This is a genomic window from Marinobacter sp. CH_CUG1437-1 (genome assembly GCF_037029655.1).
Taxonomy (GTDB): domain Bacteria; phylum Pseudomonadota; class Gammaproteobacteria; order Pseudomonadales; family Oleiphilaceae; genus Marinobacter; species Marinobacter salsuginis.
Window position 1 is genome coordinate 229,062 of the sequence record NZ_JAYMEW010000004.1, and the last position, 57,671, is coordinate 286,732.

Sequence of the window (57,671 nt, forward strand, 5' to 3'; positions counted from 1 at the left end):
GTTGGATCACAAGCGGATAAAACAGCTCCAAAAGCCGGTGGAGACGCCGGTGCTGCAGGAAAATTTAGTGCCGTCCACGTAAACTGGAGAGAACCCGAAACGATAGATCGGGTGCCTCTCAAAAGACCCGCTGATGTGGCTGCCAAAACGATGTCACCGTCCGCCCCAGCGGGAGACCCTGGAACTCGAACCATCCTTACGATTGACACACCTTCCAGAACACCAATGCCCGCTGAGGACTCCCAGGGATCGAACCTCAACCCACCTGCAGCAGGGCCTGTGGCGGAAAGAACACCAACTCCGTGTATGGAGTCAGCGCCATCAACACCCTGCGTGGCACCAATCTCACCGGTACCCACCATCACAAAATCGTCAGCGACGGTCGCGCCAAAATTCACCAACAGACAACCACAGGCGAAAGCACTGGTGTTACCCCCAGCACGTCGCGGCTCGTTGGCCCACCCACCGACGGGCTCCCAAGTAGCGCCGCCATCGCCGGTATACCAAACACCGCCCTTGGCAGAACCAGCGTAGGCCCTCTGGCCATCCGGGCTGACAGCGAGATCCCGAACGCGCCCAGACACGCGAGGTCGGCCGTCGGCTTGGCCCCGGCGAACCACCGAGGGTCCAATCGGTACCCAGCGATTGGTATTATTAGCGGGAAACACCATAGGAGCGGGGCCGGGGCCGGCAGCAGCCCGAGCAGAAGGCAGGTCCAGCGGTTCACCGAATGCTCCAATACCCTCGCTCTCCATAAAGACTTTCATCGCGTCCGACAGCGCCTGTTTATCTGGTGCACCGGATATTGACGTTAAAAAACTGTCCCTTGCGGCCGCATTCTTTTGCTTCTCAGCTTTTCGTTTACGGCGCCTCTCACGTGCTCGCTCCTGAGCTGATATCGAATTCACTGGGACATCACTCATGACTGATCCTCCTCAATGATCCGAATCCAGCCCTCCTGGAATTCGTGAGGCGTTCTTGGCAGAAGTGCTGACTGCGTCGCGGCAACGATGGGGTCGTCTCGCCAGGTCAAAGGGCCGGTCCGACGGGTGAACTGTTGCTTCTCGCCCAGAAGATTGACCTTGGGTAACCGAATCTCCTCAGGATCAACAAGCACCGGACCTACCCGAACAGAAGGGATCACCCGCTTAAGGCCATCATTGATCCAGGCGTCATTGAGAGCCAGTGACTTTCTCGGCAGAACGCCGGAGGTAAGGTGTACCTTGCCAGCAGGCAGCATCAACAGCGTCAGCGTATGGCAGGTACCGGGCCGGACGTAGAAAAGATCCTCGTCAACCAGATAAGGATGGTCCAGTGGCTGGACATCCGGAACATGAACCTTGCCCAGCAAACCCAACTGCCCTCGGCGACGACCGCTCTCCCTAGCCAGCGCACCGATGGACTTGTCGACGAGATGGAACTGGTCGTAGTTGTCATCAATAAAATAACCGAGCAGTGAATCGTCGCTGCGCTGGAGATCGCCCAGCCGTACCGGAAACGCCTGACCCCGGAGCGCCTCGAACGCTGCCTTGCGGATATTCGCCGTGTCAATTGAATCCACTCGCACATCGTCAAGATCGTCGGGTACATCCAACCTCAGTGTCGCCTTGACCACAGCGATGGGACGCCCCACCAGGCCGGCAATCGATGACGACCCCAAGGTACTGAAGGTATCCACTGTCCAGAGTGTGGTGTCGATTGCCCTCAGCAAACCTGTCAGCGAGCTTTCGGTAGTCGGTAGCTCCCCCTTTCGATGCTGCACATCCGTTCTGATTACCCCGGAAACAAGATTGCCCACGGGCGTTGCATCGGGCGGCAGATCGGCCATAGGGCCAGCGCCCGGGGGCAAGGGCCTCCCCGGAGCTGGCTCCCAGCGGACCGCTCCGGTCAGCTCATGATGACTGATCTGGCCCAATGGATTACCCCTCTTATCGAAAGCTTCGAGAGATTCATCAATGTGGTCGGGTAACAGAAAGCCGGCAACAGGGTTAACCGCCAAGGTTGGCTCCAATTGATTCACAAAGGCTTCAGGAGCCAGTGCCGGGTCGCCCTGATAGGCCGGGTCGACCAACCGAAAAAGCCAGCGCCCGCCCCCCTGGATGCGCAGTGGCATCTTCATGGCAGAGGTATCATCCGGTATTTCCAGGGGTGTGGTGGTTTGAATGTCCGTGGTAGGCACGTCAAGGACACGGCCAAATGCATCCACCAAACGAAGCGCTTTAAAGGAGATAGTTCCCCCGAACAAGGTCAAAGGATCGGCAATAACCTCTGGTCGGTCATCGGCGTCAGGCGTGGAGAAGAATCCGCCCAGATAGTTCAGGCCCAGGAGTTGTTCCCTGACCCCATCCAGAGAGGCCGACGCCAGATCCTGGGGTTTGATGAAATCCGCCAGGGTATTCAATGTGTTTTCCTGGGATGCCGTCAGCGTATCGCCTGTGGCCTCCCTCTCCTGCTCCGCCGCAACCCAGCGGCTGATACCTGCCTGAAGAGCCGTCCCCAGGCCCCGATGCAGCGGGCTACGGCCAACAATCTCAATCATCTGGACATCATTGGCGTCGGTTTTTCGAACCATGTCCAGTTCATCGAGCTGCCAATCAGTCAAAGAAGTCGAGCCCTCCAATTCAATCCGCCATTCCAGCCAAAGCGGCACCCAGGGCTGTCGCCAGGCGGTAACCCCCAGGGGGCTCGGGCTCAGCCCCTCAAGGTAAGAGGCAACAGCCAGCTCAGCCGTTATTTGCTTTTTCAGGGACGTCTCCCGGAAAGAGAATTGCTGCCAGGTTTCCTTTCCCGGCGCTTGCGGATCCGCAAGGCTGCCAGACAAGGTGTACGCCCCGCTGCCGTCATAGCGACCATCTGCGGAGTAGAGCCGTAGCATCTCCCCTTCTATGCGGCTCTGATACTGCGGGCGAGCCTCGTCCTTGTCGGTGGCAGCGTTGGCCAGCCAGCGGCTGCAGTAGGGATTCAGAACCAGAGCTTCACGTACGATGGTCAACACTTCGGGCGGGATTGCGCCCGATCCCAGCGTGGGCACCAGGTCTTTCGCCTTGACCACGCCTTTGATGCCTTTCACCGCCTCATTGGGGTAACGGCACCGTAAACGGCCGTTATCATCGTGGAGTCCGTCATAATGATGGCGCAGGCTTGGCTTGGCACCTTTTATGGCCAGCGACGGGGGCTGGGGCATGAAAAGACGGGGTGCGGGTCGTTCAACGGTGCGCCGGTCTTTGAGCGCACCCCGAATCGCATCGGATTTGAGCTCGATTGGTGGAGCTTTGGGCGCTTGCATTTCCTCGCTGAAGACAACTTTGTCACGCCAACGAGGCAGCGGCGACACCCGTTCGGCGGTGCTCTCCTTGCTCATCCTGGCCCGCCCTTTTCGCCCGACCGAAGTTGCGTTAACCGACGCAGAGTCCTCAACGCGCAGATGATCGAGTTTGGCTGCAGGCAAGGGTTTGCCCGGACGAGAGCTGAACATGTCGTCGTGCTCTCGCTCGGCAATATCCCGGAGGCCGTCCTGAGTGCCCATACGGTCCATCAAATCGCTGGTGAAGGCAGCGGCCAGCATTTCAGCGGCACGCCTCTGGGAAACGCTATCGCCGATGGCATCTGCGCCGAGGGCGGTAACCAGATCATCCGTATCAAACCCGGCCGCGACCGACAGCGCCTCTGAGGATGGTCGCTCGTCAATGACCGGCATGTTCTCTCCGATTGGCACGCCGGAAATCATGCCGTGAAAAAGCGACATGAAGGTGGGAGATTTCTGGGCAATAAACAACTTGGACGCTTTATCCACCGGCAGGCCCATTTCCGGAGTCATGTCGGCGTAAGTGAAAGATTCAACACGGCCTTTTGCCACAAAACTGGTTGGAGTTGCCTCAGCTGGCTGCTTCATCTCCCCTTTCGATAACAGACGTTCCAACACGGCCAGATCCGGTTCGTTGCTGGGCGGCTCGGCTTCCGGATCCAGATACCATCCAAGGTCGGCCATCACATCCAGCAAGTCTTTTTTGCTAACCACCGCCAGCGGATCTTTGCCCATGTCCGTATACCAGCCCGCAACGGTGTAGGTACCGGCATCTTTCTCAAAACCGTCTTTCGCGGTCTTTCGAAGTTCTGGCAGATCTTCCAGGGCATCATGGAAAGCGAAACGATTGGCACTGGCATGATAAGACGCGGTCCAGAGCGGTGATCCGCCTACGGTCCCGTCCAGAGGTTCATAGGTAGGCTGTTCCGGGGTACCGAAATTCGATCCGTTAAAGGAGCCCAGAGGCCGAATGCTCGCGGTTTTTGCATCGATCACCCAGCCTCGAATCATGGGCCGTTTAATGCCGACGGGGAAAAGCGCTCGCACCACAACCCAGTGATTGGGCAGCTCTGTCATTTCCAACTCGCCGCCTGCAGCTGATTCGCCCCCCCTCAAGAGCGCATCGGGAAGCGCCCAGTGCAGGTGAACACCATTTTCCGGCACCTGCCCCTCAGCAAAAGGCGCAGGGTCGCCAGGCCCACCGGTCACGGACACCAACGGCTCCGGGTTGGATTCTTTTGCAACATAGGCCTGAACATCGATGGGAACCAGGATGCGTTTGTTCCGCCGCAAATCCGGGTCCCAGGTATTAACGGCAGCCAGGTCAGTATCGGCTCGAACCAGCCAGGCCCAACGTTCGTCATAGACCGCTTTTGTGAGGGTCTTTTTCTTCAACAGATGTTTGAACATAGCGCCCCCTCACAGCTTGAATGTGGCGTTAACCATGGGCTCATAAGCCACGGTCGCCCGGAACATGGCGGATATCGGTGGAACCTGAACCTCCCCAAACACCTGCCGCCATGGGAATCGAATTAACTGCAAGGCGTACTCGGCGCTGTCCAGACCATCGCCCGCGCCGGTTTCATCATGCTCAGCCAGAGCCGCGGATAACCGCCGAATATCAACAACACCGGATGACCCCACGCGAAACGGCACGTCTATGTCCTCCACGTCGAGGTAGCTGAAGTCGCTCTTCCTGCGGGGAGTCAGCGTTGCTGAGCGTTGGTTACCGTTATCCTCGTGTTTGAAGCCAAACTGGACGCCCTGGCGCGGTTCCTCCAGGTGAACAACTTTGGGAACACCATCAAACAGGCAGAGCAAAACGGCGGGGGCCAACCTTTCCAGACGCAGCAGCCGGATTCGTCGGGGGTCGTCCTCTTCGAACCGGGCTTCGTCGCCCTCCTCCGGGTCTACATCAAAAGCCCGAACATGCATGCCCGGCCACCCGGATACGGCGGCGGAGCGAAGCAGAAATCCGGTAATGGGACCCGTTTGCCCAGCTAGACGTGGGGCGAGCGTGCGACGACGTACGTTGCGCTCTTCGGTATCCAGTTCGGCGCGGATGGCGTTGTATTGGGCATCCAGTTGGATGCGGTCGTCACTATTCACCGTGCCAACGCTGAGCGCGCCCTGGACCAACGCGTCCGTCCAACGCCGATCCATGTAGAACCAGCGAATCGATTCCTGCGGGAGTAGTTCGGAGTCCGCCACCAGATTGGCAAATGGAACCCCGTTGAGCAGCCGCAAGCTGACTAACCAGTTCCTCAGCTCCGCGGGCATCGCGGTGTTTTGGTCAATCCTGAATTCGCTGAGCGGAGCCCGTGCGGTTTTTTCCAGCTCCTGGCCGAGGTTTTCGAGGATGTCCTGGTTTTTGTTGATCATGACTCGTCCTCATCCGTGAAATCTCTGGGGCGGTCCCGCAGGATCACATCCAGATTGTCATTCAAGCCCTCTCTGATCAGGCGATCTGTGACCGGAAATGCAGGGCCGGTCAGGTGTTCGTTGATCAGTTCATTCGACAGCGTGCTGGACACCAGATCGACACGCTGCCGGTCCAGATCCGCCTCCATGGTTTCCCGCAAATCGACTTTGCCCAGTTCACGTGTAAGCAGGTCTTCTTTGGGCACTTGGACACCCCGCAAACCCTCGAAAACTTTGTTCAGGTCGCCGACGAATAAGGCCGGCTCCAGCCCCAACCCCCGAGCAAGCACGGTGGTGGGCTGACCATTGAATTCCAGTGGCCGTCCGGGTCCGACTTGGGGCATTGGATTTCCCAGAAACTTTTCAGGGGTTCTCACAACAGCATCGGCAAAGAAACGTCCTGAAAGCCGGCCCAGATGGCGAAGGTCTATTTGATCAATGCCTGCCCCGAGCACCTCCTCCCAGAGAGTTCTGTTTTTTATGAGCAGGGACTTCAGTCGGGCAGCGTGATAGTCGTTTTGTCGCCACCGCATCAACGAAGCGATGATGGACGGTTGAGACAGAGTAAGAAGACGGCCCGTTTCAAAGGCAGTGGCCAGTGACAGATCTTCCCGGCCATCCGGTATAACCACTCGGAGCTGGTCTGAACTGTGTGCCAGCTTCAGTCGATCAGCACTGGAATTTCGGGTGGGATGCGGCACCAGCGGTCCTCTGTACCAGGACCGCACCTTGTCACCCTCACGGGTTTGGTGGCCCAGACCGACATGCCCACTTTCGGCAACCTCCAGAGGCAGGCGGCCACTCACGGATTTCTGACCTGGCCCTACATCGCCAAGCAGGCGGGAGTCCAGGTTTTCCATCAATGATCGGAAGGTGGTGTCGCCGGTCGTGGTGAAACTCCAGTGCAGCAAAACCGGGAACCGATATTCGGGGTCCAAAGGCAGGGCCTCGAAGGTTTGAATCACCCGAAAGGGCTCGGCCATATTGAGAGCAATGTCTGCCGAAGTGGAGCCTTTGGACTTTTTGATGGCCCAGGTACCGGAGCCGGAATATGGGACCGCGCCGGAAGTTGCCGCAGCACCGGACTTGAATTGTGTCGATCGGGAGCCTTTTACACCCGGCGCCAGAGGCACCGGCTGAGTCAGATTCTGAAGGTCACCGGCATTGATTCCCGCAGCCCGTGGAGCCAGAGCCGTGCCCATCACCTGATGGTCGTCGTAACTGGCCATACTCTGGTGAACGGTACTCTTGACCATGAAAGGTGTAACGAACGACGGCACCGGATCCGGGGACCGGTCCAACAGCACATCGTATTGGCCCTCAAGATTCACCAGGCAGGCCAGATACTTGACCGGGGCATCATTGCCGTCTTCGTCCTTACCCGGCACAGGCAGTCGGTTGCTGATGACAACGGCAAGAAACCCGTCATCATCACCCATCATCAGCTCGGTATCGTGGATGTCCACCTCCCGGGCATGAGCCAGCAGGTCCACGTCGTTTTTGGTGGGAAAAACCTTATCGATGACTGATTTTCTGATGGCCAGACAGTTGCCCTTGGCGACTTCTTTTAATCCGTCGAGTTCAATGCCCTCGGTTACGCAATTCGCGACATCAACGCCGGTTTCCAGCCTGGCTTCCCCTTCGGCGATGAGCACAAGTGCCAACCAGGGTGTATTGGCGGGTGCGCCGTCAAGGCGGCGTTCCCAGGGCAGGGTCCGTCTTTTGATGACCACCTGTGGCAGGCGGCTGCCATAGCTACCAAAGGAATTGGCCGGTGGATAGGTCGACAGAATCTGATCGGGCGGCAGAATGTAGCGCGGCGACCGAATCCTGAGGTGGATATTCTCCTCGTCCACCTTCAGCGCACTGGCATCCAGACTGGCCTCCGGCGTTTGCGCTGAGAATTTCTGGTTGGCCCTTATTCGCCACAGTCCGGCCTCCAGAGGCGGATTCAGCTTGGCGTAGAGCTTGAATTTTCCTTCACCAACAGGCATCGCTTGCTTCCTTCTTGCTATCCTCTTTCGCCGGTCCCTGCGTGGATCTGCCCGGCGTTAATCGTCCTGTGCCGGCACCCATTCGATCTCACAGTTGCTGCCGCCAACCGCGCGCAGCCTTGAAACCGTTGCGGGCAATCCCTTTTCCGCAATCAATTCGGCCATCGCCTCAGCCGAGGCGACCGCCCCAATCATTCCCGCAATTTCACGGGCCCCGCCCTGCAGGGCCCGAACGGAAACACCGGAATGACCGGCAAGGGCATTGATTTCAAACAGCAGCACCGAGCGCGCCCCGGCCTGAACAACCACCGGCTGAACCGGCTGCCTGAGGTGCCGTGCACCGTGCAGCTCTATTTCCACATCACTGGCAGACCGACCCTCACCGGCTTTCAGAATCACACCAACACAGGTAACTGTGTGATCGAACCGCGTGGACACGGCAGCCGCACCACGCACCACATCCTGGGCCAGATGCCATCCCACGGAGGCTCTTCCGGCTGTGCCGTTCAGCGACAGAACGCATCCGGCCCCCAGCGCAGACCGACCGGTCAGGCGAACCAGTCTGGATTGATCGTGCCAACCCACAATTCTCAGACCGGTGGGGCGACCATCGCCTCCACCACTGGCCTGCACGGCAATTGTCGCAGTGTGTTTCGGGACGGCGATCTGGCGATCCTGAACCTGCTCATCGGCAACCACAGCACCGTTGCCCAATAACATGACCACTCGTGCCGCGCCGGTAATCTTGAGTTCAGGCCGGGTATCTTCCCCATCAATTGCGGCATCCGGAGATCGCATGGTGACAATATCGCCGGGGCGGAGTTTGCTACCGGGCGCCTGGGGAACCGGTCCAGCTTCTGTCCCGAGGCCCTTTACATAGGCGGCCCCCGCACCCGAGCCAACCCGGCCGCCGAGATACGTCTGGCTGGCGCTGGTAACGCTGGTGCGAGGTACAGAGCCGCGAACAACGACCGTCAGATCGTTGAAGCTGGACGGAGCATGGGTTGTGTTCAGTTTGATCGGCAGGCTGCGGCCCAGTCGGCCGCGAACAGATTCGGTGGACGGTGCCGGGCGGCGCTTGATGCGTTTGTCCGCAACGGTTGTGGTCGCATCCCGCAGGGCCACGCCTGCCCCGTTGCTCATGAATCCGGTCACGAACGGCTTCGTTGGTTTGATGACCCGGGGGCTCTCATCCAGAGACATGAAGGCGGTCGAACCGTTGCTGGCATTCGAGGCCTCCAGGCCATCCATCAGTGTTCCAAACATGGGTGGCGCGGTGCGGGAGTTCTCGTAGATAGCCTGCGCTTTGGCGCTGCGCTGCCCTGTGGCCAGCAGCCCCTCGGGTAACGCGCCGGTACCGTCCGCAAACAGATACTTCCGGGCTTCAATAAAGGCTTCCTCAATGCTCGCGCTCTCGGCAACAACTCCCAAAGCGGTGGCCCGGTTCAGGTTGTCGGCCCGCAACGTACCGGCGGCAGACAACGGCAGTGGGCGCCGGCCTGCTTCAACCCGGTAGTAATCGATTTCCGGGCCGGTTTGCGAACTCATGTCCGCCTCGGCAACCATCTTTAACCGGCTGCCGGCGAAAATAACGTCGCCTTTCGGAATGGGACTGGAAGGTTGCTCGGGATCTTCTGGCGGCCCCCAAACACCGATCGGGAAGGCTTCCAGGCCATAGGTAGGGCCTTCCTCGGCAGTCTTTTCGTCCTTCATGCCCTCCACCAGGGGGCGCAGGTCCGAGGTGCGGTCCGTCCAGGTGTTTCCAACCCTGCGCTCAAGGCGAATTTCCAACTCACCCTTCAACCCGGCGGCGTTCATGGGGCTCAACCCCATCGCTACCGCGGCGCCACTCGGCAATTTGGGCGTAATGTCCTTGTCGATGGCCGGGTTGTTGAAGTCAAACCGGGTGACCGGGCCGGTTGCGACAACCGACACTTCGAACTCCGCGAAGACTTCGAACGGCCGCTCATAACTACCGTCACTGGAGGGTGCAGAGGTTTCACCCTCCGTGGAAGCGGGCAAAGCCCCCTTACCCGTTGCCCCGGAGAGAGTCCGCGCCCGGCCCGGCGCCGTTTCTTCCAGATACTTGGGTACGAACTCATCCCAACCCACGAATATGCCGCGAATCTCGCGGGAACTGCCGAACTTCACCTTGATGTCGCAAGGACCCACTTCGATGGTCGCTTTACCCCGGAAATCAGGCCCCTCGACCTCAATACGTGCACCAAGGCTGATGCTGATTCGAATGGTGCCGAGGAACGTTTTTATCTTTACTCCGGCGGAAATGCGGGCGTAGGCGTCCGCCATGAAGTAGAACGGATCGAAATAGACAATGGCGTTCGCACCAAAGGCAATGCGGGCCCAGGCGAAGCCAAAGTCGGCACTGACCTCCACTTCCACCCCTGCCATCAAGGCTTCCGATGTGAGGGCAAAGTAAGAGCCACCCTTGATCACAATGGCGTTGGACACCCGCCATTGCAGGCCCAACCTGGCAACAATCGGATACCCCTCACGCTGAAAGCTGGGGTGATAGCCGCCCAATGTCAGAACGAACTGGCCGGCATTGGGGCCGAGCCACCAGGTAGCAAAAGCAAAGCCCCCTGTAAGGCGAACCTCGGGGTACAGCAGCCAGCTATTGTCGGTAAGCTGCGCCTGTATCAGGAACAGCCCCTCGGAGGACGAGAACCGGGCAAGCAACCCCAACTCAATGGATACGAGTGCGGCCTGGGGCCTGGGCAAAGCCATTCGAGCCAGGCCAAAGAGATTGAGTTCCAACCCGTTGCCGACGGAAACCGACAACACGGCGACACCATCCACCAGAGAAAAGCTGGTAAAACTGATGCCGGCGGCAAACCAGAAGTTACCCGGCTCCGGAGGGAAGTACTCGGCAAGCTTTCGCAACTCCTCCAATGGATCGGAGGAGACGCTCGCCGCTGGATCCAGAGCCTTGATGAAGGGGTATTCGCCAAACTTTGACAGGTCATCCGGAACGCGTAGCCCCCGTTTGATGCCCAGACCGCCCCCAATGCCGGTCAGGAAGAAAGCGGGAGGGCCACCAATGGGGCCTTGAATGGCACCGAAGACAAAGAACGAAGGCAGCCCTTTGTCGTCGCTGTATCCGCCGAACAGGGAGAGTCCATACACCCCGAAACGACCCATCAGCATTCCGACGTAGCCGATCTGTCCGTCCAGGTCTGTTTTCAGAAGACCACCAGCGATAGACAGACCACTGAAGTCCCCGGAAACACCCAGGCCCTTCAAATCCACCGCCCAGTTGGTCAACTCGAAGACGTCACCGCCGAGCCAGTGCAGGCCAAGTTCCTCAACCGATGCCGTTAGCCCGAACAGTGAGACGCGCGCATCGAACAGCAGCGAAATCCCGGTAACGGAACCATCAACTTCGGTGACATCAAAACCGAATTGCTCCAGGTAAAGCGGGCCCAACTGTCTCTGGATCGCCAGCCACCAGGGGCCAGGCGGATCCCCTGCCCGCAATGAAATGCCAAGGTCGCCACCCGGGTTCTTCTGAATCGCCAACGCCGGGCTGAAGGCAGGACGGGCCGAGGGCGACGCATCGTTTCCGGCGTCGCTCATGATGTTGTTGGCAACCGCATTGTCGCCGCCAGCTGCCGAGGGCACGATGGCCAGCCCATCGAGCTGAACCTGAACGCCGCCGCCTAACCCTGCCGGCACCGCCTCGCCGTATAAATGAACGCCGATGGCGTCGATACTCATAATGCCGAGGTTCAGCAAAGGCCCTGCGTTTTTGCCAACGCGAACGCCCAGACCGGCAATGGAGAAACCCGCATTCAGTTGAAAATCGCTGCCGACCTTTTCAACGAGCAAGATCGACAAACCCGGCGCGATTCCCGGCGACGTCACCCAGTTGGCAACCACTTCGAGATCCACCGTCGGGTCGCTACCACCGAGCGAAATACGCTCGCCCGGGGGCAAAGACACGAAGATGCCTGCAAGATCGCCGTTGCGGGTGAAGCCGACATCTACTTTGCCATCAATGGTAATTTTCAGGTTGTGGTCGGCCAGGTTGAAGCCGAGCTGGAACAGGCGCTTCAACAACGCTTCCGGGTCGACGATGTCGTCAAACAGGGTGGGATCCAGGGTTGGTGTGCCACCGGTGAACAGAACATCCTGCAGTGCATCAACCGCATCCGTTCCCAATGTACCAAGTGCTTCCAACGTGACACCTGCGGCCATGGAAACAGCCTGGGACAGGAGCGCCAGGGCCACAGCTGCGGGCTCGTTGTCTTCTGTTTCACCGGACGGTGACTCTTCAACAACAACCACCCGCGGCGGCGTCTGATTCAACGCCCACCGGAACTGAACGGACTGGTCGCCCGTGCCATCAGTGACGAGACCAAGGGCGGCCATTCGAGTGAAACCGGTGCCGGACACGCCGGCTTCAATTTTCGCTACAGGGCGAAGAATCAAACCATTGCCAACGTCGAATCCGCTTGCCACATAGGAAACAGCAACAGCTACGCCGCTCGCACTGAGTCGCACCCGGTCGAATCCGACCGTTCCGACATCCGCGATCGAAAGTGCCGCGGCCAGTTCAATGGCAGGGCCCGTGGGGCTGGCATCCAGGGTGATCTCCACGGGATCCGTGCTGCCCAGTGACAGTCGACAGATTCCCGTCGCAGGCGTCGATGTCGAAACGACTGTGCCTGCAGGGTCGAGAGCATTCGCCAACTGCGAAATTGCGGTAACAACCAGATTGGGCAGGCGGGATAAAAGTACCCCGGCGGGGTCTGCGGCAAAGGTCTGAATTCTGGCGTCGGCAAACTGATTGGATTCCAGGAGATCCAATGCGCTGCCCAACTCAAACACTGCCACGGCCACATTTTTTTGCAGCGACGGCGTCGGGTTGGCCCTTTCGGCAATCAATGCGTTAAGCGCGACCGGGATGGCCATACCTGCGCCAGTCGCCAGAAGTGATCCCAGGCCCGGTCCCGAAGGGTAAATCTGCATGGGCGCTGCTGGGGCAGACGGCAGGAGGTCGATGCGAACATCTGGCGAGAGGGATATAGCAACGCCCTTCCCATCAAAGGTCGCCGAACTGGAAACGAGGGTGCCAATCGAGCCGTTGGTGGCAATGGACAGGCCGCCGCCCAGGCTGATGATGACCGGAGTTGCGCCCAATGAATGACTGGTTTCGATGGCGACGGCCACATTCAGTCGGTCTGATGCCACCCCGTAGGTTACGGACACCTCATTACTGAAATCGAATCCGCCTTCGGTGAAGCCGGGTATCAACAACTGGCCGATCGCATCGAACGCCTGAATCGCCTGGCCAAACGGGTCGGCCTTCCAGGGTGCAGCGCCTGCCTTCAGCCAACCCACCGGGTCCATAAACAGCGCCCAGGGCAGCAACACCCTGCGTGAGGGCAATTCAGAAGGCGGCGCCAGCAAATCCAGGCCATCCATAATCACCTCAATGGCGACCCTTGCATCGTCAGAAGCGGTTTCGCGGAGGTGATCAACCAATCCCGCCAGAAGCGTTGACGGAATGAACGACGCGCCCAGTTTCACCAGCGTGGCCTGCTCGGAAGTGCTTAGCGATGACAGAAGATTGATTGACGTCGCGGACAACGAACCGGGAGTTTGCCAGGCAATAGTCAGTGCGGGTGAAACTCCGCCCGTAGCTGCACTGGCTACAAGCTCAAGACCGCCCACATCCGGCTCGATTGCGCCGATGGAGCCGGAGATGGACGCCGAGGATGCGGAAGCAAATAGCGTCAGGCCCAGTGGAACAAGGTCTGCCGCCACATGGCTTACGTCCAGTGCAAAGGCGCGGGAGTTCAGATCGACGGCAATGGTTGCCGCATCGAGTGCCCAGGATATCTCGGCGCCTGCGCCACCAAATCCTCCAAGCGCCCTGAGTGCGCCGGCAAGGCTGGCCGGAGATGCATCGACCGCCACGTTGATTGCCCCACTGGCATCCAGGATAAGCTGATCAAAACCTTCCGGATCATAACCACCTCCGGCAACCAGCCCGATGTCGGCAAGCAGTTGGCTGAGATCCGGAGATGCCGCAGCCAGGCGCCCCACAACTTCGGCCAGAATCAAATGAACCTCAGACGTGGGAAAGCTTGGCGAGGCTACGCCAGCCCCGTTTTCAATCACCCACTGGTCCCTCCGCACCCCGAAGCAGTTGGCCTCGTGCAGAACTATCCGGGCGCCAGATACCCGCGTGCTACCGGCTAAGGGCAGGTACAACCGGGCAGATACCCAGCGCACCTCAATGTCGTTCTGGCCGGCGCCCGGGCCGCCAACAAGCCAACCATCCTGAACACCGAAATGCAGATCCAGGATGACCTGCCTGTCTGTTTGCACCTCAAAACCATCGCCACCGGGGCCGCGATCGCAGGTCGCCAGTTCAAGAATGGCCCCTGCCCCGAGGAAGACGCCGCCGAGATTGGCATCAATAACCGGAAGATCCACGCCGGCGTGCAGTTTGGTTGGTGGCGTTGCCGGAGGTTCATAGGTTTCGTGGCGGTAGGCAATGGCACCGGCGACCGTTGCAGCAAGGCCCGCCTCCAGGGCTTCGGCGTCAAGGGCACCGAAAACCGCGTCTACCGGAAGGCCGGCCCGGATTGGTTGCTGGTCCGCCCGCAAAAGCTCATCAAAGCTGTCGGGTGTTAAACCAGCTGCCAGGGACGCCCGGTCAAGAACATAGCCAAACTGCAGGAGGGCGTTGGATTCTCCGGCAATCTCCTCTTCGTTAATCGTCTCGGGCTCTGATCGCTGGAGCTGCAAGAGGAGCCGTAAGGCGTCACCGCTCAACCCCGATAACAAGCCATTCAGGGAAACCGGCGCCCAGGGCGAGCCTACCGTTACCACCCGATCAATCGCAGTGATAGTACTCGCCGCCTTGATAGCAGCCGCCCCGGCGGAACCGAAGGCAACAACCGTGATGGGCGTCGCCCTATCCTGCAGCACCTCGATCAGGCGCTGGCATTGCTCGTCTATGGCACCGCGATCCGGTCTCTCTGCCGCGGCTGTTGCTGGAGTCGGCAGGCAAATGGACCAGTGTCCGTTGGCGGACCCCGGAACGCCAGCCCCGCTGACCTCTCCCCGAACATCCAGGCTGTCGCTTCCGAAACAGGTACTCCAGAGGTCCTCACAGCCCACGTAAACCATCGCATCCGGTGCGCTTCCGAAAGCTTCCTGCGGCAACAGGTTGATGGCACCGAATGCCACAAGCTCGCGATAGCTCAAGCCTTCAATGTCGATGCCATTCACACCGGTTGGCAGCGACGCTGGGCGGCCGATCAGGCCGTCGGTGCCGGTGAAGCGATCGATTAACGCCTGAAAGCCCTCGTCCAGCCGGTTCCGGCCCGTCATCAGATCGGCGAGCTCCGGAAGCTCGGTACCTGCCGCCCGAATCGCTTGTGCAATGGAGGCCAACTCCGTCGGCTCGCTGGAATCGAAATTGCCGGCTGGAGGCTGATACCGCCCGCGGTGGATGTCGCAGCCAGGGTCCAGCCACACCGCAACGCCCGGCGCCCTGGGGGCAGCGGCTATGGCGGCTCGATAGGGCGTGCGTTCATTGCCATTGCCCAGCGGTGCCCACTGGCGGAAACCACTGAACAGATATGAGAGCGGGCTCATCGCCACCCGAACATTGCTGCAATTCAGTACCAGATCACCCATCCAGGATTTAAGAGCTGCTTCCGGGTCGCTCAAAAGCTGCTCAATGGATAGGCGAGCCCCCTCGCCGTTCCAGCCAACCAGGTCAGTAAGCGTGGTGATAATCGGCGAGCCCAGGCGCCGAAGCAACGCGGCAACGGCGTTTTCGATGGCACCCCAATCCGGGCTGAAGCGAACCGTGCCATCGCTACTGAACTCCGGCAGCGGCAACGGAACTTCGATGGTTGAACTGTCGGATGCATCGACCGTCTCAACTTCGACTGACAGGTCTGGCGCATCCACACGCACGGCAAAGCCCGTTGAAGCCCCCCAAACCACCGAGGCACCAATCGACCGGGCCGAGACATCAACCTGCCCCATATCCAGCCTGAGATCAGACCCATTGGCTTCCCGAAGCCGGGTACCCGCGTTTATTCGGCTCAGGAACTCCGCGTTCGGCGCCGCAAAATTCAGCCGCAACAGCCTTGCACTGACAAAAACGTCTGATCGCTTGTCGTCCAGTACAGTGTTTTCGAGGCGAGCTTCCAAATCAAAATTGACCCAGTCACCGTCGATCGAAACCTCAAGCGCTACAGGGTCCAGATCAATGCTCCATGGATCCGCTGCCGTGCCAGTGCCGGAAACACTGGTTGAGTTACCGGTGATGAGTTCCTGGGTTGAGGTTAAAACAACCGCCATGGCTGCCGGCGAGGCAGCGAGTGAATTCCAGTAGGCGGCCGTTTTGCCCAGTGGGTCGGTCAGGAGTTCGATCGCCGAAGGGCCGGAGATGCCGGTAGGCGGATCAAGCCCCAGCAGTTGAGAACAGATTTCGCCGGGGCGACCGAGAGTGGCCAATGCCGAAACTAGCGCACCGTCCACCAGGCTCTCGGCAGCGTCCAGCGCGGCATCGGGAGATGACAGATCCAATAGCTCATGGTTGGTGCCGCCGAGCGTAACGTTATGAGCGGTCAATGCAAAAGCCGGTTTGCCGGCGGCCAGAGTAATACCGGTTTTGATTGATCCAATTGCCGGGTCGCCGGCAAGCAGTGGTGAACCCATGCCCGCTGCCTGCCCGAACACGGCAAGAAGCGACAAATTCGGCACGGCTTTGATACTGCCATCCAGGGTTGCCAAGGTCAGCAGGTCCGCCTGCGCCTTCACTTCCGCCCCGGCCTGAGGTCTGAGCGAACCCTCAAGCCAGGGCGTGATGATCAATCCCCCAGCAGCTGACGACGCCACCCGCAAACCAACTGCTCCGGCCAATGATCCGTCACTGAACTCAATGGCGCTTCGGCCAGAATTGACGGTTCCGCCCAGTAGCGCGGCCCACTGGCCGAGCCAGGCATTGCGAGCGGGCGCGGAAGAAAGGATGGATTCAATCCAGCCGGTCAGCGCAGACACGCCATTTGTAATCAGGGACTCCAGCGGAAATGGCGGAATATTCGTAACAGACCGTAATCCCGCCAAACCGGTGAGCGCCGCAAACGTTGCGGTTGCCGGATTGGTGGTGTCGAGCGCCTCGGCCTGGGCCTGGATCAGGCCGGTCATGAATTCCAGAAAGTCGGAGCCCAGCTCGTTAATGTTATCCACGGTGAGCTCAAAATCCCTGGGTGCATTGGTGCCAGGAAGCTGAAGCCGCTCAAACCCGAGACTGAATTCCAGATCATCAGAGGGGCTGGTTGGAACGTCCACGCCCACGGCCACGGCGCCAATATAGAGATCCCCTGGCACAGGAGCATCGTTGGAAATGATGACTCTGATCGCCAGTTCGATGTGCGCGTCGTCCCGGCCCAACACCAGCCAATCGGGTTGCGCCCCGGAAATATCCAGCGCTCCCGCGCCCTCCCGTTCGAACTGGAACACCGGAACATGGGCGCTCACAGAGATTGCCGGCAACGAGCTACCGCTGTCGTATTCAATGCCAAACCCGACTCTGGCGCCGTTGTCGGCCTCATCAACCACTACGAAAATGGTTGCACCGGAGTCCCTGAAAAGCGGGACCCAGACAGCACTCCCTTGCTCTTCCCTGTCTGGCGCTCCCAGCACGTCGTCGACAAACGCAATCAGCGCCTCTCGCTGCTCATCCAGGTACATCATCGAGCTGAGACCGCGCTTGCTGCCGTTGGGATTGCCCAGTGGGTCCTGGAACCAATCACCCTGTAGTTCGCCATCGCGGGTCAGGCCAACGGCTTCCGCCAGCGTGCCAAATACGTCGAGATTCTGATCAGCACCCATATCAGACTCCCGGCATCAGTGAAAACCGGGCAACAGGTTGCACCAGCATTTTGTTCGGCGCTGCGGCAATAGCACCGGGTACAAGCGGCAATCCACGCTTATCGTTACCAACCTCTGCGCAGAGCACAGAAGCCACCTCAAGCACGGATTCCCAGGCGAATGCCTGAATTGCATCCCGCCAGGCCAGTATCAGCTCTTCCGGGCCCTCCAGGTCTTCGAACGTGGACATTACAAGACCGCTCGGCGACTGTTTGGTGCCAACGCCAATCGGTACCGGAATGCGGAGCTTTCCATGCTCCTCGCACTCCACCGTCACCGTTACGGTGATAACGCCGCTGGAGAATTGAATACGGGTTTGATCGCTGTGGATGAGCAGCTCGCTGTCGCCTTTGGTCCAGACAACCAGCGGCGTGCTGTTTCTTGGCAGGTCCAGAACAAGGCGAACCACTTCCGAAAGCAAACGCTGAACGTCTTTGCCGGGAACAGTCAGCAGGTCTGGAGACAGGTCGCCGACATCAAGCAGGACGTCAGCGTCTATGCGGTTAAGCCAATCGAATTGGGAAAAATCGACGGTAGTAAATCGGGCGGACGTTGCCATAGCGATCCCTCGCAGCGATTGTCTTGCGCAGGTTTCGAGACCGGCCGGAAAAACATCCATATTCTCCGTGGTAGCCGGACTGCAGCATCAAAACCCTGTTGCGTAAATTTGAGCCGAAAGGCCCATGGAAACAGCAAACAGCGTCATGAATTCAAGCTATGACTTAGAGGAGTATAGGCAGGGACAAGGAGGGTGCAAAAAATTGGAGAAAATTAATTCATATATGCACATAAATCATACACAGTGGCGCCGTTTTCTGCCCCGTAACGGGCTTGTTTCACGGCTTTGCAACGGAGGCGAAACCGCAAGGGACAATCCGTCGCCCTGCCTGCGATTGTTATACTTTTGGCTCTGACCACACGGCATATTCATTGCCATTTGGATCATTGAAGTGAAAACGGCGGCCACCTGGAAAAGTAAAAATATCCTTGACGATCTTTCCCCCAGATAACTCTACCTTTTCAAGAGTAGCTTCCAAGTCGGTACTAAAAAGGACAACCAGCACACTTCCATGGTCCGTCGTGGCTACCTTATCTGACTTGAAAAAACCGCCATCCAGTCCAGCATTCTCGATCGATACGTACTCGGGGCCATAGTCAATAAACGACCACCCAAAGGCATCACCAAAGAACCTTTTTGTGGCTTCCAGGTCCCTGGAAGGCATCTCAACATAATTGATCTTACCGGTTTCTTTCACAGCTTCCTCCTTGATGCGTAGCGAATGATATGGACTCCCCCTGCTCCCACGGCATCAATGTGCCACATTGAGGATGTCTGACGTCTTCAACCAAAAGCAGGGAGAATCATCATGAATGTTACAACCATCGGCATCGATCTGGCGAAAACTGTGTTCAGTATTCATGGCACAAATCAACACGCAAGGTCGTGGTTCGCAAACGCATCATCATCCTTGCCCGGAACAAACTGGAGCTATTTGTTACGCGCTAACTGCTCCACCTTTTGCACAAAATCAACAACCTGCTGCCTACTTGCCCCGCGAAACGGCAGGTAACAGACTGCCGTCTTAAAGATGATTATCGCGTATCCATGCCCGATCTCGGAGCCCACTAGTTCTGAGGGCTTCCAGCTTTTACTGCCCTCATCAGAGTTTTTTCGAATGAGGCCGTCCTCAATACTGTACTGATACTTCGTGCCCCGACTCAGCACTATCTGACTGAGACCTGCGCTATGAAAGCCACTTACTCTATTAGAGAAAACGTACCAAATGACCAAGCCTATTGCCGCCAACACTCCGGTTGCAGTCAGGCCTCCCAATAAAGGCGATGTTGCACTGTTGATGATTATTGGCAAAGAGGCAGACCAAAGTAAAAAGGTAGTTATCAGGAAGCCATATCGCCAAGCCGGAGCTTTCCTGACCTTTAAGGAGCCCTCTTCGTTTTTCTCTAACGGGTCTAGCTCAATTTCCAACATATTTACACGTAACGCGAAGCTTTGCGGCTATTTTGGAACCGCGAAGCGGTGGAAAAATTGTCCGGCAACAGCGGCTGGTTATGCATTATTCGTAGTGGCTCCAGAGTCTGAGGACTTTCACCACTTGCTCGTCCTCCAGTACTTGGTAGACCAGGCGATGCTGAATATTAATGCGGCGCGAATAGGCCCCCGCAAGATCACCAATTAGCTTCTCAAACGGAGGCGGCTTGCGGTAAGGATCTTCTGCTATTAGCGCTAACAGTTCTTGGGCTTTTGGTTTGAGGCCGCTGGAGGCCAACTTTTTTGCATCTTTCTGAGCCTGCTTGGTGTAAACCAACTTCCATGTCACCAGTCCAGCTCCTCATCGCATGCATCCACGGGGGTATCCATCCCTTCCCGAATAGACTCCCGCATACCGGGTACGGAGAGCAGGTAAAGTGTTTCCTGAATAGCAGACCAGTCTTCTTCGGATACCAGAACGGCTTTGTTCCGCTTACCCATGATAACGATTGGTTGGTGGGACTCAGCGGTCTCGTCAATCAACCGATAAAGGTTGCTACGCGCCTCAGTTGCTGTGATTCCGGTCATGACGCACCTCTTGCGTGTTCAACTTCTCACCAAGTGTACGCCTTTGAGTACGTACGTCAAGACGAACGCCTTTGTGGCAGCGACAAAGAGGACTTTTAACTTTCCCAGTTACTGGCTGGAATTCGCTTAACGTGTATATGGCTAACAAGCCGGATGGTGGGGCGGATCAGGAACTGGAAGCTACCAATGATGAACAGCCAGATGGCTGCCTTCTCGTATTCCGGGAACAGAAACAGGATGCTGCCCACCAGGAACCAGATGGCGATGAAGAAGTCGTTGATGATGCTGATTACTTCGTAACGGCGGCGAATGATCAGCTCTTCGTGCCCAAACTTCAGGGTCAGCGGGCTGTCAGTGCGGTCTTCAACCATGCTGCTAAGGATCTCTGTTAGAAAGCGGCGGAATGTTTATTCCGCCGCGACTGGGATTATTGCATGTCGTTGAAGGAAGCATCGGTTCTGGCTGCCAGGATAAAGTCATTCTTGTGCAGGCCACCGATTTCGTGGCTCCACCAGCTCACGGCAACCTTGCCATATTCCAGAACAATCACAGGGTGATGATCTTCCTCTTCGGCAAGTTCGCCAATCTTGGTTGTGAATTCGAGCGCCTTAACAAAGTTCTTGAGCTTGTAGACCTTATGGAGCTGCTCCTCACCGTCAATGTCCAGAATTTCCCAGTCTGGAACATCTTTGTGCAGCTGCTGCTTTTCTTCCTCGGTCGCCTTGGGTGCGTTCGGGCTGCAGGCTTCACAGCTGTGTGCTTTCAGGTCACTCATTTCAACCTCCGTGGTTGATGGCTGTATTACAAGCGTGGGTTGTGCTCCTCGGTTTATCAACCCTTCTCTTGAAATCCGGTCGCTTTCAGAATACTGTATATTTAAACAGTATTTTGAGAGTTTTCATCATGAGCGAGCTTCTGAACACGCTGATGCAGGATGCCCGTGTCTGGCAGGGGCACCGTCATACCCAGACTTCACAGCCGGCAGAACCCACCGGTTACCAGGTGCTGGATAACCAGCTTGGCGGCCTGGGCTGGCCCCGGGGTGCACTGAGCGAATGCCTGTTGGATGCACCGGGTATTGGTGAGCTGCATCTGCTTTTGCCGCTCATGCGGCGGGTGTGCGAAGAGGGCAAAAGCGTTTTCTGGCTGAACCCGCCACATACGCCCTACGCCCCCGCCCTGGCCCGGGAAGGTGTGAATCTGGACCAGGTGGTACTGATTCATACCGACGATGAGGGCGATTTCCTGTGGACACTGGAAAACTGCCTGCGTTCACCGGTAACAGGCCTGGTGATGGCCTGGCCGGGGAAGCTGGCCTCGCGGGACGTCCGTCGCCTGCAACTGGCCGCCGAAGCTGGCAGCAATGTGTGCGTGCTGTTCCGGGAGCGGCGCTACGCCGAGCAGAATTCTCCGGCTGCCCTGCGTTTGGAACTGGAACCCGATGAGCAGCAGGCTCTCAAGGTGAATGTGCTCAAACGCCGGGGCAGCTGGCCCGGGCAACGCTGTTCACTGGCCATAGCCCAGCGGGCCGATCTCGCATTCCGTGAAACCACCCGGGTTGTCCGGGGCCCCTGGTCGGGTTCAACCAGGTAATAACGCTCCATGCTCTGGCTGTATCTGCATTTCCCGCACCTGGTGCTGGACCATATTCGCCGCACCCGTGAAGATGAGGGCGCCCTGGTGGTGGTTGAAGGCTCTGGCCAGAAGGTGATTCAGGCCTGCCCGGAAGCCAGGAGCCAGGGTATTCGTAGCGGCATGCGCCTGAAAACCGCCATCAGCCTGGCGCCGGATCTGGGTATGGTGCGTGCCGATGAAACCCAGGAAGCCAGGATTCTGGAAGATCAGGCCCGCTGGCTGTACCGCTACGCCGCCCATATTGTGCTGGTGCCGCCCGATGGCCTGCTGGCCGAGATTGGCAGCCTGCAAAAACTCTATGGCGGCCTGCCCGCTGTTTGGCAAACCGTGGAACAGGGCCTGAATGAACGCCAGTTGAACGCCTGGATCGGTATTGGCTATACCCCGTTGGCGGCCCGGCTGATTGCCCGTGCTGGCAGGGGGGAATGCACCGCAGACAAAGGCCACATTGTTCGGAGCCTGAGCCAGATGTCCCTGCTGGCAGCGGAATTTGACGAGAAAGCCTGTACCCGGCTGCAGCGCCTGGGGCTGAATACGCTGGGAGAGGTGTTTGATTTACCGCCGGGGGAGCTGGCACGGCGGCTGTCTCCGGAACTGCTGGCTTACATCCAGAAAATCCAGGGCACCCGGCCTGATCCCCGCACACCCTGGCAGCCGCCCCACTCGTTCCGGCAACAGGCGGATTTTGTGCAGGAAATCGAACATACTCAGGGGCTGCTGTTTCCGCTCCAGCGCATGCTTGACGAACTGGAAGAGGATCTGTGCTGGCGCCAGCAGGATACCGACAGCCTGCGGCTGGTTCTGAGGCATCGGCATGCAGAGCCAACCAGGCTGCAGATCCGCACATCCGGGCCAGAGCACAGGGCCGATAATTTCCTCAACCTGATTCGCCTGAGGCTGGAGCAGCATTCCCTGAGCTCCCCGGTTATCTCGATGGTTCTGATGGTGAAGCGTTTTCTGTCCCGGGAAGCACCCGTCGGGCAGGACCTGCTGGGAGAAACCCAGGATCTGAATGAAGCCTGGCATACCCTGATCAGCCGGTTGCAGGCGCGTCTTGGCGATCAGGCCCTCCGGCAGCTCTCGCCCCAGGCGGATCACCGTCCCGAACGGGCCTGGTCGGCTTCGGAAGTTCTGCGTAAAACCGGGACGCCGCTCATACCGGCGGCAGAACTGCCCAGGCGGCCGCTCTGGCTGTTGAAAGGCCCGCAGCCGCTGACGGAAGCACCCGTTGCCTGGTTCTCCGGGCCCGAGCGCATCAGCGGTGGCTGGTGGGATGGTCAGCGTGTGCACCGGGATTACTACATTGCCCAGTTAACCAGCGGCCAGTTGGCCTGGGTGTTCCGGGACGCCCGGGAAGGCTGGTTTGTGCATGGGTGGTTTGGCTGATGTCTGCACAATCTTATGCAGAGCTGTTCTGCTTCAGCAATTTCACCTTCCTGACTGGAGCTTCTCATCCTCACGAGCTGGCTGAGCGGGCACATGAGTTGGGTTACACCGCCCTGGCCATTACCGATGCCTGTTCTGTGGCCGGCATTCCCCGGGCCTGGGCAGCGCTGGCAGAGAGCCCGGTAAAACTCATTACCGGCAGCTGGTTTGAGTTGTCGGATGCGCCAGCCGGCGCCACATCACCCCGCTTTATCCTTCTGGCCCGCACGCGCAAGGGCTACGGCCAGCTTTGCCAGTTGATCACTACCGGCCGTCGTCGGGCCGAGAAAGGCCAGTACCAGCTGTTTTACCGGGACATCGAAACCCACACCCTGGATGACTGCCTGTGCCTGTGGCTGCCCCCCTCACCTACCGAGGCAAACTCTGATCAGGCACTGGCCTGCGGCGAGTGGCTGGCCCGACTTTTTGACCTACGGCTCTGGATTGCTGCCGCCCGCACCCTGGAATCTGGCGAGGAGCAGCGGCTGGCCCGAATACACTGGCTGGCCGATCAGCTGCGCACACCCGTTGCCGCCGTGGGCGAGGTGCACATGCACAGCCGGGAACGCCAGCCGCTGCAGGATGTACTCACGGCCCTGCGAAATCACACCAATCTGGAGAACGCCGGGCACTGCCTGTTCCAGAATGGTGAGCGGTACCTGCGGCCCCTGCCCGTTCTGCAGCGGCTGTTTCCGGAAGCCTGGCTGAAAGAAACCCTTGCCATCGCCAGCCAGTGCACCTTCGAGCCCGGCAGCCTGCGCTATGAATACCCGCCGGATCTGGTGCCGGAAGGCGAGACCCCGGCCGGCTACCTGAAACGGCTGACCCGTGAAGGCGAGCGTCGGCGTTACCCGGATGGCACTCCACTGCAGGTACAGAGCCTGATCCGCAAGGAGCTGGGCCTGATCTCGGAGATGAAGTACGAGCATTACTTCCTCACCATTCACGATATTGTGGACTTCGCCCGCAGCCGGGGAATTCTCTGCCAAGGACGGGGCTCGGCCGCCAACTCTGCGGTCTGTTATTGCCTCGGCATCACCGAGGTGAACCCGGCCCGGGTAGAGCTGTTGTTTGAGCGGTTTATTTCCAAAGACCGGAACGAGCCCCCCGATATCGATGTGGATTTCGAGCACGAACGGCGCGAAGAGGTTATCCAGTATATCTACCGGCGCTATACCCGTGAGCGTGCCGCCCTGGCGGCTACCGTGATCCGCTACCGGCCCAAGAGCGCCATCCGCGATGTCGGCAAAGCCCTGGGGTTTGATCCGGCCCTGGTGGAACAGTTGCTGGAAGGTATCGACTGGCGAGACAAGGCCACCAACTGGCGCCAGCAGATCCTGGACAAGAAAGTCACCCGCAATCCCCAGGTGGCGGACCAGTTCTTTACCCTGGTCAATACCCTGCTGGGCTTTCCCCGGCACCTCTCCCAGCACGTGGGTGGGTTCGTGATCAGCGCCGGGCCACTGGCCGAACTGGTACCGGTGGAAAACGCCGCCATGGCCGACCGCACCGTCATCCAGTGGGACAAGGACGATCTCGAGAGCCTGGGGCTGATGAAGGTGGATGTGCTGGCCTTGGGCATGCTCTCCGCCATTCGAAAGGCGCTGGAGCTGATCAGTGAAGAAAAAGGCGAGCCTTTCCGGATACAGGACATTCCCCAGGAAGACCGGGCCACCTACGCCATGCTTCAGACCGGCGACAGTATTGGCGTATTCCAGGTGGAATCCCGGGCCCAGATCAACATGCTGCCCCGCCTGAAACCGGAAACCTATTACGACCTGGTGATCGAGGTGGCCATCGTGCGACCGGGCCCCATCCAGGGCGACATGGTGCACCCATACCTGCGCCGCAAGCACGGGCTGGAGCCGGTGGACTACCCCAACGATGCCGTACGTAAGGTGCTGGAACGTACGCTCGGTGTGCCTATCTTCCAAGAACAGGTGATCAAACTGGCCATGGTCGCGGCCGGTTTTTCTGCAGGGGAAGCCGACCAGTTGCGCCGGGCAATGGCGGCCTGGAAATCCCATGGCGACCTGACTCCGTTCCGGGAAAAGCTGGTCACCGGTATGCTCGAGCGCGGGCACGATGCCGACTTTGCCGAGCGGCTGTACCAGCAGATCTGCGGCTTTGGCGGCTATGGCTTTCCTGAATCCCACGCTGCCAGCTTTGCCCTGCTGGTCTACGTCTCCGCCTGGATCAAACGGCACTACCCGGCAGCCTTCTACTGCGCCCTGCTCAACAGCCAGCCCATGGGCTTCTACTCCCCCTCACAACTGGTACAGGATGCCCGTCGGCACAATGTCACCGTGCTGCCGCCGGACGTGAATGCCAGCCAGTGGGACCACACCCTTGAGGGTAAAGAACGCCATCTGCGCCTGGGCCTCAGAATCATCCAGGGCCTGTCGGTTAATGGCGCTGAACGCATCCACCAGAACCGGCCAGATGCCGGCTATCGCTCCGCCAGCGAACTTCGCCGCCTGGCTGCCCTGAACCAACGCGATATGGAGCTGCTGGCCGGCGCCAACGCCATGCCGGCATTCACCGCCAACCGCCACCAGGCGTACTGGCAACTGCTCGATCACGAACAGCCCACGGAACTGTTCGCTGAAGAGGCCGCTGTCGACTACCAGCCCGACTATTGCCAGCAGTTACCGGAACCCTCGGAAGGCCAGAACGTACTGGCCGACTACGCCAGCCAGGGTCTCACCCTTCAGCGCCACCCTCTGGCGTTACTGCGGGAACAGGGCCACCTGAAATTCTGCCTCAGTGCCGAACAGCTCAAATCCACCAAAGCCGGCATCCCTGTCCAGGTCGCCGGCCTGGTCACCGGCCGTCAGCGCCCCGGATCCGCCTCCGGCGTTACCTTCGTGACCCTGGAAGACGAAACCGGCAATGTAAACGTGGTGGTGTGGCTGGAAACGGCACGGCGGCAGCGCAAGCCGTTACTGACTGCGCGGTTGTTGCATGTTAAGGGCGTGTTGGAGCGGCAGGGGGATATTGTGCATGTGATGGCGGGGAGGCTTTCGGATCTTAGCCATTTGATTCGGTCGTTGCCGGTTCACTCCCGGAATTTTCATTAGCAACAAAAAACCCCGCACAAAGGCGGGGTTTTCGGTACTGCAGTGAGAAGATCAGCCCAGAAGCTTGATCATCACACCCGCAGCAACCGCAGAGCCAATAACGCCGGCCACGTTCGGGCCCATGGCGTGCATCAGCAGGAAGTTCTGCGGGTTGGCTTCCAGACCAACCTTGTTGGAGACCCGCGCTGCCATCGGCACCGCAGATACACCGGCAGAACCGATCAACGGGTTGATCTGCTCTTTGCTCAGCTTGTTCATCAGCTTCGCCATCAGAACACCGCAGGCGGTACCAATACCGAAGGCAACGATACCCAGGCCGAGGATACCCAGAGTCTGACCATCCAGGAATTTATCCGCCATCAGCTTGGAGCCAACAGACAAGCCCAGGAAAATGGTCACGATGTTGATCAGGGCATTCTGGGCAGTGTCGCTCAGACGCTCGACCACGCCACACTCGCGCATCAGGTTACCGAAACAGAACATACCCAGCAGCGGTGCCGCATCCGGCAGGAACAGAACCACTGCAATCAGTACCACCAGCGGGAAAATGATCTTTTCCTGCTTGCTGACCGGGCGCAACTGATTCATCTTGATCTTCCGCTCTTCGGCCGAAGTCAGCGCCTTCATGATCGGCGGCTGAATCATCGGTACCAGTGCCATGTAAGCGTAGGCAGAGACGGCAATGGCACCCAGCAGATGCGGAGCCAGAACACTGGATACGTAGATGGACGTCGGGCCATCCGCACCACCGATGATACCGATGGCAGCCGCTTCCAGGATGTTGAACTCCAGAACACCGGTCCAGTCCAGCAGCGCAGCACCGATTACAGTACCGAAAATACCGAACTGAGCCGCAGCACCCAGCAGCAGGGTCTTGGGGTTGGCAAGCAGCGGACCGAAGTCCGTCATGGCACCCACACCCATGAAGATCAGCAGAGGCCCGATGGTGCTGCCGATAACCACAGAGTAGAAGTTATACAGCATGCCATTGCCATAACCGAAGTCCTGCGCAAGGGAGTTTGCCGCCGCCATTTCGGAGTAGCTGGCCTCTTTCACAGCCAGCTTGAAGGCTTCCTTAAGCTCGGGCGTTACTGCCTGCCCGGCCTGATAAGCCACATCCAGGGGCGCGGCCAATGCGGCCAGAACCTGAGTTGCTTCGTTCTTCAGAGCGAAGTGGATGGCATTTTCCGCCGCAGTCAGGGCCAGGCCTGCCTCCGGAATATTCGCCAGAATGCCACCAAACCCGATGGGTACCAGAAGCAGCGGCTCAAATTTCTTGTTGATAGCAAGATAGAGGAGCAAGAGGCCGATGGCGATCATGATCACCTGGCCGATCTCGATGTTGAACAGGCCACTACCTGTCCAGAGTGTCATTAATTTTTCCATGGAATGCTGGCCCTTTATGCGATTGTCAGCATTTCATCATCAGGAGAGACGGCATCACCGACCTTGATGAAGACTTCGCCGATAGTGCCGGCTTTCGGCGCGCGAACCTCGGTTTCCATTTTCATGGCCTCGAGGATAATCATCACATCGCCCTCTTCCACGGTGTCACCCGGTGAAACCAGGACCTTGAAGATGTTGCCACCCAGAGGCGCGACCACAGGCTCGCCTTCACCTGCTGCAGGTGCCGGAGCCGAAGAAGCAGCCGGTGCGGAAGCAGCACCGCCCTCACCCTGAATCTGGGTGATCTCACCACCTTCGGAAACGGCAACCACAAACTTCTTGCCGTTCACTTCAACGGTGTAGGTCTCGGGTCCTTCGGACTTCTTGGCCGGAGCTGCGCTTTCGGCGGTTGGAACCGGCTCGAACGCATCCGGGTTGTCACGGTTTTCCAGGAACTTCAGGCCAATCTGCGGGAACAGCGCGTAGGTCAGAACGTCGTCTTCGACATTTTCCGCCAGCTTGATGCCCTTCTCTTCGGCCAGCTTCTTGAGCTCGTCGGTCAGCTTGTCCATTTCCGGCTCAAGCAGATCTGCCGGACGACAGGTCACAGGCTCTTTGCCATCCAGAACACGCTCTTGCAGTTCCTTGTTCATGGGCGCAGGTGCAGCACCGTATTCGCCTTTAAGAATTGCAGAGGTTTCCTTGGAGATGGACTTGTAACGCTCGCCGGTCAGAACGTTCAGCACCGCCTGGGTACCGACGATCTGGGAAGTCGGGGTTACCAGCGGGATGTAGCCCAGGTCTTCACGAACCTTGGGAATCTCGTCCAGTACCTGGTCGAACTTGTCGCTGGCATTCTGCTCACGCAGCTGGTTTTCCATGTTGGTGAGCATGCCACCCGGTACCTGGGCAATCAGGATGCGGGAGTCGGTACCACGCAGGCTGCCTTCAAACTTGGCGTACTTCTTCCGTACCTGACGGAAGTAAGCGGCAATTTCTTCCAGCAGGTTCAGGTCCAGGCCGGTATCACGATCGGTACCCTCAAGAATCGCAACCACGGCTTCGGTGGGCGAGTGACCGTAGGTCATGCTCATGGAAGAAATCGCGGTATCCACGTTGTCGATACCGGCTTCCGCGGCCTTGATGGCGGTAGCGGTGGACATGCCGGTAGTGGCGTGGCACTGCATGTGAATCGGGATGTCCAGCTCTTTCTTCAGACGGCTGACCAGATCAAAGGCCACGTACGGCTTGAGAATGCCCGCCATGTCTTTGATCGCGATGGAGTCCGCACCCATGTCGGCGACTTCTTTCGCCAGTTCGACCCACATGTCGATGGTGTGAACCGGGCTGGTGGTGTAGGCAATGGTGCCCTGGGCGTGTTTGCCGGTCTTGCGAACAGCCTTGATGGCGCGATCCAGGTTACGGGGATCGTTCATCGCATCGAAAATACGGAACACGTCCACGCCATTCTCGGCGGCACGCTCACAGAAACGGTCAACCACATCATCCGCGTAATGACGGTAGCCCAGCAGATTCTGGCCGCGCAGAAGCATCTGCTGCTGGGTGTTGGGCATGGCTTTTTTCAGCTCGCGAATGCGCTCCCAGGGATCTTCGCCCAGGTAGCGGATGCAGGAATCAAAGGTAGCGCCGCCCCAGGACTCCAGGGACCAGAAACCGACCTTGTCGAGTTTCTCGGCAATAGGCAGCATGTCATCCAGCCGCATACGGGTGGCAAGCAGGGACTGGTGGGCGTCACGCAGGATAACGTCCGTAATCCCCAGCGGTTTCTTTGTGTCAGTCATCGTGTCAGCCTTCTGTTTAAAGGTTCTAGTCTTTTACCGGCTCACTTCTTGTGGCGCGACCGGAATTGTGCAATCGCCTTCTTGATGGCCTCGGCGGTGTCAGGGTCAACCGACGCGGGCGCCTTCGGCTTGGCACGTGGCGTTTTGGCCGGGGTTGCCGGCTCTGGCGGCGCAAACCGTCCTATAAGCTTGGACATGAGGAGTGTCGCGAATACCAGAATAATCAGGAACACGAACACAAACCCCATTCCGGCAATCATCAGATCGACGGCTTGTGACATCAGGTCATTCATATCGAACAGCTACCTGTATTGATTTATGTTTCTCCCGAACTTTGCCCGGACTGACCAGTTAGACTAAGGTCTAACAGCCTTCCGCTACAATTCGGGGGGCAAAATCCTGCGTAATTTACCGTTTTCAGGGCCCTCCGGCAACCTGAATACAAAAATCTATACGGGGTTTCCGAGCATGGCGGCCCGAAAAGACACGCATTTACCCAGACGAAGCAATTCTCATTCAGGCATATCGGACGCGGATTTTACGGCCTTTTACCTTGCCGTTTTCAAGCCTGGACAACGCCTTGCCTGCCAGCGACTTTTCAACCGCCACAAAACACTGATGGTCGAACAGATCGATCTTGCCGACGGCCTTTCCGGGCAGACCGGCTTCACCAGTCAGGGCGCCCATTACATCCCCCGGACGAATCTTGTCCTTGCGGCCACCGGCAATGCACAGGGTTTTCATGGCGGGCGTAACGGGCTTAAGGGGCGTCGCCAGAAGGGCCTCGGTGTCTCCCCACTCCACGGTGCGCCTTCTCTCGGATTCGATACGACTGATCTTGTGGCCCTGGGCCGGTGTGCAGAAGGTGACGGCATGGCCCTGCTCACCTGCCCGGCCGGTGCGCCCGATGCGATGAGTGTGAACCTCGGGATCCCGCGCAGGTTCAGCATTGATCACCAAAGGCAGAGACTTGATATCAAGACCTCGGGCAGCCACATCGGTGGCTACCAGGATGGAACAACTCTGATTGCCAAAGCGCACCAGCACGCTGTCGCGATCCCTTTGTTCCAGATCCCCGTGCAAAGGCAGTGCGGAAAAGCCTCGCTCACCAAGCTCCTGCGCCAGTTCGTCGCACTGCTGTTTGGTGGTGCAAAAAACGATACAGGACTCAGGCTGCCGCTCGGAAAGCAGCGCCACAATGGCATCCGATTTGGATTGCGGCGACACTTCGTAGAACAACTCTTCGATGTCCGGATTCTCTCCGGTTTCTTCCGCGCGAACATCTACCGGGCTCTTCTGATACTGCTTGCTCAGTTCACGGATGGGCGCGGGCCAGGTCGCCGAAAACATCATGGTCTGGCGGGAGGACGGTGTGTGGGAAAGAATATCTTCCATCGCCTCCTGAAAACCCATATCCAGCATGCGGTCTGCCTCATCAAGCACCACGGTTTTCAGCCGTGCCAATGAGAGGGTTTGCTTACGCAAGTGGTCCTGGATCCGTCCCGGCGTTCCAACCACAATATGCGCGCCATGGCTAAGCGACCCGATCTGGGGGCCAATGGCCACACCACCGCACAGAGTCAGCACCTTGATGTTATCCCGGGCCCGTGCCAGCTCCCGGATCGCTTTGGCCACCTGATCCGCCAGCTCCCTGGTGGGGCACAACACCAGAGCCTGCACCGCAAACAGCCGGGGATTGAGCTTCTCAACCAGGCTGATGCCAAAGGCCGCCGTTTTTCCGCTACCGGTTTTCGCCATGGCGATAATGTCTTTGCCGGCCAGCCCTGGCGCAAGCGCCTTCGCCTGGATCTCCGTGGGTTGAGAAAACCCCAATTGGTCGAGGTTCGAACGCATGGCCGACGACAGGCCAAAGTCATTAAAAGAAGACATAGAAGAAAATCCCGGAATCAGCGGAAGCTGGTTATGAAGGCAATAATGAGGGCGTATACTAGGGCCGAATGATACCAGAATATGCATCGAAAGAACGGAGTGACTGATGGCATCCCTGCAGGACCAACTGCTGAAAGCCGGCCTGGCCGACGAGAAAAAGGCCAAGGCTATTCGCAGCGAAAAACGCAAAAAGAGAAAACAACAACCCAAGGGTGCTGTCGAGGTAAACGAGGCCGAGGTCCGAGCACGCCAGGCCCGTGAGGAAAAAGCCGAACGGGACCGCCAGCTCAACCTGGAACGCCAGCGCGCCGCCGAGAAGAAAGCCATTCAGGCCCAGATCCGGCAGCTGGTGGAAACCAACCGGCTGGACCGGAGCCGGGGCGAAACCTCCTACCAGTTCGTCCATGACAAGAAGATCAAGAAGCTTTTCGTAGACGACACGATGGTCGATCAGCTATCCCGCGGCCGGCTGGCGATCGTTTTTGTGAACGACAATTACGAGATTGTGGCGGAAGGCGTTGCGCGGAAGATCATGGAGAGGGATGAAAGCGCCGTTGTCGTTCTACATGACCGCAAGAAGGATGATGTAGGCGAAGACGACCCGTATGCAGGCTACGAAATTCCCGATGACCTGATGTGGTAGTCCGTTGAGCTGATTCTGATAGCCATCAGAATCAGCAACTCACCATTCTGTATCACGTTAAAGAACACCCGGTAATCATCTGTTACTGTAAAGTTCTGGAATACCCCGCCGTAAACCCTCTTAATATAAGTCAAATAAAAGGCACCTTTACTCTTCAGGCGTATCAAAAACACGTCTCCGGCCTGCGGTCGGACAGAGGCGCTATCGAAGTTGGGCCGGCTACTCTCACATCGTTCAGGGATAAAAACACAATGCGTTTTTCAGAGCTGTTCAGCAACATGACTATCCGGACTCGACTGGCCGGAGGTTTTGCCATCCTCCTCGTTCTGACCATTCTGGTCGGCCTGGTTGGCGACCGTGCACTGGAAAGCTACAGTCAGCGGTCGAATATTGTTGCCATGCTCGGGCAAGTAAATACCAATCTCACCGAAGCACGGGTTGAAGAGAAGAACTTCTTGTTAACCGGTGAAAGCGAGGCTGTTGCAAGCACACAGGCACAGGGCGATCGTGTTCTGGAACTGACCAAAGACATCAAACCATTGCTTGCAGTACCCGAAGATATCGAAACACTGGGCCAGATTCAGGCTGATGTAAAAAACTACCAGCAACTGATGGGACAGGTTGAGACAAATATTGGTGAGCGTGAGGCAGCGCTCGAGCGCCTTGAAACCAGCGCCCGCATCTTCGGCTCATCACTCAAGGCACACAGCTCTCTGTTTTTTGCCTCGGCCATTTTCGAGGATATGCGCCGTTCTGAACGCAAATTCCTCATCGAACAGGACACTGCCAGCGTCAAGGCTTATCTCGAAGATGCGAAACGAGTCCAGGGCCCGCTCAAATCGGCTGCGATCACCGCCGAGGAAAAAGAAGAGATCAACAAGGCACTTGAGACTTATGTAAGCGAATTTCAAACGGTCGTGGATCTGACCAACGCCGGCGAGCAGTTGTCAGATGATATGGTCGGCACGGCGCGAAGTGCCATAGAATCAGCAAACAACCTTCGGGCACTTCAAGCCCAGAAGATGGAAGCTGATCGCCAGCAGGCTTCCTGGCTGATTTTCGGCGCCACCGGCATTGCCCTGGTTCTCGGCATCCTGATGGCTTACCTGATTACTCGTGCGATCGTAACCCCCGTTAATCAGGCAGTGAACATTGCCTCCGAAGTTGCCTCTGGCAACCTGACCGTGGACATCAAGGCAAGCGGTACCAACGAGATCGGTCGGCTGATGGCCGCCCTGGCGACGATGGTAACCAGCCTCCGTGAGTTGGTCAGGAGTATTGAATCAGGCGCATCAAACATCGCCGCCTCTGCCGAGGAGCTCTCAACCGTTACCAGCCAAACCAGCGACGGCATCAACCGCCAGAAGCAGGAAACCGACCAGGTTGCCACGGCCATGAACGAGATGACGGCAACCGTTGGCGAAATTGCCCGCAGCGCAGAACAGGCCTTCTCAGTGGCAACCGATGCTGCCAGTCAGGCCAGCGATGGTGAACGAGAGGTACGGGAAACCGTTGATCAGGTGAACAGCCTGGCGCATGAAGTCAGCCAGAGCATGGAAACTATCCAGGGACTGCAGAAAGAAACCGCAAACATCGGCACCGTCCTGGATGTCATCAAATCGGTTGCTGAACAGACCAATCTACTGGCCCTGAACGCTGCTATTGAAGCCGCCCGGGCTGGTGAGCAAGGTCGAGGCTTTGCCGTCGTAGCTGATGAGGTTCGTTCACTCGCCCAGCGGACCCAATCATCCGCCCAGGAAATCGAGACACTGGTAACCTCGCTTCAAAACAGTGCCGGCGATTCGGTTTCTGCCATGGAGTCCAGCACCACCATGGCCTCGAACACCCTGGAGCGTGCCACGGCAACCGGGGCGACCATTGAGCGCATTGCCCGTGCCGTGGAGGACATCAAACAGTACAACAGCCAGATCGCCACAGCCTCCGAGCAGCAGACGTCGGTGGCTGAGGAGATCAATCAGAACATCACCAGCATCCGCGACGTTACCGATCATTCTGCGGCTTCATCGAACCAGACGGCGAGCTCCAGCAGCGAGCTGGCCAGGCTCGGCAGCGACCTGCAGAACCTGGTTTCCCGATTCCGGCTGTAGGCTGACCAAAACAAAAAAGGGGCGGACAACACATCCTGGTTGTCTGCCCCCTTTCCTTATTACATTGACCGGTATCAGTGAAGCTGGTGCCGCTCAAATATCTCCAGAATTTCCCTTTCAGTCTCCGCAGGCACACTGACTTTCACAACCTTGGCTTCCTCGTCGATAAAAATGTTGTCACGGGGAATACCGGTTGCAATAAGATCGTCCCAGGTGTTCTTGGCCTGGTCATGATCCCTGTAGCTACCATTGAGTGTCTTGTTCATGGTTAGACCTCCTTCCTGAAATCAAATTTCCCTGCACTCTTAAGATTAGGTTCGAGAAGGATGGTTGAGCAAATATTGATCAACCTGAAATTGATCGGGGACAAAATAAAAAACCCCGCACAAGGCGGGGTTCTTTAATTATATGGCGCGGCTGGGAGGATTATTCGGGCCTTTGGCCCTCACCCCTCCGGGGTCGCCGTCGCTTTGCTCCGGCGTTCCTCAACCCACTACGTGGGTTTCGGTCGAACCTTTTATCGGTTCAAATCCTCCCAGCTATACAAAGCAAAACGCCCCAGCCTGTGGGGTGCACAAACTGAGGCGTCTTGATCTTAATATGGCGCGGCTGGGAGGATTCGAACCTCCGACCGCCTGGTTCGTAGCCAGGTACTCTATCCAGCTGAGCTACAGCCGCTTAAAACTTGTGGCAGGTTGATCGATGGCGCGGCTGGGAGGATTCGAACCTCCGACCGCCTGGTTCGTAGCCAGGTACTCTATCCAGCTGAGCTACAGCCGCACATTGATCACTTGCTCTGGTTGAATGCTACCTCAACCTGTCTCGCTTTTCCCGAAAGGAAAATGGCGGAGAGGGAGGGATTCGAACCCTCGGTACGATTGCTCGTACGGTTCCTTAGCAGGGAACTGGTTTCAGCCACTCACCCACCTCTCCTTGAGAACGGGGCGTATACTACCATAATTTTTCTGTTTTCATAGGGTTGACACGAGATTTTTCGGACTCGTTTCAGCCCATCATCAAAAAAGCCGTTCAGGTTTCCCATGAACGGCTTTCTGTCTCTCAGCTGTTGCCGGGTTCCGGCTCTTCAGAGCCTTTTTCCGACTGAATACGCTGGTAGATTTCTTCACGGTGTACCGCGACTTCTTTCGGGGCATTAACGCCGATGCGTACCTGATTGCCCTTTACACCCAGGACGGTGACGGTGATATCGTCGCCGACCATCAGGGTTTCGCCCACACGGCGAGTCAAAATCAACATATCCCTTACTCCCTATCCAGAGCTACCTGTTCCGATAAATGGTTTTTGATCTATTTATTGCTTTTATAGTGGGATCACTTACTGATCTGTAGACGCACATTCCCTTATACGGTTCACGTTTGTCATAGGCTCAGCATATGATGCCCTTTTTTCAGAGGCTCCGCAGACCGACCTTTTATCTGCGTTTTTCAGGCCTCGTCTGATACCGCGGGCTTGTCCAGCTCAAATGCACTGTGAAGCGCACGAACCGCAAGCTCAAGGTATTTCTCATCGATCACCACGGAAATCTTGATTTCTGATGTGGAGATCATCTGGATGTTGATGCCCTCATTGGACAGCGCTTCAAACATCTGGGTTGCCACGCCGGCGTGGGAACGCATTCCAACACCCACGATGCTGACCTTGGCAATCTTGCTGTCGCCAGCCACTTCACGGGCGCCCAGTTCGTCAGCCACGCGCTGAAGCACTTCTTTCGCACGCTTGAAATCATTGCGATGAACGGTGAACGTGAAGGCTGTGCGGTTATCCTCACCCACGTTCTGCACGATCATATCCACTTCGATATTGGCGTCGCTCACCGGCTTCAGAATGCGCAGCGCGCTGCCCGGGGTATCCGGTACGCCGGCAATGGTCAGTTTGGCTTCATCACGGTTAAAAGCGATGCCGGAAACAACCGGTTGTTCCATGGCGTTTTCATCCTCAAGAGTAATCAGGGTGCCCTCGCCTTCCTGGAAGCTGGAAAGTACCCTTAATGGAACGTTGTATTTACCTGCAAATTCTACCGAACGGATCTGGAGAACTTTCGAGCCCAGGCTGGCCATCTCGAGCATTTCCTCGAACGTGATCCGCTCAAGCCTGCGCGCGGTATCGACAACCCTCGGATCGGTCGTGTAGACACCGTCAACGTCGGTATAGATCTGGCATTCGTCTGCCCTGAGCGCCGCCGCCAGCGCTACCGCTGTAGTATCAGACCCGCCGCGGCCCAGAGTGGTGATATTTCCGCTCTCGTCGATGCCCTGGAACCCGGCGACCACCACCACTCGGCCGGCATCCAGATCTTCGCGCATGCGTTGTTCGTCGATCTGTTTGATCCGAGCCTTGGTGTGACTGCTATCAGTCAGGATGCGTACCTGTGAGCCGGTGTAGGAGCGCGCTTCACAGCCGCGTTTCTGCAACGCCATGGACAGGAGCGCAATCGTTACCTGCTCACCGGTGGAGACCAACACATCCATTTCACGGGGCGTCGGCTCCTCCATGATGTCGTTCGCCAGGGCGATCAACCGGTTGGTTTCGCCACTCATGGCGGAAACCACGACAACGACATCATGACCTTTCTTGCGGAAACGGCACACCTTGTCGGCTACCGCTTGAATACGTTCGGTTGTTCCAACCGATGTGCCACCAAATTTCTGAACCAACAGAGCCATTATTTTCCCAATATCCGAAACGGGGACTCACAGCGGAGTAACGCTCCGCCAATTAAAACAAACGGGCGGGATTATAAACCCCAGCCCGCCCACAAAAACAGTTGCTTAAGCGATATTTTTTTCGACCCAACCGGCGACACCTGCCAGGGCATCCTCAAGCTTGGATGGATCATTACCCCCACCCTGAGCCATATCGGGACGTCCCCCGCCTTTGCCGTCGACCTGGGCCGCCAGGTGCTTCATCAGATCCCCTGCCTTGATCCGGTTCGTCGCAGACTTGGTAACACCTGCGACCAGGGTGACCTTGCCATCTTCCACGCTGGCAAGCACCACAACACCTTCGCCCAGCTTGTTCTTGAGCTGGTCCGCCGTTTCCATCAGGGCTTTGCGGTCTGCGCCTTCCAGTTCGGAGGCCACGACCTTGAGCCCAGCGACGTCCACTGCCGTGCTGGCCAGGTCGGTGCCTGCAGAAGAAGCCAGCTTGGCTTTCAGCGCATCCACTTCCTTCTCAAGCTGACGATTGCGATCCACGGTCTGCTGAACCTTCTCAATAACCGAATCGCGGGAACCTTTCACCAGGCGAGCCGCTTCGCGCAGTGTGCGCTCGGTACCGTCGATCCAGTCCAGCGCGCCCATGCCGGTAACCGCTTCGATACGGCGCACACCGGATGAAGTGCCGCTTTCAGAGGTAATACGGAAAAGACCAATGTCACCAGTGCGAGAAACGTGCGTACCACCGCACAGTTCAACGGAGTAGTTGTCGGTACCCATGCTGAGTACCCGAACCACATCCCCGTATTTTTCACCGAACAGCGCCATGGCGCCCTTCTCCTGGGCCTTTTCCATGTCGGTGATTTCGGTTTGCACCGGGCTGTTTTCCAGAATCTGCTCGTTCACCTGACGCTCAATCTCACGGAGCTGTTCCGGCGTCACGGCCTCGAAATGGGAGAAGTCGAAACGCAGTTTATCCGGATCCACCAATGAACCCTTCTGGGTTACATGCTCACCCAGCACCTTGCGCAGGGCCGCATGCAGCAGGTGGGTAGCGGAGTGGTTGCGCTTGGTGCGCTCACGACGGGCGTGATCGATCCGGGCGTCGACTTCCAGCCCCGGGAACAACTCGCCTTCGATCAGCGTACCAAGGTGCAGGTGGTTATCCCCTTCCTTGCGCGTATCCGTTACCTTGAACCGGCCACCGCTCCAGGTCAGCAGGCCAGTATCGCCCACCTGGCCACCGGACTCGGCGTAGAACGGCGTGCGCTCGAGCACCACAACGGCCTCATCACCGGCTTCTGCGGTCTTTTCCTCGCCGTTGACGATGACTGCACGGATTTTCTCGTGGCCATCGATATGCTCATAACCGGTAAATTCAGTCTTGCCCTCGAGCTGCAAACCGGCGGCGTTGTAGTCGATACCGAACTTGCTGGCTGCCCGGGCGCGTTCGCGCTGACCTTCCATGGCTTTCTCATAGCCTTCATAGTCCAGCGTCAGGCCCCGCTCACGAGCGATGTCGTTGGTCAGGTCAACCGGGAAACCGTAGGTATCGTAGAGGGTGAAGATGGTCTCGCCCGGAATCTCGGTGCCGTTGAGCTCGGCAATGTCCTGCTCAAGCAGGCGCAAGCCCTTGTCCAGGGTCTTGGCAAACTGCTCTTCTTCCTGCAGCAACACTTTTTCAATCTGCTTGCGGCTGCTAACCAGCTGCGGGAAGGCGTCGCCCATCAATTCACACAGGGCACCGGTGAGTTTGTAGAAGAATGGCCCGGTTGCTCCCAGCTTGTTGCCATGGCGTGCCGCGCGGCGAATGATCCGGCGCAGCACGAAACCGCGGCCCTCGTTGGAAGGCATCACGCCGTCGGCAATCAGGAAGGCGCAGGAGCGGATGTGATCGGCGACAACACGAAGTGACGCTTCCGTGGTCGCGGCACCGCCCAGAACCTGAGAGGCGGCCGCCAACAGATCCTGGAACAGATCGATCTCATAGTTGCTGTGCACGCCCTGCAGAACCGCGGTGATTCGCTCCAGACCCATGCCAGTGTCTACGGAGGGCTTGGGCAGCTTCAGCATCTCACCATCGGCAGTACGGTTGTACTGCATGAACACCACGTTCCAGATTTCGATGTAACGATCACCGTCCTCTTCCGGCGAGCCCGGAGGTCCACCAGCCACATCCGGGCCGTGATCGTAGAAGATTTCGGTACAGGGGCCACAGGGACCGGTATCGCCCATTTGCCAGAAGTTGTCAGAGGCGTAACGACCACCCTTGTTATCGCCGATCCGGACGATACGGTCAGCCGGAACTCCGATTTCCTTGTTCCAGATATCGAAGGCTTCGTCATCTTCGGCGTATACGGTCACCCAGAGTTTCTCCTGGGGCAGGTTCAGCCAGTTCTCGCCGGTCAGAAATGTCCAGGCGTAGTTGATCGCTTCGCGCTTGAAGTAGTCACCGAAGCTGAAGTTGCCCAGCATTTCGAAGAAGGTGTGGTGACGGGCGGTGTAGCCCACGTTTTCCAGGTCGTTATGCTTGCCACCCGCGCGGACGCATTTCTGGGAGGAGGTTGCCCGGGTGTAGTCACGCTCTTCACGGCCCAGGAACAGGTCCTTGAACTGGTTCATTCCCGCATTCGTAAACAGCAATGTGGGGTCGTCCGCAGGTACCAGCGAACTACTTGGAACAATGGTGTGGCCTTGCTGCTTGAAATAATCGAGGAACGCCTGTCGCAACTCTGCGGTTTTCATAGCCCTTTGATACCTTTCCAAAAACCCGGCGGGAGTGCCGCCCGGTCCGCGATTGAATACGAATACTTACATGCTTGTGCAAATCCGCTACTCTAGCACACGCCGAGAACAGGAAAAACGTGAAACATCACAGGAGATTCCATGCCCCGACGCTTCCATGACGCCGAGGAACTATTCCCACCAGCCACCGCCCTGAAACGCTCTCTTGCCATTATTTACGACGGTTTGATCAGCATCGCCGTGCTGCTTGTCGCGACCTGGGGATACACCATGGTGGCCGGCTGGATTACTGGCTGGGACCGGTACGAACAGATGGCCGAGTCAGGCCAGCTTTCGGGCGACCCGGGGCTGACGTTTACCCTGTTTCTGGTCCTCTACCTGTTCTTCGGCTATTTCTGGACCCGCATCGGCCAGACCCTGGGAATGCAGGTGTGGCGTATCCGCATTGAAAACATTGATGGCACGTCGGTGAGCTGGAGCAAGGCGCTCAGGCGGTATGTAACGGCGGCGGCGGTGATCTTCCTGACGCTGCTGGGCAGCTACTACCTCGGAGCCGCCACTCTGTTTCTGGGCATACCGGCGATTATCGCTTTGTTCTATCCAATCAACGGTCTTTCTATCACTGATCGGCTGTCGGACAGCGTCGTTGTCTCGGTTCCCAAAGAGACCACAACTAAAAAGCGCGCGGCAAAGTAATGACGGGGACAGGGTCTGCTAGCCGGCCCGGCGCATCAGGATCGCGCCTACCACGGCATTGACCGCAATTGGCACCAGCACCGCCAGCATCGGGTTAAAACCGTAAACAAGACTCATGGGCCCCAGCAGATCCTGCATGTACTTGAATAGCAGCCCCACCAACAGGCCCGTGAACACGCGAAAACCCATGGTAACCGAGCGCAGGGGCCCGAAAATAAAGGAAATGGCGACCAGCACCATCACAGCAGTACCCAGGGGCATCAGGGCCTTCTTCCAGAATGCCAGCCAGTAACGCGAGGCATTGAGGTCCTGTTCCCCCAGATAGCGAGCGTAGGTGAACAGGCCAGTCATGGAGAGGTTTTCCGGTTTTACAATCAGGACACTCAGAACGCTCGGTGAAAGCCCCGTATCCCATCTCAGGGCCTGCTTTTCAGAGCGGGTGGTTCTGTCTTCCTCGAACTCGGTGGTGCGCACCTTCTCCAGCAGCCAATAATCGCCCTGATAGATGGCCCGCTCCGCAAAGCTCGCCGCCAGCAACTGCCTGTCTTCATTAAACTGGAATCGGGAAACGCCGTGAAGCACGCCATTGGGCTGCACCGCATTCAAGTGAATGTAGACGTTCCCTTCCTTGTGCCAGACCCCGGATGCCGAAGCGACGTTGGTGCCTGCACCCAGTGCCACGGCCTTGTCGCTCTGCGCCACCCGCTCTGCCGGCGGGGCCACGTACTCACCAATCAATACGCCCAGAATGACCACAACCAGAGCCGGCTTCATGGCCGACCAGACAATACGTTTGAGCGAGACCCCGGCCGCCCGGATAACCGTCAGCTCCGACGAACTGGCCATGGAACCCAGCCCCACCAGGCACCCCATGAACGCGCCCAGCGGCAGGTAATCGTAGATCCGACGCGGCAGAGTCAGAAAGACATACCAGAGGGCCTCAAGCGTCTGGTAATCATTGCGGGTGTCCTCGAGCTCGGCGATGAAGGCGAAGATCAGATCAAGCGACAGCACCACCACCATAACCAGGAACATGGCGCCGCCAACAGTGCGCATCACATAGCCGTCAATCCGTCGCATGGGCAGTCCCCTCCCGCATCAATCGCCGGCGATGCAGCCAGTCAGGACCAAATTGCAGCCAAAGGCCAAAACCGATAAACAGGGCATGGACCCAGAGCATGCCGACCCACTCGGGAACCTTGCCCTCGGCAAGCCAGTCCCGGGCAACAATCAGCAGGCCGAGGTAGGTGATGTACACCAGCATCGCCGGAAGCAGATGGAAGAACCTACCCTGGCGCGGGTTCACCCGGCTCAGGCGAACCGCCAGCAAAGTCACGACCGGGACAATCAGGGGCAGTGAAAGGCGCCAGTGCAACAAAGCCCGATCCTCCAACCGGTCTGACTGCATCAGGCTCCAGGTACTGGCCCCTTCCTCCAGCTCCCGGGTGCCAGCCTTGCCACTCTCGATCTTCAGGCCATAGGCTTCAAAATCGATGGTGGTGTAGTCCAGCTCCCCAGCGGCACCCTCGAAGCGGCCACCCTCTTCCAGGATCAAGAAGCGGCTCCCGGTTTCCGGGTCCACCAGCTGGGAACCGGAGTCGGCGGTGATAATCGTCAGCCCCTGACCGTTTTCGGCGTATTCGGCGATAAAGACCCCCTGAAGCCGGCGTTTATCCTCACTCAGGCCTTCGGTGTAGGTAACTCGCCCTCCCGAAGAGAAATCCTGGAAACGCCCGGGCGCCAGCATCTCGAATTCTGTGGCCTTGCGCTGTTCATTGAAGATTTTCTCAACCTGGTTCATTCCCCAGGGAGAGACGTACAGACTCATGGCGCCAACGATGATCATCACCGGCAGACTGCCCAAGAGGGTTTTACCCAACAGGGCCTTGTCGCTGACACCGCAGGCAAACAACACGGTCATCTCGCTTTCGAGGTACATGCGGCCGTAGGCGAGCAGAATGCCAATAAACAGACCCAGCGGCAGGATCAGTTCGAGAAATCCCGGAAAACGGTACGCCATGATCTCGAACAGAACACCGGCGGAAATACTGCCTTGCGCAGCACTGTCCAGATATTTAAGGAAACGGCCACTCATGAACACCAGCAGCAGAATGCCGGAAACGGCAAGCATGCTGATCATGATCTGGCGTATGAGGTAACGGAAAATGATACTCAAATCGGTCTCTCTGGCCGTATCCGTTGAAACGTGGAGGTCGCTGGGAACTGCGCGTATTCTATGTAACCTTGGTGCCGAATGACAGAGTAGCGGTATTACACCGGCGTGAAGGCACGAACAGGCGCGGAAGCCGCGCCAATCGCTTGATAATTTCCCGGCAAGCCCCAATGCTAGACTAGATCACAATCAAGAACGATTCCCGCCGGCGGCGGGACCCTCGTGAACAATCAACAGGAGTTGCCATGAATTTCAGCCTGAGCAGTAAAGCCATCGCCAGCACCAAAGCAGACTGCCTTGTTATTGGCTTGCCTGAGAAAGGCACCTGGCCCGATTCGACCAATCAGGCCGATGAGGCTCTGGGCGGGCTGATCAAGACACTCCAGAAGGCCGGTGACCTCACCGGCAAAAATGCCACCACAGTGACAATTCCGCTGACGGATCAGCCCTGGAGCCGTCTGCTCGTGGTTGGCACTGGCAAGGATGCAGATCGCAGCCCCGCCAACTACCGTAAAGCGTTGATCGCAATGATGACCGCGCTCAAGGACGGTCCGTCCAAAAGTGTCGCGATAGCGCTGGCAGATACCCCGCTAACCGGCGAAGAAGCCGTGAGCTCCGAGGCCGCCCGGCTGAGCCTGATTGGCAGGACGCTGGAAGACCAGCTCTACACCTTCAGCGACTTCAAGAGCGAAAAGCCTGCCGACCGCAAGCTAAACAAAGTCGTTGTCCATGCCTCGAATGCCGGCAAAGCCCTCAAGGATGCCTTCAACCTCGGCCTCGCCACCGGGCGCGGCATGAACTTCACCCGGGATCTCGGCAACACCCCGCCCAACATCTGCCATCCGGAATGGCTGGCCCAGCAGGCCAAGAAACTGGCCAAGGACTACGACTCCATTAAGACCGAAGTGCTTGATGAGAAGCAGATGGAAAAAATGGGTATGAACACCATCCTCGCCGTGGGCAAAGGCAGCACCCAACCCCCACGCCTGATTGTGATGGAATACCGTGGCGGCAAGGCCAAAGACAAGCCCCATGTCCTGGTTGGCAAAGGTATCACCTTCGACACCGGCGGGATCAGCCTCAAGCCCGGCGAGGGCATGGATGAGATGAAGTACGACATGGGCGGCTCCGCCAGCGTCTTCGGCGCCATGAAGGTTCTGGCCGAAACCCAGCCCAAGATTAACGTAGTGGCTGTCATTGCCGCGGCGGAGAACATGCCGGACGGCGGCGCGTCCCGCCCGGGCGATATTGTAACCACCCTGTCGGGTATGACCGTTGAAATCCTCAACACCGACGCCGAAGGCCGCCTGGTACTGTGTGACGCCCTCACCTACGTGAAGAAATTCGACCCGGCCGCCGTGATCGATCTCGCAACCCTGACCGGTGCCTGCATCATTGCCCTTGGCAATCACGCCACCGGCCTACTGGCCAACAACGATGAACTGGCCAACGAACTGCTGGCCGCCGGCGAACGGGCTGGTGACCGAGCCTGGCGCCTGCCGCTCTGGGACGAATACCAGAGCCAGCTCGACAGCAACTTCGCCGACATGGCCAACATCGGCGGCCGCCCGGCCGGCACCATTACTGCAGCCTGCTTCCTGTCCCGGTTCGCCAAGGATTACCGCTGGGCGCACCTCGACATCGCCGGTACCGCCTGGCACTCCGGTAAGGCCAAAGGCTCCTCAGGCCGCCCGGTGCCCCTGCTGGTCGACTACCTGATGTCCCATGCCGGATAACAACCCGGCGCCCTCTCCGGAAACCGGCAGCCCCGCTGCCGGCTCTTCCGGCCAAGAGGACCGGAATCAACGCTACTGGTTCCACATCCTCGCCCAGAACACCCCCGCAGCCCGCAACCTCCACGCCGCAAAGCTCGTGGACAAAGCCTGGCAGCAGGGAGACCGCGTGTGCGTCGTCTGCGATACCATGCAACACGCAGAAGAACTGGACGACCTGCTCTGGAACTTCAGCCCAGATGCGTTTATCCCCCATAGCGTTGTTCCCGATTCTGCGACAACCTGCTCGGATCCCGTCGGCATCCTGCTCTGCCCGCCCGCTCCGGGGGATTGGGATACAGTGATCATTCTATCGGCAACGCTGCCGGCGGATGCGGATCGGTTCAAGCGGCTGGCTCTGGTCGCCCATAACGACCCGAATGTTCTCAATCAGGCCCGTTCGCATTTCAAGCAGTTGCGGGCACTGGGAATTGAACCCCGGGTGCATGATCAGAGGAAGCGTTAGGTTCGCCGCAAACAGGGCGACCATGTATAATCGAGCGTCTCAATTTTCCCTTGTGAATCAACCAACGGTCACTGCAGAACCCCATGGAAAAAACCTACCAGCCAGAAAACATCGAGCGCCAGTGGTACGAAAACTGGGAAGCCAAAGGGTACTTCCGCCCCACAGGTGAAGGTCAGTCCTACAGCATCGCCATCCCGCCGCCCAACGTCACCGGCAGCCTGCATATGGGCCATGCGTTCCAGCACACCATCATGGACACCCTCACCCGCTTCAAGCGCATGCAGGGCCGCAACGCACTGTGGACCGTCGGCACCGACCACGCCGGCATCGCCACCCAGATGGTGGTTGAGCGCAAACTGGCCGCTGAAGAAGACAAAACCCGCCATGACCTGGGCCGGGAAGAGTTCATCAAGCGCATCTGGGACTGGAAAGAGCACTCGGGCGGCACCATCACCCGCCAGATCCGCCGCCTCGGCAATTCCGTGGACTGGGACAACGAACGCTTCACCATGGACGACGGCTTCTACAAGGCCGTGCAGGAAGTGTTTATTCGGCTGTACGACGAAGGCCTGGTCTACCGCGGCAAACGCCTGGTGAACTGGGACCCGAAACTGCACACCGCCATTTCTGATCTGGAAGTGGAAAACAAGGAAGAGAAGGGCTTTTTCTGGCATCTGCGCTACCCGCTGGCTGACGGCGTGCAGACCAAAGACGGCAAAGATTACCTGGTGGTAGCCACCACTCGTCCGGAAACCATGCTCGGCGACACCGCCGTGGCCGTACACCCGGACGACGAACGCTACCAGCACCTGATTGGCAAGCACGTGATGCTGCCCCTGGTGAACCGCCGTATTCCCATTGTGGCCGATCATCACGCCGATCCGGAGAAAGGCTCCGGCTGCGTGAAGATCACTCCGGCCCACGACTTCAACGACTATGCCGTTGGCAAGCGCAACAACCTGCCGATGATCAACGTCATGACCCAGGACGCCAACATCCGGGACGTGGCCGAAGTGTTCAATGCCGATGGCAGCGAAAACACCGAACTCGACGGCACCATGCCAAGCGCCTACGCCGGACTAACCCGGGAAGCAGCCCGCAAGCAGATTGTTGCCGACATGGAAGCCGAGGGGCTGGTCGAGAACATCGAGGACCACGTACTCAGCGTGCCCCGGGGTGATCGCTCTGGCCTCATTATCGAGCCCATGCTGACCGACCAGTGGTTTGCCGACGCCAAGACCCTGGCCAAACCGGCCATTGAAGCGGTGGAAGACGGTCGTATCCAATTCGTACCCAAGCAGTACGAGAACATGTACTTTGCCTGGATGCGCGACATCCAGGACTGGTGCATCTCCCGCCAGCTCTGGTGGGGCCATCGTATTCCGGCCTGGTACGACGCCGAGGGGAACATCTATGTTGGCCGCAGCGAAGATGAAGTTCGCCAGAAGCACAACCTGGATGCCGACGTCACCCTGGAGCAGGATGAAGACGTTCTGGATACCTGGTTCAGCTCTGCCCTGTGGACCTTTGGCACCCTGGGCTGGCCGGAAATCACCGAGCGCCTGAAGACCTTCCATCCGACCGATGTGCTGGTAACCGGCTTCGACATCATCTTCTTCTGGGTTGCCCGGATGATCATGATGACCATGCACTTCATGAAGAACGAAGACGGTACGCCCCAGGTGCCCTTCCACACCGTGTACGTCACCGGCCTGATCCGCGACGAGCACGGCGACAAGATGTCCAAGTCCAAGGGCAACGTGATCGACCCGCTGGACATGATTGATGGCATCAGCCTGGACGACCTGCTGGAGAAGCGGACCGGCAACCTGATGCAACCTAAGCTGGCCGAGAAGATCGGTAAGCGCACCAAGAAGGAATTCCCCGAGGGCATCGCCGCCCACGGCACCGACGCCCTGCGTTTCACCCTGGCCGCCATGGCCACCACCGGGCGCGACATCAACTGGGACATGAAACGCCTGGAAGGCTACCGCAACTTCTGCAACAAGCTCTGGAACGCGGCCCGCTACGTGCTGATGAACACCGAGGGCGAAGATTGCGGGGTCAATGACAAACCGGTTGAACTGTCCCTGGCCGACCGCTGGATCATCAGCGAGCTGCAGAGCTGCGAGCAGGATGTGATCCGCCACCTGGACCAGTACCGTTTCGATCTGGCCGCCTACGCACTTTACGAGTTCATCTGGAACGAGTACTGCGACTGGTACCTGGAGCTGTCCAAGCCGGTCCTCAATGATGAAAGCGCCAGCGCCGAAGCCAAGCGCGGCACCCGTCGTACCCTGGTGCGCGTGCTGGAAGCCGTCCTGCGCCTGGCCCACCCGATGATGCCGTTCATCACCGAGGAAATCTGGCAGCGTATTGCGCCCCTGGCTGGTAAAACCGGCGACAGCATCATGCTGCAGGCCTACCCGCAGCCGGATGCCACCAAGCAGGATGCAGCGGTCACTGCCGATATTGAATGGCTGAAAGGCGTAATCGTGGCAGTGCGGAACATCCGGGGCGAAATGAACATCTCCCCGGCGAAAAAGATTCCGGTACTGCTGCGCGGCAAAGACGCCGAAGACCAGCGTCGCATGAACGACAACCGCCAGTTCCTTGGCTCCCTTGCCAAGCTGGAGAGCCTGGACTGGTTCGAAGGTGACAAAGCTCCGATGTCTGCCACCCAACTGGTAGGCGACATGGAAGTTCTGGTTCCCATGGCCGGCCTGATCGACAAGGATGCCGAGCTCAAGCGCCTGGACAAGGAGCTGGAGCGCCTGCAGAAAGAGATTGGCCGCCTGGAGGGCAAATTGGGGAACGAGAAGTTTACTGCCAAGGCGCCCGCCGAGGTAGTTGAGAAAGAGCAGGAAAAACTCCGGGACGCCCAGAGCAGCCAGGCCCGCCTGAGCCAGCAAAGGGCTGACATCGAGGCCATGTAACCGGCATGATCGGCATTCTCGGCGCAGGCTCGCTGGGCAGGCTCTGGGGCGCAATGCTACCTGCGGGGGGCATTGCCTTCATTGCCAGGCCCGGTGAGCCGACCGGCGCCAGTGTCGATTACCGGTTCCGGCCTTTTAAAGGGCCGGAATCACAAGTACGGATTCCCTTTCTACAGCCTGGCGACGAGCCAGAGCTTATTCTGGTTACAACCAAGGCCGGCGATACCCTGGACGCCGTTGCCGGCGTCATCAACCAGTTCGCAATTGATACCCCCATCCTGCTTTTCCAGAACGGTCTTGGCAGCCAGCAAGCCGTTGCCAAGCGGTGGCCGGAGCGACCAATCCTGGCCGCAAGCACTACAGAGGGCGCGAACCGACCAGAATCAGGGCTTCTCGTTCACGCCGGTACCGGTGACACCTGGGTAGGCCCGATGACAAGCCCCGCCAAAGCAACGGTCAGGAAAGCCGTTACCATGCTGGCAACCTCCGGCCTGAACATTCATCCGGAGACGGACATCGTTCAGCGCCTCTGGCAAAAACTCATTATTAACGCCGGCATCAACCCCTACACCGCCATCCTGGACTGCCCCAATGGCAAGATTCTGGATGCCCCCCTGTACCAGAGCACCATCGACCAGCTCTGTCTGGAGCTTTCACAGCTGATGGACGCCGCCGTCAGGATTCGACAGACGCCGGATGCGCTAAGGGAACGCATCGAGCAGGTAGCCCGCAATACCGCCGGTAACACGTCATCCATGCGTGCCGATGTTCAACGGGGACGCCAAACCGAGATAGACTTTATAAACGGATACGTGGCGAAACTGGGGAAAGAGCTCGGTATCGAAACTCCGGTGAACCAAATGCTGACCGAGCGGGTACAACAACTGTCGTGACGTTAACAGGAGCAGACTGATGGGCAACCGCCTTTCCAAGATTTACACCCGCACCGGCGATGACGGCTCCACGGGCCTGGCCGATGGAAATCGTATTGCCAAGAACGCCCAGCGGGTCGAGGCCATGGGTACCGCTGATGAACTCAACTGCCACATCGGGCTTTTGATCGAGACACTGGACAGCGACGACGAACTGGTGGAAAGCCTGCGCCGTATCCAGCACCATCTGTTCGACCTTGGCGGCGAATTTGCCATTCCCGGCAGCCGTGTGATTGGCGACGAACACATTGAGTGGTTGGAGGGCACCCTGGACCGGCACAACGAGGGTCTACCACCACTGAAGAACTTTGTGTTGCCAGGCGGCAGCCCCGCTGCCGCCCAATGCCACCTTGCCCGTGCGGTCTGTCGCCGTGCAGAGCGGGTTGTCGTCGCCCTAGGCCACGAGGATTCGATCAACACCGCTTCCCGGCACTACCTGAATCGTCTCTCTGACCTGTTATTCGTCATTGCCCGCGTATTGGCCCGACGCGAAGGCGGTGAGGAAATTCTCTGGGAACAAAAAAAATCCGGCCTCTAGGGCCGGATTTTTTACTGTCTCGCCAAGTTCGGGCACCAGTCAGACCTTAAAGGCCTCCACCAGACGCTGAAGTGAGGCCGTCAGTTGCGACATTTCCCTCGAGGATCCCAGTGTCTCCTCGGCATTGGCGGCCGTTTTATGGCCCAGTTCGCCAATCTGCTCGACACTGGAATTCACGTTTTTCGCAACGGCAGACTGCTCTTCTGCCGCCTGTGCAATCTGGTGGCTCATATCCACGATCACCGAGATGCCTTTGGCGATTCTGTCCAGAGCTTCCGTCACTTCACCAGACTTCTGCACCGTTGTCTCGGTAACATCCCGGCTGTTGGTCATGGCCGACACCGCGTCTTTCACGCCGCTCTGAAGCCGGGAAATCATGCCTTCGATCTCTTCGGTGGATTTATGGGTACGCTGAGAGAGTGAGCGGACCTCATCGGCAACTACCGCAAACCCACGACCCTGTTCACCTGCCCTCGCGGCCTCAATCGCGGCATTCAGGGCCAACAGGTTGGTCTGTTCGGCAATCGCCTTGATCTCTATCAGCACCTGGCTGATGTTGTCGCTGTCCTTGCTGACCCGGTTAATCACTTCCACGGCGCCGGATATCTCGCCTGCCAGCTTGTTGATGGTTTCTACGGTATCGGCAACGACGCCACGACCGGTCTCGGTGTCCTGCTCGGCGTTGCTGGCGCTGTCTGCCACCCGGTGAGCGCTTTCGGTAACTTCGTGAACCGCCTCGACCATCTGGTTCATGGCTTCGTTGATCTGGCCGCTTTCTTCCATCTGCCGTGCCACGGCTTCGCTGTTGGCCGCCGCAGTATCATTGACCCGGGTTGCCTGCTGGTCCACATCCGCCGTAGTCCGGCTGACGGAACGGATCAGCTCGGCAATCCGGTCGGTCATGTTATTGAATTCCGTGGTCAGCTCACCCAGTTCGTCGCGATTGCGCAGCTTGATGTGGGTGGTCATATCGCCGGCAGCGACGCTGCGAGCCGCTTCGCTGAACCGGTTAATGGCAGTGCGTACAGACATGAAGAAGCCGATATAGAGATAGACCACCACCAGAAGAACAACAACCAGGGCGATGACGATCAGCCGGCGCTGATTGACCTCACTGTTCAGCCGCGCCTGCAGATTCTCGTCGACCACGTTGAAAGCCGCCGCCTTGACCTGATCATAGTGAGCCAGTTGCCCGGACATCAGGTCGTTGTATTCAGTCCAGGGCATTTCCAGGCGCATCGGCGTAATCACGTTCACATCCAGTTGATCCCGAACCACCATCAGGCTCTCATCAACCCGCTGGATGGCATTGCCCGCCCGCTCAGCCAAAGCCGGCGATGCCTCAGAGGCCAGGGCCAACGCTGGTGAGAGCAGTGAACTGCGATTGGTCAACTGGTCATAGATTTCGTTCAGCGTTTCGCTCAGCGCATAGCCTACCTGCCCCTCGACCAGGGCATAGATACCGTAGGATTTTGCCTGGCCAATCACGGTGCGGGCTGCCGGTAATGAGTCGCGGACAAGTCCGAGAATCAACTGATTTTCCCGGGACGCCCCCTGCCCCAGGCCCGAGATTTCAATGGTGGCCGAAAGCAGGGCCTGAGCCTTCTGGACAAATTCCTGGTAATACTTGAACTGCGGATCGAAGTTACCCTGATAGTTGTCTTCAGCCCGCAGAGCCTCCCACTCCTGCCGAAGGTCGTTGACCTGCTCGCCCCAGGAGCCAGAAGTATCGAAAGAACGCTCCTCGGCAGTCAGGGCCGCCAGCGTATTATCAATCTCACTGGCAGCCTCTTCCGACACCGCCATAATAGCGCTCTCATCCTTGATGATCGCGGGTGAGCGATAATCGCGATAATCCATCGCGGCGTCCACCAGCCGGTCAACCTGTTGAAGCTGCTCAAGCCCCTCGACACCTCGAGTCATGGTCTGGACGGAACGGTTCAGCTCGGAAATGGCGAGCCAGGACAGCCCACCGATCGGCAACAGGAACAGAATGCTGATGAGACTGAACTTGTACACCATCGGCAACCGGTTCATCAGTGCGATGGCAGGATTAATGAGTTGCTTCACAGGGACCCTCGTGCTGGCAAGTAACAGCTGAACTTATATTCTTTTCTTTTATTATCGCCTAAAGTCTTAAAAACTTAAGCATTATTTCTTGTTAAACTGTAACGTTTTATAAAATCCGGCTCAGACAACCCCGGAAATGACCAGCAGAGCGAGCATGCATATCCAGACCAGCATGCTTCTGTTCAACAAATCCCTTACTGCTCTCAGGCTACGTCCTCCGAACGCTGTCCACTCATCCGGATGAACCCGGGAAAAGCGGGCTGGATCCAGCGCATACCCGGTTAACGACCCGTTGGCCGAAATCATGAGCACCTCCCCGGCTTTTTTGGTCACACCGGTCAGCGTGCGGCGGGTTTCCCGCAGCCAGCCGGCCAGGTCTCCGGCAATTCCGAAGGTCAGGGCAAGAAGCCTGGCAGGGATCCAGCCGGCGAGGTTCGCCAACCCGGAAAAGCGCGGCCTTGCCGGAGCCTGGGGCCACTGATCGGCAAGGGCAACCAGACCGCGGGCGAGAACGGCAAAGCCGATACCACCAATCACGTACCAGAAAGCCACCAGAAAGAAGCGCTGGAACACCGACACCATAAGTGCCTTCGACAGCGAGAGGTGCATGGCCTCGGGAGACACCGCTGCTCCCCGTTCATCGGCCGGCAAAAGATCTTTCACATGATGCCAGGCTGACTGCATGTCCCCCCGCTGCCATGCCTCTGCGTAGGCCCGGAGGATCTGTCGCCAACCAGGCGTTCCCATGAGAACGACCAGAACCAGGAACTCCAGTGGGTAAGCAGCCATTCTCCAGCCGGAGGCGACCAGGAGATATTGCGCAAGCCCGAGCAGAAAGGCCGGCAATAGAACCAGTGCCAGCCCGATACCTATCCCGGACTCACGGCCTGCCCTGACCCGGCTGCCATGCCTGAACCAGCGACGCCAGACCTCGTCACCGGAGAGCAGATCAAGGGAATCCAGACGCCTGCGAACCATGTAAGCCAGCAGAAACACAACAAACACCATTCAGACGTTCCTCCCCGAACCTCTCGCTGCGTGCAGCCCCGCCCGGAAGTACTGCCAGTCGAAGGCCGGCCCCGGATCAGTTTTCCTGCCCGGCGCAATGTCGCAGTGGCCGGTGATACGGTCGGCAGTGATGGCCGGCCAGGCTGCCATAATCAGGTCCGCCACCTCTGCCAACCTACGATACTGTTCAGGGGTGTAAGGGATGTCGTCAGTCCCCTCCAGTTCTATGCCGATGGAGAAATCATTGCACTCGTCCTGACCTTCGAAACACGAACGGCCAGCATGCCAGGCGCGCTCCAGCAGACTGACAAACTGAACCAGATCACCATCCCGACGAATCAACAGATGGGCGGACACCTGAACGCCCTCGATGGTCTGGAAATATGGGTGCGCGGAGTGATCAAGCCGGTTGCAGAAAAAGTCCTCTATTTCTGGACCGCCAAACTGCCCGGGAGGCAGGCTGATGTTGTGGACGACCAACAGGGAGATGGGTACCCCGTCCGGACGGGGCCCGAAATTTGGCGAGGGACACCAGCGGGCGAAGGGAATCCGTCCGGTTTCACGAAGCAATCTTGCATCGGTACCGGAATCAGTATGGCGTTCGGCAAAAACGTCTGTATCGGGCAAAGTAATTCCAGATGTATCAGAGGATTACACTCTCTGATTGAATCACAAACTTGCCACGGTTGCTACGAATCAGTCCTTGCGGCTGCTGCGCAGGTTGTCGATGATCGACTCGAGTGCCCGATCAAAAATGAGGCCATCATCGAGCATGCTGATCTTCCCGGCTTCCATGTCGGCGGCGAGTTCCAGACGCAAATACTCGGCCACCTTGGCACCACTGCGGTTGACGAAGATGTACTTGCCAGTGGCTTTGATAAAGGCCGCAAGCTTGCAGCGCACCTTGGTTTCGTCTCGGGTTAGCTCAATCCATGAACCCACGCGCAAGCTTTCCGCCTTTTCCAGCCATTGCGGCGATACCTGAGCCGGATCCGCAGTCTCTGCCATCCCCGCTTTTTCCGCGGGCGCCTCGTTGGCCAGCCCAGAGGCTGCCTGCTCGGGCTCGGCCGGCGCAGGGGTCTGCTTCAACCCCTCGTCTGGCGCCGGAGGAGCCACAGGCTCTTGCAGCGAGCGCTCGGGCTCTGGCTCGGGCAAGTCCTCAGGCTCCGCCAAAGGTTCGGGACGGGACGGCGCGGTCACCAGCCGCTGGAAAACGTCTACGTGGGCCAGTTCCAGGTCACGAATGGCCGCATCGGTGGCAAACGGGTCCCAGGAAATTTCCTGGAGGGCCTTGCGAAGGTCATCCACAATGGCTGGAATCGCACGGAGAAGCTCCCCACGGGTAGAGTCATTGATCGGACGAGGGTCGACACTCCACACCAGTTGCTCGGTGAGATTCCGGGCGTGTTGCCAGCGGTCGCTTTCCTCACCTTCACGGAGGACCACCCATTGCAGATATTTGGTCCAGGCTTCGTTCAGGAGCCCGACAACCGGCTCGGGAATGTCCCGTTGCTCCATCAGTTCCTGTAACAATCCGTCCGCCGCCTGAGAGGCACGCTCCTGCCGGGCTCGACCCTCTTCTGCATCCCGCAGGCGTTGCTCCACGAGCTCACGACGTCTGCGGTCGAGATCCATGAAGTGGCTGAAGTCTTTGAGCAGCTCTTCGAACAAACTGACGTCGGTAGTGAACTCGCCCAGCACCCTGTCCACAACCGATTCGATTTTTTCCCTGAGCGGGTCCCTCTGGCCGGCCTTTTTTTCGGTCCAGCCGATGGCTGACAGCGCCAGTTCGTTAAGCAGCTTACGGACCGGGTGACCGCCGCGATTGAAGAAGTTCTTGTCGCTCAATGCCACCTTGAGCACCGGAATCTGCAGGCGACCAATCAACGCCTTCATCACAGGATGCAGCTGACGATCCTCAAGGATGAAGTCGAACAACATGGAAACCAGGTTGATCACATCACTGTCTACCTGACCCACGTGCAGACTTTTGCCATCACCTGAGCGCAGGATCGGCTGAAGCTGCTCGTTCAGCGGAACAACGGCATCATCACCCCATTGACGGCTGTTGGACTGTGCCTCGGTAAGGCGCGCCATCAGTCGATCAGTATCAATGTAACCTTCACCGTAAGAGGCAGTACCGCTGGCAGGAGCGGTATCGCCCCGATGCAGCAGCGCACTGAGCTCCGAGAATGTTGCCTGCGATTGAGACATACCCTGGTTCTCTGAAGAAAAACCTGCCTGCCCGCCCGCGCCTGCCGGTGCCGAACTCTCGCCTGTCGGGCGCTGACCCGAGCGAGCGGGCACCCTGCCGGTAGGGGGACGCTTCATGTCGGGCATGACCCCTTCATTAATCAGGGTGCGGTTCGCTTCTTTGTAGAAGTCACCGAGAGTATCGGCAAGCAGGCGATCGAACAGCTTCAAAACCACCAGCTTGGCCCGGATATCGATATCCAGATCGGCACAGGCTTCGGCAACACCGCCACAGATGATTTCCGGACTCAATGGCATCTGCACGTCTTTCAGCTCAATGCCCGGCAACAGGTGCCCAACCCGCGCTGTCAGCAGACGGATCTGTTCGGTGTAGCGGTTCCGGAGCTTGTTGATCAGGTTGTCCACAGCAACCTGCTGCTCCAACTGGGAGTGATCAACCAGGCTGAGAGAGTCCTCATCCACGTCCTCCAGGGACCGGGCGCCCTGCTGGGGTTGGAATTTGCCAACTTCATTGAACGCCTGGCTGACGTACTGGAGGATCGAGACCACCATGGACTTGCGGCGAAGCCTGAGCTCGCGCATAGCGTCAAAGTAGGCGGTCTGGTCAAGATTCGTTCCGGCTCTGTCGGCGAGTTCGAACAGGGCATCATCGGCACGATCGAAAAAACTGGCAAGAACGGACTTCAGGGACTGACCCGATGCGTCACGCAGACGAATGAGGGGCGCAGGCAATGAAAACCGGGCGGACCGCTTCGGGCCTGAAAAGCTGACAACCTTGTTATCGTGCACCATGTCGCTGCTCCGCCTTGTCTTGCAATAATGCCTTTTGGTTTCTCCACTTCACATGATACGAGCTGCCCACGTCAGGTTGTGTCAGATTTTGTCACCTTTTGTGTAGACCTGACGTGCATCACAGTTTAGCAGTCTGGACTCAAGAGTTTGGCGATTCTCTGGCGGCCCTTTAGAATTGGCAGCCTAAACCGCTTACAACCCTCTGCACCGGACACTTTGCCCTATGATCTCCCCAGAACTCCTTCGCCAGGCCCGAATTGAGAATGTTGCCCAGAGCCTGCGGGAAGACATTGGTGATGGTGACATCACGGCCAGGCTGATACCCGCCGACAAACGGGCGAAGGGCCGCGTGATTACCCGGGAAACCGCGACGATTGCAGGAAGGGAATGGGTTAACGAGGTGTTCCGACAAGTGGACCCGTCCGTGGAACTCACCTGGCAGGTATCCGATGGTGATACCGTTTCACCGGACCAGGTGCTGTTTACTATGGAGGGCCCTGCCAGAAGCCTGCTGAGCGCCGAGCGAGCAGCCCTGAACTGGCTCCAGACCCTGTCCGGGGTAGCTACTTCATGCGCCGCTTATGCTGCCCGGGTTGCCCACACCCAGGTTCGCCTGCTGGATACCCGCAAAACCTTGCCAGGTCTGCGTCTGGCCCAGAAATACGCCGTTACCTGTGGCGGTTGCTTCAATCATCGCATCGGCCTTTGGGACGCCTTCCTGATCAAGGAAAATCACATTGCCGCCTGCGGCTCAATCGCCAAGGCCATTGAGGCCGCCCACAGGATTGCGCCAGGCAAACCGGTTGAAGTGGAAACCGAGAACCTCGACGAGCTGGCGCAGGCGCTGAAGGCTGGCGCAGATATCATCATGCTGGATGAATTCTCGCTTGAGGACATGCGAACGGCTGTTGCCACCACTGGGGGCAAGGCAAAGCTAGAGGCCTCCGGGGGCATCAACGCCGACACCCTGGTGCCGGTCGCCGAGACGGGCGTGGACTACATTTCGATCGGGGCGCTGACCAAAGATGTGAAGGCCCTGGATCTGTCTATGAGACTGGACTGATCACCCGTCACTAAGAAGGCGATCGATAGCTTCCAGTTCCCTGACTAGCCGGCTCCCGGACTCCGGCCGTCCCCGGAAGTGCTCCTCGGCCATCGGTGCGATGCCGGAAGCCGAGGGTAACGGGTGATCGTTTTCGATGATCACCTTCATCCGCTCAACGAAGACAAACTGCAGCCACTGGGTGAACTCCAGCGTATCGATACAGAATGGCTGAACGCTCTGGAATGCTTCGTCCGGTGGTGGCTCAGACTCCCAGAGACCCAGCTGCCGCAACTCCATCTCAATGTTCAGAAGGCAGTCTGCAACCTGCCCGATCGGGTTACCGGATTCAGTCATATCAATCTCGCCTCAATCGTTGAGCGGCTCAAGCTCCACGGTTTCACCATGCAGGACCCGGAACAGGTCCTCATACTGGCGTGTCAGTGGGTGCTTGGGCGCCATGTGAATCAGGGGCTGCCGGCTTTGATGGGATTCTTTCATTTTCACGGAGCTTGAGAGCCTTACCGGCAGCATGGGCAAGCCTTCTTCGGTAAGCTCCCTGACCAACTGCTTCGGCAAGCTGGCGCGGGGCTGGAACTGGTTGGCAACAATTCCCTCCACCACAAGGTCCTCGTTGTGATCTTCCTGGAGATCACGAATCTCATTCAGGATGTTGTACAGGGCCTGCCGGGAAAAATCGTCACAATCGAAGGGTATCAGGCAACGCTGGGCGGCAATCAGCGCGGAGCGCGTGTAGAAATTCAACGCGGGCGCCGTGTCGATGTAGATCGCATCGAAGGATTCACCGAGCTTTTTCAGTGCCTCCCTCAGCTTGTAGATCTTGTGCTTCGCTTCCAGCTTGCGTTCCAGGAAGTCCAGCTCCGGGCTGGAAGGCATCACAAACAGGTTCTTGAACGGTGAGGCGTGGACAAATTCATCCGGGCGGCGATTGAAAACCGTAAATGCAACCGTCTGTTCAAGCAGATCGGCGACGGTGTCCTTGAGCTCACTGGCAGGCTTGCCGAGCAGATAATGGGTGGAGTTTCCCTGGGGATCAAGATCCACAACCAGAGTTCGCTTTCCACGAGCGGCGCTGATGGCTGCGAGGTTACACGTGATACTGGACTTGCCGACACCGCCCTTCTGATTGAATACCACCCGTCTCATTTTTTCTCTCCCTTGATGAACCCGTTATCGTTTTCTGCCCTGCAATGCGTGCCGTCCAGCTCACCAATCCATCACTGTTTTCACAAAGGGGATTGTAAGCCGCCTCTGGGCCTGAAGTGAGTTTTCGTCCAGTATATCCAGAATCCCCAGCAAATCACCGAGCCTCCGCGGGGCCCGGCGCATGATGTAGCTGGCGACGTCATCTGCCATGACCAGCCCCCGCTGCTCTGCCCGGGCCCGTAGAATCTTCAGGCG

At 58.2% G+C, this 57,671-nt stretch carries 39 protein-coding genes, 3 tRNA genes and 1 other RNA gene (1 of these 43 only partly in view); 12 read left to right on the forward strand and 31 right to left on the reverse strand.

Translation table 11 applies throughout. The annotated features are described in order from the left end of the window. Positions 1 to 919 precede the first annotated feature (919 nt). The 10 genes from WA411_RS13105 to WA411_RS13150 form a co-directional block, all read right to left on the reverse strand. A complete protein-coding gene (locus tag WA411_RS13105) occupies positions 920 to 4,714 on the reverse strand; it encodes a hypothetical protein (protein WP_291907802.1) in 3,795 nt (1,264 codons plus the stop codon). A gap of 9 nt (positions 4,715 to 4,723) precedes the next feature. Beyond that, complete coding sequence (locus WA411_RS13110; protein ID WP_136629740.1) at positions 4,724 to 5,686, reverse strand: hypothetical protein; 963 nt, start codon at positions 5,684 to 5,686, stop codon at positions 4,724 to 4,726. Next, complete coding sequence (locus WA411_RS13115; protein ID WP_291907804.1) at positions 5,683 to 7,719, reverse strand: hypothetical protein; 2,037 nt, start codon at positions 7,717 to 7,719, stop codon at positions 5,683 to 5,685. Before WA411_RS13115 ends, WA411_RS13110 begins: the two co-directional genes overlap by 4 nt. A 57-nt stretch (positions 7,720 to 7,776) precedes the next feature. Continuing rightward, entirely contained in the window at positions 7,777 to 17,604 is a 9,828-nt protein-coding gene (locus tag WA411_RS13120; protein WP_291907807.1) for a DUF6603 domain-containing protein, read from the reverse strand. A 1-nt stretch (position 17,605) separates the two neighbouring features. Then, the gene (locus WA411_RS13125; protein WP_291907808.1) at positions 17,606 to 18,202 is read right to left on the reverse strand and encodes a hypothetical protein; all 597 of its coding nucleotides are present in this window, start codon (positions 18,200 to 18,202) and stop codon (positions 17,606 to 17,608) included. Positions 18,203 to 18,539: 337 nt separating this feature from the next. Beyond that, on the reverse strand, positions 18,540 to 18,899 hold the full coding sequence (locus WA411_RS13130; RefSeq protein WP_083231856.1) for a VOC family protein: 360 nt from the start codon (positions 18,897 to 18,899) through the stop codon (positions 18,540 to 18,542). A gap of 819 nt (positions 18,900 to 19,718) precedes the next feature. Further along, positions 19,719 to 19,982 (reverse strand): Txe/YoeB family addiction module toxin, encoded by a 264-nt coding sequence (locus tag WA411_RS13135; protein WP_068440496.1) that lies wholly within the window; start codon positions 19,980 to 19,982, stop codon positions 19,719 to 19,721. Beyond that, positions 19,979 to 20,221: a type II toxin-antitoxin system Phd/YefM family antitoxin gene (locus tag WA411_RS13140; RefSeq protein WP_069184580.1), complete on the reverse strand. Its 243-nt coding sequence runs from the start codon at positions 20,219 to 20,221 to the stop codon at positions 19,979 to 19,981. Before WA411_RS13140 ends, WA411_RS13135 begins: the two co-directional genes overlap by 4 nt. Positions 20,222 to 20,316: 95 nt before the next feature. Further along, positions 20,317 to 20,592 (reverse strand): YrhK family protein, encoded by a 276-nt coding sequence (locus WA411_RS13145; protein ID WP_069184579.1) that lies wholly within the window; start codon positions 20,590 to 20,592, stop codon positions 20,317 to 20,319. Between the two features lie 56 nt (positions 20,593 to 20,648). After that, the gene (locus WA411_RS13150) at positions 20,649 to 20,996 is read right to left on the reverse strand and encodes a 4a-hydroxytetrahydrobiopterin dehydratase (protein ID WP_291907818.1); all 348 of its coding nucleotides are present in this window, start codon (positions 20,994 to 20,996) and stop codon (positions 20,649 to 20,651) included. Positions 20,997 to 21,124: 128 nt separating this feature from the next. On the opposite strand from WA411_RS13150, the gene imuA reads away from it, so the two are divergent. Genes imuA through WA411_RS13165 form a run of 3 tightly spaced genes read left to right on the forward strand, consistent with a single transcriptional unit; the run spans position 21,125 to position 26,361 of the window. Continuing rightward, positions 21,125 to 21,814, forward strand: coding sequence for a translesion DNA synthesis-associated protein ImuA (imuA, locus tag WA411_RS13155; protein ID WP_291907820.1), 690 nt, complete (start codon positions 21,125 to 21,127; stop codon positions 21,812 to 21,814). A gap of 9 nt (positions 21,815 to 21,823) precedes the next feature. Then, positions 21,824 to 23,242 carry a Y-family DNA polymerase gene (locus tag WA411_RS13160; protein WP_291907822.1) on the forward strand — a complete coding sequence of 473 codons (1,419 nt, stop codon included), beginning with the start codon at positions 21,824 to 21,826 and terminating at the stop codon, positions 23,240 to 23,242. Continuing rightward, positions 23,242 to 26,361, forward strand: a complete 3,120-nt coding sequence (locus WA411_RS13165) for an error-prone DNA polymerase (RefSeq protein WP_291907824.1) — start codon at positions 23,242 to 23,244, stop codon at positions 26,359 to 26,361. Before WA411_RS13160 ends, WA411_RS13165 begins: the two co-directional genes overlap by 1 nt. A gap of 51 nt (positions 26,362 to 26,412) precedes the next feature. On the opposite strand, the gene WA411_RS13170 is transcribed toward WA411_RS13165, so the two are convergent. The 4 genes from WA411_RS13170 to dbpA form a co-directional block, all read right to left on the reverse strand. Beyond that, positions 26,413 to 27,747 (reverse strand): sodium ion-translocating decarboxylase subunit beta, encoded by a 1,335-nt coding sequence (locus tag WA411_RS13170; protein ID WP_083231855.1) that lies wholly within the window; start codon positions 27,745 to 27,747, stop codon positions 26,413 to 26,415. 14 nt (positions 27,748 to 27,761) lie between these two features. Beyond that, entirely contained in the window at positions 27,762 to 29,549 is a 1,788-nt protein-coding gene (oadA, locus tag WA411_RS13175) for a sodium-extruding oxaloacetate decarboxylase subunit alpha (protein ID WP_069184573.1), read from the reverse strand. 41 nt (positions 29,550 to 29,590) lie between these two features. Further along, a complete protein-coding gene (locus WA411_RS13180; RefSeq protein WP_008172126.1) occupies positions 29,591 to 29,842 on the reverse strand; it encodes an OadG family protein in 252 nt (83 codons plus the stop codon). Between the two features lie 223 nt (positions 29,843 to 30,065). Then, complete coding sequence (gene dbpA, locus WA411_RS13185; RefSeq protein ID WP_291907828.1) at positions 30,066 to 31,439, reverse strand: ATP-dependent RNA helicase DbpA; 1,374 nt, start codon at positions 31,437 to 31,439, stop codon at positions 30,066 to 30,068. Between the two features lie 106 nt (positions 31,440 to 31,545). Between dbpA and WA411_RS13190 the strand changes: the two genes are divergently transcribed. Further along, entirely contained in the window at positions 31,546 to 32,082 is a 537-nt protein-coding gene (locus WA411_RS13190; RefSeq protein ID WP_069184571.1) for a DUF2058 domain-containing protein, read from the forward strand. Positions 32,083 to 32,333: 251 nt separating this feature from the next. Further along, positions 32,334 to 34,190, forward strand: coding sequence for a HAMP domain-containing methyl-accepting chemotaxis protein (locus tag WA411_RS13195; protein ID WP_291907829.1), 1,857 nt, complete (start codon positions 32,334 to 32,336; stop codon positions 34,188 to 34,190). A gap of 74 nt (positions 34,191 to 34,264) precedes the next feature. Here WA411_RS13195 and WA411_RS13200 read toward each other — a convergent pair whose 3' ends face one another. The 8 genes from WA411_RS13200 to alaS form a co-directional block, all read right to left on the reverse strand. After that, positions 34,265 to 34,456, reverse strand: coding sequence for a hypothetical protein (locus WA411_RS13200; RefSeq protein WP_069184569.1), 192 nt, complete (start codon positions 34,454 to 34,456; stop codon positions 34,265 to 34,267). 143 nt (positions 34,457 to 34,599) lie between these two features. Then, positions 34,600 to 34,742: non-coding RNA, RtT sRNA (locus tag WA411_RS13205), on the reverse strand. A gap of 49 nt (positions 34,743 to 34,791) precedes the next feature. After that, positions 34,792 to 34,868 (reverse strand) — tRNA-Arg (locus WA411_RS13210). 25 nt (positions 34,869 to 34,893) lie between these two features. Then, positions 34,894 to 34,970: transfer RNA gene (locus tag WA411_RS13215), tRNA-Arg, on the reverse strand. A gap of 63 nt (positions 34,971 to 35,033) precedes the next feature. Next, a tRNA-Ser gene (locus WA411_RS13220) sits at positions 35,034 to 35,123 on the reverse strand. A 126-nt stretch (positions 35,124 to 35,249) separates the two neighbouring features. After that, positions 35,250 to 35,447, reverse strand: a complete 198-nt coding sequence (csrA, locus tag WA411_RS13225; protein ID WP_008172808.1) for a carbon storage regulator CsrA — start codon at positions 35,445 to 35,447, stop codon at positions 35,250 to 35,252. A 188-nt stretch (positions 35,448 to 35,635) separates the two neighbouring features. Next, positions 35,636 to 36,874 carry an aspartate kinase gene (locus WA411_RS13230; RefSeq protein WP_291907831.1) on the reverse strand — a complete coding sequence of 413 codons (1,239 nt, stop codon included), beginning with the start codon at positions 36,872 to 36,874 and terminating at the stop codon, positions 35,636 to 35,638. A 105-nt stretch (positions 36,875 to 36,979) separates the two neighbouring features. Further along, positions 36,980 to 39,610, reverse strand: a complete 2,631-nt coding sequence (gene alaS, locus WA411_RS13235) for an alanine--tRNA ligase (RefSeq protein ID WP_291907833.1) — start codon at positions 39,608 to 39,610, stop codon at positions 36,980 to 36,982. A gap of 141 nt (positions 39,611 to 39,751) precedes the next feature. Between alaS and WA411_RS13240 the strand changes: the two genes are divergently transcribed. Then, complete coding sequence (locus WA411_RS13240) at positions 39,752 to 40,306, forward strand: RDD family protein (RefSeq protein ID WP_069184566.1); 555 nt, start codon at positions 39,752 to 39,754, stop codon at positions 40,304 to 40,306. Positions 40,307 to 40,324: 18 nt separating this feature from the next. Here the strand turns inward: WA411_RS13240 and lptG are convergent, their stop codons facing one another. Together lptG and lptF are read right to left on the reverse strand one after the other, a co-directional pair. After that, entirely contained in the window at positions 40,325 to 41,386 is a 1,062-nt protein-coding gene (gene lptG, locus WA411_RS13245) for an LPS export ABC transporter permease LptG (protein WP_069184565.1), read from the reverse strand. Then, the gene (gene lptF, locus WA411_RS13250; protein ID WP_291907835.1) at positions 41,373 to 42,482 is read right to left on the reverse strand and encodes an LPS export ABC transporter permease LptF; all 1,110 of its coding nucleotides are present in this window, start codon (positions 42,480 to 42,482) and stop codon (positions 41,373 to 41,375) included. The genes lptG and lptF overlap by 14 nt, the downstream gene beginning before the upstream one ends. Before the next feature lie 242 nt (positions 42,483 to 42,724). Between lptF and WA411_RS13255 the strand changes: the two genes are divergently transcribed. The 5 genes from WA411_RS13255 (at position 42,725) to WA411_RS13275 (ending at position 49,123) form a co-directional block, all read left to right on the forward strand. Next, the gene (locus tag WA411_RS13255; protein WP_291907838.1) at positions 42,725 to 44,215 is read left to right on the forward strand and encodes a leucyl aminopeptidase; all 1,491 of its coding nucleotides are present in this window, start codon (positions 42,725 to 42,727) and stop codon (positions 44,213 to 44,215) included. Continuing rightward, positions 44,205 to 44,717 (forward strand): DNA polymerase III subunit chi, encoded by a 513-nt coding sequence (locus tag WA411_RS13260; RefSeq protein ID WP_291907841.1) that lies wholly within the window; start codon positions 44,205 to 44,207, stop codon positions 44,715 to 44,717. The genes WA411_RS13255 and WA411_RS13260 overlap by 11 nt, the downstream gene beginning before the upstream one ends. An 83-nt stretch (positions 44,718 to 44,800) precedes the next feature. Beyond that, entirely contained in the window at positions 44,801 to 47,653 is a 2,853-nt protein-coding gene (locus tag WA411_RS13265; protein ID WP_291907843.1) for a valine--tRNA ligase, read from the forward strand. A gap of 5 nt (positions 47,654 to 47,658) precedes the next feature. After that, a complete protein-coding gene (locus WA411_RS13270; RefSeq protein WP_291907845.1) occupies positions 47,659 to 48,546 on the forward strand; it encodes a ketopantoate reductase family protein in 888 nt (295 codons plus the stop codon). A 19-nt stretch (positions 48,547 to 48,565) separates the two neighbouring features. Further along, positions 48,566 to 49,123: a cob(I)yrinic acid a,c-diamide adenosyltransferase gene (locus tag WA411_RS13275; protein ID WP_291907847.1), complete on the forward strand. Its 558-nt coding sequence runs from the start codon at positions 48,566 to 48,568 to the stop codon at positions 49,121 to 49,123. A gap of 39 nt (positions 49,124 to 49,162) precedes the next feature. Here the strand turns inward: WA411_RS13275 and WA411_RS13280 are convergent, their stop codons facing one another. The 4 genes from WA411_RS13280 to WA411_RS13295 form a co-directional block, all read right to left on the reverse strand. Continuing rightward, positions 49,163 to 51,193 (reverse strand): methyl-accepting chemotaxis protein, encoded by a 2,031-nt coding sequence (locus WA411_RS13280; RefSeq protein WP_291907849.1) that lies wholly within the window; start codon positions 51,191 to 51,193, stop codon positions 49,163 to 49,165. 120 nt (positions 51,194 to 51,313) lie between these two features. Beyond that, the gene (gene ampE / locus WA411_RS13285) at positions 51,314 to 52,201 is read right to left on the reverse strand and encodes a regulatory signaling modulator protein AmpE (protein ID WP_291907850.1); all 888 of its coding nucleotides are present in this window, start codon (positions 52,199 to 52,201) and stop codon (positions 51,314 to 51,316) included. Then, complete coding sequence (gene ampD / locus WA411_RS13290; protein WP_291907936.1) at positions 52,202 to 52,771, reverse strand: 1,6-anhydro-N-acetylmuramyl-L-alanine amidase AmpD; 570 nt, start codon at positions 52,769 to 52,771, stop codon at positions 52,202 to 52,204. A gap of 126 nt (positions 52,772 to 52,897) precedes the next feature. Then, positions 52,898 to 55,207: a DUF1631 domain-containing protein gene (locus WA411_RS13295; protein ID WP_291907851.1), complete on the reverse strand. Its 2,310-nt coding sequence runs from the start codon at positions 55,205 to 55,207 to the stop codon at positions 52,898 to 52,900. A 223-nt stretch (positions 55,208 to 55,430) separates the two neighbouring features. Between WA411_RS13295 and nadC the strand changes: the two genes are divergently transcribed. Next, the gene (nadC, locus tag WA411_RS13300; protein ID WP_136629649.1) at positions 55,431 to 56,270 is read left to right on the forward strand and encodes a carboxylating nicotinate-nucleotide diphosphorylase; all 840 of its coding nucleotides are present in this window, start codon (positions 55,431 to 55,433) and stop codon (positions 56,268 to 56,270) included. On the opposite strand, the gene WA411_RS13305 is transcribed toward nadC, so the two are convergent. The 3 genes in view from WA411_RS13305 to hda are tightly spaced (at most 60 nt apart) and all read right to left on the reverse strand, a layout consistent with a single transcriptional unit that may run on beyond the window. Beyond that, positions 56,271 to 56,606 (reverse strand): YqcC family protein, encoded by a 336-nt coding sequence (locus WA411_RS13305; protein ID WP_069184553.1) that lies wholly within the window; start codon positions 56,604 to 56,606, stop codon positions 56,271 to 56,273. It lies immediately after the preceding gene. Between the two features lie 12 nt (positions 56,607 to 56,618). Further along, the gene (locus WA411_RS13310) at positions 56,619 to 57,416 is read right to left on the reverse strand and encodes a ParA family protein (RefSeq protein WP_136629648.1); all 798 of its coding nucleotides are present in this window, start codon (positions 57,414 to 57,416) and stop codon (positions 56,619 to 56,621) included. A gap of 60 nt (positions 57,417 to 57,476) precedes the next feature. Beyond that, positions 57,477 to 57,671 carry the 3' portion of a DnaA regulatory inactivator Hda gene (gene hda, locus WA411_RS13315; protein ID WP_069184551.1) on the reverse strand. The gene runs 504 nt beyond the window's last position, so the window shows 195 of its 699 coding nt (coding positions 505–699); its start codon lies off the right edge, out of view; the stop codon is at positions 57,477 to 57,479.

Excerpts from the sequence above, each read along its gene's own strand:
- WA411_RS13105 (WP_291907802.1), bottom strand. The coding sequence starts at position 4,714 with ATGTTCAAACATCTGTTGAAGAAAAAGACCCTCACAAAAGCGGTCTAT.
- WA411_RS13110 (WP_136629740.1), bottom strand. The coding sequence starts at position 5,686 with ATGATCAACAAAAACCAGGACATCCTCGAAAACCTCGGCCAGGAGCTG.
- WA411_RS13115 (WP_291907804.1), bottom strand. The coding sequence starts at position 7,719 with ATGCCTGTTGGTGAAGGAAAATTCAAGCTCTACGCCAAGCTGAATCCG.
- WA411_RS13120 (WP_291907807.1), bottom strand. The coding sequence starts at position 17,604 with ATGGGTGCTGATCAGAATCTCGACGTATTTGGCACGCTGGCGGAAGCC.
- WA411_RS13125 (WP_291907808.1), bottom strand. The coding sequence starts at position 18,202 with ATGGCAACGTCCGCCCGATTTACTACCGTCGATTTTTCCCAATTCGAT.
- WA411_RS13140 (WP_069184580.1), bottom strand. The coding sequence starts at position 20,221 with ATGACCGGAATCACAGCAACTGAGGCGCGTAGCAACCTTTATCGGTTG.
- WA411_RS13145 (WP_069184579.1), bottom strand. The coding sequence starts at position 20,592 with ATGGTTGAAGACCGCACTGACAGCCCGCTGACCCTGAAGTTTGGGCAC.
- WA411_RS13150 (WP_291907818.1), bottom strand. The coding sequence starts at position 20,996 with ATGAGTGACCTGAAAGCACACAGCTGTGAAGCCTGCAGCCCGAACGCA.
- imuA (WP_291907820.1), top strand. The coding sequence starts at position 21,125 with ATGAGCGAGCTTCTGAACACGCTGATGCAGGATGCCCGTGTCTGGCAG.
- WA411_RS13160 (WP_291907822.1), top strand. The coding sequence starts at position 21,824 with ATGCTCTGGCTGTATCTGCATTTCCCGCACCTGGTGCTGGACCATATT.
- WA411_RS13165 (WP_291907824.1), top strand. The coding sequence starts at position 23,242 with ATGTCTGCACAATCTTATGCAGAGCTGTTCTGCTTCAGCAATTTCACC.
- WA411_RS13170 (WP_083231855.1), bottom strand. The coding sequence starts at position 27,747 with ATGGAAAAATTAATGACACTCTGGACAGGTAGTGGCCTGTTCAACATC.
- oadA (WP_069184573.1), bottom strand. The coding sequence starts at position 29,549 with ATGACTGACACAAAGAAACCGCTGGGGATTACGGACGTTATCCTGCGT.
- WA411_RS13180 (WP_008172126.1), bottom strand. The coding sequence starts at position 29,842 with ATGAATGACCTGATGTCACAAGCCGTCGATCTGATGATTGCCGGAATG.
- dbpA (WP_291907828.1), bottom strand. The coding sequence starts at position 31,439 with ATGTCTTCTTTTAATGACTTTGGCCTGTCGTCGGCCATGCGTTCGAAC.
- WA411_RS13190 (WP_069184571.1), top strand. The coding sequence starts at position 31,546 with ATGGCATCCCTGCAGGACCAACTGCTGAAAGCCGGCCTGGCCGACGAG.
- WA411_RS13195 (WP_291907829.1), top strand. The coding sequence starts at position 32,334 with ATGCGTTTTTCAGAGCTGTTCAGCAACATGACTATCCGGACTCGACTG.
- WA411_RS13200 (WP_069184569.1), bottom strand. The coding sequence starts at position 34,456 with ATGAACAAGACACTCAATGGTAGCTACAGGGATCATGACCAGGCCAAG.
- csrA (WP_008172808.1), bottom strand. The coding sequence starts at position 35,447 with ATGTTGATTTTGACTCGCCGTGTGGGCGAAACCCTGATGGTCGGCGAC.
- WA411_RS13230 (WP_291907831.1), bottom strand. The coding sequence starts at position 36,874 with ATGGCTCTGTTGGTTCAGAAATTTGGTGGCACATCGGTTGGAACAACC.
- alaS (WP_291907833.1), bottom strand. The coding sequence starts at position 39,610 with ATGAAAACCGCAGAGTTGCGACAGGCGTTCCTCGATTATTTCAAGCAG.
- WA411_RS13240 (WP_069184566.1), top strand. The coding sequence starts at position 39,752 with ATGCCCCGACGCTTCCATGACGCCGAGGAACTATTCCCACCAGCCACC.
- lptG (WP_069184565.1), bottom strand. The coding sequence starts at position 41,386 with ATGCGACGGATTGACGGCTATGTGATGCGCACTGTTGGCGGCGCCATG.
- WA411_RS13255 (WP_291907838.1), top strand. The coding sequence starts at position 42,725 with ATGAATTTCAGCCTGAGCAGTAAAGCCATCGCCAGCACCAAAGCAGAC.
- WA411_RS13260 (WP_291907841.1), top strand. The coding sequence starts at position 44,205 with ATGCCGGATAACAACCCGGCGCCCTCTCCGGAAACCGGCAGCCCCGCT.
- WA411_RS13265 (WP_291907843.1), top strand. The coding sequence starts at position 44,801 with ATGGAAAAAACCTACCAGCCAGAAAACATCGAGCGCCAGTGGTACGAA.
- WA411_RS13270 (WP_291907845.1), top strand. The coding sequence starts at position 47,659 with ATGATCGGCATTCTCGGCGCAGGCTCGCTGGGCAGGCTCTGGGGCGCA.
- WA411_RS13275 (WP_291907847.1), top strand. The coding sequence starts at position 48,566 with ATGGGCAACCGCCTTTCCAAGATTTACACCCGCACCGGCGATGACGGC.
- ampE (WP_291907850.1), bottom strand. The coding sequence starts at position 52,201 with ATGGTGTTTGTTGTGTTTCTGCTGGCTTACATGGTTCGCAGGCGTCTG.
- WA411_RS13295 (WP_291907851.1), bottom strand. The coding sequence starts at position 55,207 with ATGGTGCACGATAACAAGGTTGTCAGCTTTTCAGGCCCGAAGCGGTCC.
- nadC (WP_136629649.1), top strand. The coding sequence starts at position 55,431 with ATGATCTCCCCAGAACTCCTTCGCCAGGCCCGAATTGAGAATGTTGCC.
- WA411_RS13305 (WP_069184553.1), bottom strand. The coding sequence starts at position 56,606 with ATGACTGAATCCGGTAACCCGATCGGGCAGGTTGCAGACTGCCTTCTG.
- WA411_RS13310 (WP_136629648.1), bottom strand. The coding sequence starts at position 57,416 with ATGAGACGGGTGGTATTCAATCAGAAGGGCGGTGTCGGCAAGTCCAGT.